59 protein-coding genes (2 of these 59 only partly in view) are annotated in these 56,461 nt (G+C 60.6%); 28 read left to right on the top strand and 31 right to left on the bottom strand.

Features of this window, described 5'->3' with window-relative positions; translation table 11 throughout:
* The 11 genes from ABIE33_RS20820 to ABIE33_RS20770 form a co-directional block, all read left to right on the top strand.
* Positions 1-418, top strand: the final stretch of a protein-coding gene (locus tag ABIE33_RS20820) for an ABC transporter ATP-binding protein (protein ID WP_429128866.1). It extends 680 nt beyond the left edge of the window; only the last 418 of its 1,098 coding nucleotides appear in the window; the start codon falls outside the window, past its left edge; the stop codon is at positions 416-418.
* 1 nt (position 419) lies between these two features.
* Complete coding sequence (locus ABIE33_RS20815) at positions 420-1,532, top strand: mandelate racemase/muconate lactonizing enzyme family protein (RefSeq protein WP_429128864.1); 1,113 nt, start codon at positions 420-422, stop codon at positions 1,530-1,532.
* Positions 1,533-1,543: 11 nt separating this feature from the next.
* On the top strand, positions 1,544-1,894 hold the full coding sequence (locus ABIE33_RS20810) for an L-rhamnose mutarotase (RefSeq protein ID WP_429128861.1): 351 nt from the start codon (positions 1,544-1,546) through the stop codon (positions 1,892-1,894).
* Complete coding sequence (locus ABIE33_RS20805) at positions 1,887-2,966, top strand: Gfo/Idh/MocA family protein (RefSeq protein WP_429128858.1); 1,080 nt, start codon at positions 1,887-1,889, stop codon at positions 2,964-2,966. Before ABIE33_RS20810 ends, ABIE33_RS20805 begins: the two co-directional genes overlap by 8 nt.
* 2 nt (positions 2,967-2,968) lie before the next feature.
* A complete protein-coding gene (locus tag ABIE33_RS20800) occupies positions 2,969-3,415 on the top strand; it encodes a MaoC/PaaZ C-terminal domain-containing protein (RefSeq protein ID WP_053252782.1) in 447 nt (148 codons plus the stop codon).
* Between the two features lie 10 nt (positions 3,416-3,425).
* Positions 3,426-4,160 (top strand): SDR family oxidoreductase, encoded by a 735-nt coding sequence (locus ABIE33_RS20795; RefSeq protein ID WP_429128855.1) that lies wholly within the window; start codon positions 3,426-3,428, stop codon positions 4,158-4,160.
* A 25-nt stretch (positions 4,161-4,185) separates the two neighbouring features.
* Positions 4,186-5,031, top strand: a complete 846-nt coding sequence (locus tag ABIE33_RS20790) for a fumarylacetoacetate hydrolase family protein (protein ID WP_429128853.1) — start codon at positions 4,186-4,188, stop codon at positions 5,029-5,031.
* Positions 5,032-5,052: 21 nt separating this feature from the next.
* Positions 5,053-6,330 (top strand): L-fuconate dehydratase, encoded by a 1,278-nt coding sequence (locus ABIE33_RS20785; protein ID WP_429128850.1) that lies wholly within the window; start codon positions 5,053-5,055, stop codon positions 6,328-6,330.
* Positions 6,331-6,567: 237 nt separating this feature from the next.
* A complete protein-coding gene (locus ABIE33_RS20780) occupies positions 6,568-7,545 on the top strand; it encodes a C4-dicarboxylate TRAP transporter substrate-binding protein (RefSeq protein ID WP_429128847.1) in 978 nt (325 codons plus the stop codon).
* A 162-nt stretch (positions 7,546-7,707) separates the two neighbouring features.
* Positions 7,708-8,220 (top strand): TRAP transporter small permease, encoded by a 513-nt coding sequence (locus tag ABIE33_RS20775; protein WP_429128844.1) that lies wholly within the window; start codon positions 7,708-7,710, stop codon positions 8,218-8,220.
* Positions 8,217-9,530, top strand: a complete 1,314-nt coding sequence (locus tag ABIE33_RS20770) for a TRAP transporter large permease (RefSeq protein ID WP_429128841.1) — start codon at positions 8,217-8,219, stop codon at positions 9,528-9,530. Before ABIE33_RS20775 ends, ABIE33_RS20770 begins: the two co-directional genes overlap by 4 nt.
* A gap of 48 nt (positions 9,531-9,578) precedes the next feature.
* On the opposite strand, the gene ABIE33_RS20765 is transcribed toward ABIE33_RS20770, so the two are convergent.
* The gene (locus ABIE33_RS20765; RefSeq protein ID WP_429128838.1) at positions 9,579-10,874 is read right to left on the bottom strand and encodes an MFS transporter; all 1,296 of its coding nucleotides are present in this window, start codon (positions 10,872-10,874) and stop codon (positions 9,579-9,581) included.
* Between the two features lie 38 nt (positions 10,875-10,912).
* Complete coding sequence (locus ABIE33_RS20760) at positions 10,913-11,308, bottom strand: MarR family winged helix-turn-helix transcriptional regulator (RefSeq protein ID WP_429128947.1); 396 nt, start codon at positions 11,306-11,308, stop codon at positions 10,913-10,915.
* Positions 11,309-11,536: 228 nt separating this feature from the next.
* Here ABIE33_RS20760 and ABIE33_RS20755 point away from each other — a divergent pair, with 228 nt between their 5' ends.
* Complete coding sequence (locus tag ABIE33_RS20755; RefSeq protein WP_429128836.1) at positions 11,537-11,773, top strand: DUF6500 family protein; 237 nt, start codon at positions 11,537-11,539, stop codon at positions 11,771-11,773.
* A 125-nt stretch (positions 11,774-11,898) separates the two neighbouring features.
* Here the strand turns inward: ABIE33_RS20755 and ABIE33_RS20750 are convergent, their stop codons facing one another.
* The 7 genes from ABIE33_RS20750 to ABIE33_RS20720 form a co-directional block, all read right to left on the bottom strand.
* Positions 11,899-12,885 (bottom strand): TerC family protein, encoded by a 987-nt coding sequence (locus ABIE33_RS20750; protein ID WP_429128834.1) that lies wholly within the window; start codon positions 12,883-12,885, stop codon positions 11,899-11,901.
* A gap of 336 nt (positions 12,886-13,221) precedes the next feature.
* Positions 13,222-14,115 carry an SDR family NAD(P)-dependent oxidoreductase gene (locus ABIE33_RS20745; RefSeq protein ID WP_429128832.1) on the bottom strand — a complete coding sequence of 298 codons (894 nt, stop codon included), beginning with the start codon at positions 14,113-14,115 and terminating at the stop codon, positions 13,222-13,224.
* Positions 14,112-14,897, bottom strand: coding sequence for a hypothetical protein (locus tag ABIE33_RS20740; RefSeq protein ID WP_429128830.1), 786 nt, complete (start codon positions 14,895-14,897; stop codon positions 14,112-14,114). The genes ABIE33_RS20745 and ABIE33_RS20740 overlap by 4 nt, the downstream gene beginning before the upstream one ends.
* Positions 14,898-14,907: 10 nt before the next feature.
* Positions 14,908-15,489 (bottom strand): protein-S-isoprenylcysteine O-methyltransferase, encoded by a 582-nt coding sequence (locus ABIE33_RS20735; protein ID WP_429128944.1) that lies wholly within the window; start codon positions 15,487-15,489, stop codon positions 14,908-14,910.
* Between the two features lie 77 nt (positions 15,490-15,566).
* Entirely contained in the window at positions 15,567-16,151 is a 585-nt protein-coding gene (locus tag ABIE33_RS20730) for a hypothetical protein (protein WP_429128828.1), read from the bottom strand.
* A gap of 128 nt (positions 16,152-16,279) precedes the next feature.
* A complete protein-coding gene (locus ABIE33_RS20725) occupies positions 16,280-16,414 on the bottom strand; it encodes an ABC transporter (RefSeq protein ID WP_429128825.1) in 135 nt (44 codons plus the stop codon).
* 122 nt (positions 16,415-16,536) lie between these two features.
* A complete protein-coding gene (locus ABIE33_RS20720) occupies positions 16,537-17,127 on the bottom strand; it encodes a L,D-transpeptidase (RefSeq protein ID WP_429128822.1) in 591 nt (196 codons plus the stop codon).
* Between the two features lie 233 nt (positions 17,128-17,360).
* On the opposite strand from ABIE33_RS20720, the gene ABIE33_RS20715 reads away from it, so the two are divergent.
* A complete protein-coding gene (locus ABIE33_RS20715; RefSeq protein WP_429128819.1) occupies positions 17,361-18,116 on the top strand; it encodes an SDR family NAD(P)-dependent oxidoreductase in 756 nt (251 codons plus the stop codon).
* 332 nt (positions 18,117-18,448) lie between these two features.
* Here the strand turns inward: ABIE33_RS20715 and ABIE33_RS20710 are convergent, their stop codons facing one another.
* The gene (locus ABIE33_RS20710; RefSeq protein WP_429128816.1) at positions 18,449-19,621 is read right to left on the bottom strand and encodes an MFS transporter; all 1,173 of its coding nucleotides are present in this window, start codon (positions 19,619-19,621) and stop codon (positions 18,449-18,451) included.
* 48 nt (positions 19,622-19,669) lie between these two features.
* On the opposite strand from ABIE33_RS20710, the gene ABIE33_RS20705 reads away from it, so the two are divergent.
* Positions 19,670-20,242, top strand: a complete 573-nt coding sequence (locus ABIE33_RS20705) for an Lrp/AsnC family transcriptional regulator (protein ID WP_429128814.1) — start codon at positions 19,670-19,672, stop codon at positions 20,240-20,242.
* A 325-nt stretch (positions 20,243-20,567) separates the two neighbouring features.
* A complete protein-coding gene (locus ABIE33_RS20700; protein ID WP_429128943.1) occupies positions 20,568-20,993 on the top strand; it encodes a DUF4168 domain-containing protein in 426 nt (141 codons plus the stop codon).
* A gap of 403 nt (positions 20,994-21,396) precedes the next feature.
* On the opposite strand, the gene ABIE33_RS20695 is transcribed toward ABIE33_RS20700, so the two are convergent.
* Complete coding sequence (locus tag ABIE33_RS20695) at positions 21,397-22,335, bottom strand: LysR family transcriptional regulator (RefSeq protein ID WP_429128940.1); 939 nt, start codon at positions 22,333-22,335, stop codon at positions 21,397-21,399.
* 111 nt (positions 22,336-22,446) lie between these two features.
* Here ABIE33_RS20695 and ABIE33_RS20690 point away from each other — a divergent pair, with 111 nt between their 5' ends.
* Positions 22,447-23,658 (top strand): cytochrome P450, encoded by a 1,212-nt coding sequence (locus ABIE33_RS20690; RefSeq protein WP_429128813.1) that lies wholly within the window; start codon positions 22,447-22,449, stop codon positions 23,656-23,658.
* A 59-nt stretch (positions 23,659-23,717) separates the two neighbouring features.
* Here ABIE33_RS20690 and ABIE33_RS20685 read toward each other — a convergent pair whose 3' ends face one another.
* Together ABIE33_RS20685 and ABIE33_RS20680 are read right to left on the bottom strand one after the other, a co-directional pair.
* Positions 23,718-24,377 (bottom strand): FkbM family methyltransferase, encoded by a 660-nt coding sequence (locus tag ABIE33_RS20685; RefSeq protein ID WP_429128811.1) that lies wholly within the window; start codon positions 24,375-24,377, stop codon positions 23,718-23,720.
* A 306-nt stretch (positions 24,378-24,683) separates the two neighbouring features.
* A complete protein-coding gene (locus tag ABIE33_RS20680; protein ID WP_429128810.1) occupies positions 24,684-24,932 on the bottom strand; it encodes a BON domain-containing protein in 249 nt (82 codons plus the stop codon).
* A gap of 304 nt (positions 24,933-25,236) precedes the next feature.
* Here ABIE33_RS20680 and ABIE33_RS20675 point away from each other — a divergent pair, with 304 nt between their 5' ends.
* From ABIE33_RS20675 to ABIE33_RS20645, 7 genes are all read left to right on the top strand, one after another.
* Positions 25,237-25,737, top strand: a complete 501-nt coding sequence (locus tag ABIE33_RS20675; protein WP_429128807.1) for an invasion associated locus B family protein — start codon at positions 25,237-25,239, stop codon at positions 25,735-25,737.
* 12 nt (positions 25,738-25,749) lie between these two features.
* Positions 25,750-26,301 carry an SH3 domain-containing protein gene (locus tag ABIE33_RS20670; protein WP_429128805.1) on the top strand — a complete coding sequence of 184 codons (552 nt, stop codon included), beginning with the start codon at positions 25,750-25,752 and terminating at the stop codon, positions 26,299-26,301.
* Between the two features lie 441 nt (positions 26,302-26,742).
* Entirely contained in the window at positions 26,743-27,975 is a 1,233-nt protein-coding gene (proV, locus tag ABIE33_RS20665; protein WP_429128802.1) for a glycine betaine/L-proline ABC transporter ATP-binding protein ProV, read from the top strand.
* Positions 27,976-28,001: 26 nt separating this feature from the next.
* On the top strand, positions 28,002-28,880 hold the full coding sequence (locus ABIE33_RS20660) for an ABC transporter permease (protein ID WP_429128800.1): 879 nt from the start codon (positions 28,002-28,004) through the stop codon (positions 28,878-28,880).
* A gap of 64 nt (positions 28,881-28,944) precedes the next feature.
* On the top strand, positions 28,945-29,811 hold the full coding sequence (locus tag ABIE33_RS20655) for a glycine betaine ABC transporter substrate-binding protein (RefSeq protein ID WP_429128797.1): 867 nt from the start codon (positions 28,945-28,947) through the stop codon (positions 29,809-29,811).
* A gap of 83 nt (positions 29,812-29,894) precedes the next feature.
* Positions 29,895-30,149: a helix-turn-helix domain-containing protein gene (locus tag ABIE33_RS20650; protein ID WP_429128794.1), complete on the top strand. Its 255-nt coding sequence runs from the start codon at positions 29,895-29,897 to the stop codon at positions 30,147-30,149.
* A 190-nt stretch (positions 30,150-30,339) separates the two neighbouring features.
* Positions 30,340-31,230 carry an aldo/keto reductase gene (locus ABIE33_RS20645; protein ID WP_429128791.1) on the top strand — a complete coding sequence of 297 codons (891 nt, stop codon included), beginning with the start codon at positions 30,340-30,342 and terminating at the stop codon, positions 31,228-31,230.
* Between the two features lie 40 nt (positions 31,231-31,270).
* Here ABIE33_RS20645 and ABIE33_RS20640 read toward each other — a convergent pair whose 3' ends face one another.
* The 17 genes from ABIE33_RS20640 to ABIE33_RS20560 form a co-directional block, all read right to left on the bottom strand.
* Positions 31,271-31,996 (bottom strand): glutathione S-transferase, encoded by a 726-nt coding sequence (locus ABIE33_RS20640; RefSeq protein WP_429128789.1) that lies wholly within the window; start codon positions 31,994-31,996, stop codon positions 31,271-31,273.
* A 147-nt stretch (positions 31,997-32,143) separates the two neighbouring features.
* Positions 32,144-33,277: a Leu/Phe/Val dehydrogenase gene (locus ABIE33_RS20635; RefSeq protein ID WP_429128786.1), complete on the bottom strand. Its 1,134-nt coding sequence runs from the start codon at positions 33,275-33,277 to the stop codon at positions 32,144-32,146.
* 336 nt (positions 33,278-33,613) lie between these two features.
* Entirely contained in the window at positions 33,614-35,053 is a 1,440-nt protein-coding gene (locus ABIE33_RS20630) for an NAD-dependent succinate-semialdehyde dehydrogenase (RefSeq protein WP_429128783.1), read from the bottom strand.
* Between the two features lie 529 nt (positions 35,054-35,582).
* Positions 35,583-36,746, bottom strand: a complete 1,164-nt coding sequence (locus ABIE33_RS20625) for an MFS transporter (protein WP_429128780.1) — start codon at positions 36,744-36,746, stop codon at positions 35,583-35,585.
* A gap of 677 nt (positions 36,747-37,423) precedes the next feature.
* On the bottom strand, positions 37,424-37,699 hold the full coding sequence (locus ABIE33_RS20620; protein ID WP_429128777.1) for a helix-turn-helix domain-containing protein: 276 nt from the start codon (positions 37,697-37,699) through the stop codon (positions 37,424-37,426).
* Positions 37,700-37,982: 283 nt separating this feature from the next.
* Positions 37,983-38,777, bottom strand: a complete 795-nt coding sequence (locus ABIE33_RS20615) for an ABC transporter ATP-binding protein (protein WP_429128775.1) — start codon at positions 38,775-38,777, stop codon at positions 37,983-37,985.
* Entirely contained in the window at positions 38,774-39,793 is a 1,020-nt protein-coding gene (locus ABIE33_RS20610; RefSeq protein WP_429128773.1) for a FecCD family ABC transporter permease, read from the bottom strand. Before ABIE33_RS20610 ends, ABIE33_RS20615 begins: the two co-directional genes overlap by 4 nt.
* A 38-nt stretch (positions 39,794-39,831) precedes the next feature.
* Positions 39,832-40,893: an iron chelate uptake ABC transporter family permease subunit gene (locus ABIE33_RS20605; RefSeq protein WP_429128770.1), complete on the bottom strand. Its 1,062-nt coding sequence runs from the start codon at positions 40,891-40,893 to the stop codon at positions 39,832-39,834.
* The gene (locus ABIE33_RS20600; RefSeq protein WP_429128767.1) at positions 40,890-41,654 is read right to left on the bottom strand and encodes a siderophore-interacting protein; all 765 of its coding nucleotides are present in this window, start codon (positions 41,652-41,654) and stop codon (positions 40,890-40,892) included. The genes ABIE33_RS20605 and ABIE33_RS20600 overlap by 4 nt, the downstream gene beginning before the upstream one ends.
* Positions 41,654-42,685, bottom strand: a complete 1,032-nt coding sequence (locus tag ABIE33_RS20595) for an iron-siderophore ABC transporter substrate-binding protein (protein WP_429128764.1) — start codon at positions 42,683-42,685, stop codon at positions 41,654-41,656. The genes ABIE33_RS20600 and ABIE33_RS20595 overlap by 1 nt, the downstream gene beginning before the upstream one ends.
* A 44-nt stretch (positions 42,686-42,729) precedes the next feature.
* Entirely contained in the window at positions 42,730-45,222 is a 2,493-nt protein-coding gene (locus ABIE33_RS20590) for a TonB-dependent siderophore receptor (RefSeq protein WP_429128762.1), read from the bottom strand.
* A gap of 148 nt (positions 45,223-45,370) precedes the next feature.
* Positions 45,371-46,327, bottom strand: a complete 957-nt coding sequence (locus ABIE33_RS20585) for a FecR family protein (protein WP_429128937.1) — start codon at positions 46,325-46,327, stop codon at positions 45,371-45,373.
* Positions 46,328-46,447: 120 nt separating this feature from the next.
* A complete protein-coding gene (locus ABIE33_RS20580) occupies positions 46,448-46,960 on the bottom strand; it encodes an RNA polymerase sigma factor (protein WP_429128760.1) in 513 nt (170 codons plus the stop codon).
* A gap of 455 nt (positions 46,961-47,415) precedes the next feature.
* Positions 47,416-47,916: a DUF3016 domain-containing protein gene (locus tag ABIE33_RS20575; protein ID WP_429128757.1), complete on the bottom strand. Its 501-nt coding sequence runs from the start codon at positions 47,914-47,916 to the stop codon at positions 47,416-47,418.
* A 406-nt stretch (positions 47,917-48,322) separates the two neighbouring features.
* The gene (locus ABIE33_RS20570; protein ID WP_429128754.1) at positions 48,323-48,484 is read right to left on the bottom strand and encodes a hypothetical protein; all 162 of its coding nucleotides are present in this window, start codon (positions 48,482-48,484) and stop codon (positions 48,323-48,325) included.
* 22 nt (positions 48,485-48,506) lie between these two features.
* Entirely contained in the window at positions 48,507-49,505 is a 999-nt protein-coding gene (locus ABIE33_RS20565; RefSeq protein ID WP_429128752.1) for an ABC transporter permease, read from the bottom strand.
* 37 nt (positions 49,506-49,542) lie between these two features.
* The gene (locus ABIE33_RS20560; protein ID WP_429128934.1) at positions 49,543-50,340 is read right to left on the bottom strand and encodes an ATP-binding cassette domain-containing protein; all 798 of its coding nucleotides are present in this window, start codon (positions 50,338-50,340) and stop codon (positions 49,543-49,545) included.
* A gap of 131 nt (positions 50,341-50,471) precedes the next feature.
* On the opposite strand from ABIE33_RS20560, the gene ABIE33_RS20555 reads away from it, so the two are divergent.
* The gene (locus ABIE33_RS20555) at positions 50,472-51,452 is read left to right on the top strand and encodes an NAD-dependent epimerase/dehydratase family protein (RefSeq protein ID WP_429128750.1); all 981 of its coding nucleotides are present in this window, start codon (positions 50,472-50,474) and stop codon (positions 51,450-51,452) included.
* A gap of 47 nt (positions 51,453-51,499) precedes the next feature.
* Positions 51,500-52,489: a sugar-binding protein gene (locus ABIE33_RS20550; protein WP_429128747.1), complete on the top strand. Its 990-nt coding sequence runs from the start codon at positions 51,500-51,502 to the stop codon at positions 52,487-52,489.
* A gap of 71 nt (positions 52,490-52,560) precedes the next feature.
* Here the strand turns inward: ABIE33_RS20550 and ABIE33_RS20545 are convergent, their stop codons facing one another.
* Positions 52,561-53,484: an NAD(P)-dependent oxidoreductase gene (locus ABIE33_RS20545; RefSeq protein ID WP_429128745.1), complete on the bottom strand. Its 924-nt coding sequence runs from the start codon at positions 53,482-53,484 to the stop codon at positions 52,561-52,563.
* Between the two features lie 151 nt (positions 53,485-53,635).
* Between ABIE33_RS20545 and ABIE33_RS20540 the strand changes: the two genes are divergently transcribed.
* The 3 genes from ABIE33_RS20540 to ABIE33_RS20530 form a co-directional block, all read left to right on the top strand.
* On the top strand, positions 53,636-54,532 hold the full coding sequence (locus ABIE33_RS20540) for an NAD-dependent epimerase/dehydratase family protein (protein ID WP_429128743.1): 897 nt from the start codon (positions 53,636-53,638) through the stop codon (positions 54,530-54,532).
* A 352-nt stretch (positions 54,533-54,884) separates the two neighbouring features.
* A complete protein-coding gene (gene glsA / locus ABIE33_RS20535) occupies positions 54,885-55,883 on the top strand; it encodes a glutaminase A (RefSeq protein WP_429128740.1) in 999 nt (332 codons plus the stop codon).
* A 50-nt stretch (positions 55,884-55,933) separates the two neighbouring features.
* Positions 55,934-56,461: the beginning of an MFS transporter gene (locus tag ABIE33_RS20530; RefSeq protein ID WP_429128739.1), read on the top strand. Its footprint extends 1,092 nt past the window's final position; 528 of the gene's 1,620 nt are visible here — the first part of the coding sequence; the start codon lies at positions 55,934-55,936; its stop codon lies beyond the right edge, outside the window.

Here is a 56,461-nt window from a genome sequence, read left to right as displayed (position 1 = left end):
GAAGTTCGTTGCCGGCTTCATCGGCTCGCCGCCGATGAACATGGACGAGGCTGTGGTCGACAATGGTCAACTGGTCTTTGCGACCGGCGTCCGGCTGCCGATCCCGCCGCGGTTTATCGGCGTGATCCGCGCCGGCCAGAAAATCACATTCGGCCTGCGTCCGGATGATATCTACCCCTCCGGCCACGGCCTTCACGCCGGTGATGCCGCCGCCGTGCACGAGATTGATCTGCCCGTCACCATCACCGAGCCGCTCGGCAACGAGACGCTGGTCTTCATTCAATTCAACGGTCGCGACTGGGTTTCGCGCATGCTCAATCCGCGCCCGCTGCGCTCGGGTGAAAGCGTGCGCATGAGCTTCGATCTCTCCCGCGCCCATCTCTTCGACATCGACACCGGAAAGGCTCTGGAAGGCTGACATGGCAAGGATCGAGAAAATTGAACTGCGCATGGTCGATCTGCAGCCGAAGGTGAAGCGGACCGACGCGATCCAGAGCTTCGTCAGCCAGGAAACGCCGATTGTCACCATCACCGATTCCGACGGCGCGACAGGCACTGGCTACAGCTACACCATCGGCACGGGCGGATCCTCCGTCATGCGGCTTCTTTCCGACCATCTCGTTCCGATCCTGATCGGCGAGGACGCGGATTGCATCGAGGCCATCTGGCACAAGATGGAATTTGCTACCCATGCGACAACGATCGGCCCGATCACGGCGCTGGCGTTGGCCGCTGTCGATGTGGCGCTCTGGGATCTGCGTGCCAAAAAGCACAACCTGCCGCTCTGGAAGCTTGCCGGCGGTGCCAAGGACAATTGCCCGCTCTACACCACCGAAGGCGGCTGGCTGCATATCGAAAAGGAAGCCCTGGTCGAAGATGCGCTGCAGGCCAAGGCCAAGGGCTTTTCCGGCTCCAAGGTCAAGATCGGCAAGCCGCACGGCTCCGAGGACTATGATCGCCTCTCGGCGATGCGCAAGGCGCTCGGCGACGGCTTCGAAATCATGACCGATTGCAATCAGGGTTTCACGGTCGACGAGGCTATCCGCCGCGCCGCACGCCTTAAGGAACTGGACCTCGCCTGGATCGAGGAACCGCTTCCGGCCGACGACCTCGATGGCCATATCCGCCTGACGCGATCGACCCCGACGCCGATCGCTGTCGGCGAATCCATGTATTCGATCCGCCATTTCCGCGAGTACATGCAGAAGGGCGCCTGCTCGATCGTCCAGGTGGATGTCGCCCGCATCGGCGGCATCACGCCTTGGCTCAAGGTCGCACATGCCGCCGAGGCTTTCGATATTCCAGTCTGCCCGCACTTCCTGATGGAACTGCATGTCAGCCTCGTCTGCGCTGTGCCCAACGGCAAATATGTCGAGTACATTCCGCAGATTGATGAGCTGACGGAGAAGGGCATGGAGATCCGCGACGGTCGCGCCATCGCGCCCACCGAAGCCGGCATCGGCATTGCCTGGGATTGGGATGCCGTGAAGGCGCGCTCGATCGCTGAGTTCACCCGGGAATTTGCGAAGTAGGGGAGGTCGTTATGCAACGGATGGGAATGGTGATCGGTCTGCAACCGGAAAAGATCGCCGAGTACAAGGCGTTGCACGCCGCCGTTTGGCCGGAGATCCTCGCGCTGATCTCTGAATGCAACGTCACCAATTATTCGATCTTCCTGAAGGAGCCGGAAAACCTGCTCTTTGGCTACTGGGAATATGTCGGCGGGGATTTCGCAGCCGATATGGCGAAGATGGCCGCACACCCGAAGAACCAGGAATGGTGGTCGGTATGCATGCCGTGCCAGAAGCCGCTCGAGACGCGCAAGGACGGAGAGTGGTGGGCGATGATGGAGGAAGTCTTCCACCACGATGGAGAGGCTTTGCATCTTGACTGACCAGTTCGATCCCACATCCCTGCAGCAATCCTGGCCGGCACCCGAGAAGCCACGACCGATCGTCATCTTCGGCGCCGGCAGCATCGTCGGCGACGCGCATCTTCCGGCCTATCGCAAGGCAGGCTTTCCTGTCGCCGGCATCTTTGATCCTGATGTCGAGAAGGCAGCGTCGCTTGCTGCCGAGTGGGGCATCCGAGCGTTTGCGACCGAAACCGAGGCGCTCGCAAGCCCTGATGCGATCTTCGATCTGGCGACACCACCGACCGCGCATGCCGCAATCCTGTCGAAGCTACCGGCCGGATCTGGCGCCCTGATCCAGAAGCCGATGGGCGGAGACCTCGCAGCCGCGACAGAGATCCTCAACATCTGCCGTCACCGGCAACTGAAGGCGGCAGTCAATTTCCAGCTGCGCTTTGCCCCGATGATGCTGGCGCTGCGTGACGCGATTGGCAAGGGCCATCTCGGCCAGGTCGTCGATTTCGATGCCTGGATTGCGCTCGCAACACCCTGGGGGCTCTGGCCGTTCCTGAAAGGGTTGCCGCGGATCGAGATTGCCATGCACTCGATCCATTATCTCGACCTGATCCGCGGGCTGCTTGGCAATCCCGAAGGTGTGCATGCCAAGACGATCGGCCATCCGAACCATCAGGTGGCGCAGACCCGCACGGCCGCAATCCTCGACTACGGCGACAGCGTGCGCTGCGTGCTTTCGGTCAATCACGACCATGATTTCGGCCGCAAGTTCCAGGCCTGCGAGTTCCGCATCTCGGGAACCGAGGGTGCCGCCTACGTCAAGCTCGGCGTCAATCTCGACTATCCGCGCGGCGAGCCGGACGAACTCTGGATCCGTCCCGCCGGTGGCACGGAATGGGTGGAGGTGCCGCTTAGGGGTGCCTGGTTCCCGGACGCCTTCGCCAACCGCATGGCCAATCTGCAGCGCTTCGTCAGTGGCGAGGACGAGCAGCTGGTCGGCGCTGTCGACGACGCTTGGCAGACAATGGCACTGGTCGAGGCGGCCTACCAATCGAGCGCGCGGCCCGCAACCGCGATCGCGCCACTTCCCGGACGGTGACGATGGCAGAACAGACAATCCATTTCGAAGACTATGAACTCGGCCATGTCAGGCTGACGACGGGTCGCACGATCACCGAGACCGACTTCGTCGTCCATGCCGGACACACGGGCGACTTCTTCCCCCACCACATGGACGCCGAATTCGCCAAGACCTTGCCCGGCGGACAGCGGATTGCCCATGGCACCATGATCTTTTCCATCGGCGTCGGCCTGACCGCGTCGCTGATCAATCCGGTCGCCTTTTCTTATGGCTATGATCGGTTACGGTTCGTGCGTCCGGTTCATATCGGCGACACCATCCGCACCCGCGTAACGATCTCCGCCAAGGAAGACGACCCGAAGCGGCCGAAGGCGGGACGTGTCGTCGAACGGTGCGAAGTTATCAACCAGCGTGGCGAGGTCGTCCTCGCCGCCGACCATATCCTGGTCGTCGAACGCAAAGCATGAGGGGTCAAAAATGACAACGGGTCTTTCGGGTAAGGTCGTCCTTATCACCGCCGCAGCCCAGGGCATCGGCCGCGCCACCGCACTTGCCTTTGCCAAGGCCGGCGCAAAGGTGCATGCCACCGATATCAACGTCGATGCGCTCGCCGCGCTGGCTGCCGAGGCCGATGTCGAAACCCACCGGCTCGACGTTCGCGACGGCGCCGCCGTCGAGGCGCTTGTTGCCAAGATCGGTCAGGTCGATGTGCTCTTCAATTGCGCCGGTTTCGTGCATGCCGGCTCGATCCTCGACATGAAGGATGCTGATCTTGAATTCGCCTTCGACCTCAACGTCAAGGCGATGATCCGCACCATTCGTGCCGTATTGCCGGGCATGCTTTCACGCAAGGACGGCTCGATCATCAACATGGCTTCTGTCGCATCGAGCATCAAGGGCGTGCCGAACCGCTTTGCCTATGGCGTGACCAAGGCGGCCGTGATCGGCCTGACCAAATCCGTTGCCGCCGATTATGTCGCCGACGGCATCCGCTGCAACGCCATCTGCCCCGGCACGGTCGAAAGCCCGTCGCTGCAGGACCGCATGCGGGCGCAGGGTGACTACGAGACGGCGAGAGCCGCCTTCATCGCCCGCCAGCCCATGGGACGGATCGGCACACCGGAAGAGATCGCCGATCTCGCCCTCTATCTCGCCGGCGCGACCTATACCTCCGGGCAGGCCTATGCCATCGATGGTGGCTGGACCATCTGAGCACTCAAATCAGGGATATGACACCATGAAACTTCTTCGTTATGGCGAGCCGGGACAGGAAAAGCCTGGCATCATCGACGCCAGCGGCACGCTTCGCGATCTTTCCGGCCACGTTGCCGATTTCTCCGGCGCAGCGCTGGATCCCGCCAAGTTGGCGGAGCTGGCCAAGCTCGATCTTTCCGGCCTTCCAGCCGTTGCCGGCAGCCCGCGCCTCGGCCCCTGCGTCGCTGGGACCGGAAAATTCGTCTGCATTGGCCTCAACTATTCCGACCATGCCGCTGAAACCGGTGCGACCGTTCCCCCTGAGCCGATCATCTTCATGAAGGCGACGTCGGCCATCGTCGGGCCGAACGATGACCTCGTCATTCCGCGCGGCTCCGAGAAGACCGACTGGGAAGTCGAACTCGGCATCGTCATCGGCCGCAAGGCGAAGTATGTCAGCGAAGCCGAAGCCCTCGACTATGTCGCCGGCTATTGCACGATCCACGACGTGTCGGAGCGCGCATTCCAGATCGAGCGCCAGGGACAGTGGACCAAGGGCAAGTCCTGCGACACCTTCGGCCCGACCGGCCCCTGGCTGGTGACGAAGGACGAGATCCCCGATCCGCAGAACCTGCCGATGTGGCTCAAGGTTAACGGCGAAACGATGCAGAACGGTTCGTCCAAGACCATGGTCTATGGCGTTACCTATCTCGTTTCCTATCTGTCGCAGTTCATGTCGCTGCAGCCGGGCGACATCATCTCGACCGGTACGCCCCCAGGCGTCGGCATGGGCATGAAGCCGCCGCGCTACCTCAAGGCCGGCGACGTTGTCGAACTCGGCATCGAAGGTCTCGGTACCCAGAAACAGTCCGTGCGCGCGGACGACTGATCTATTCTCATTGGAGCAAACATGACCCGCATCACCGATCTGCGCGTCTTCGATCTGCGCTTTCCGACATCGCAGAGCCTCGACGGTTCCGATGCTATGAACCCGGATCCTGACTATTCCGCGGCCTATGTCATCCTCGACACCGATAGTCCCGGATTGGCGGGCCATGGCCTGACGTTCACGATCGGGCGGGGCAACGACATCTGCTGCATGGCGATCAAAGCCATGCAGCATCTCGTCGTCGGCAAGGATACGGCGGAGGTTCTCGCCAATCCCGGCCGGTTCTGGCGGCACCTGACCAGCGACAGCCAACTGCGCTGGATCGGCCCGGAGAAGGGGGCAATCCACCTCGCCACGGGCGCCATCGTCAACGCGATCTGGGACCTGCTCGCGAAAGAAGCCGGCAAGCCCGTCTGGCAACTCGTCGCCGACATGTCGCCGGAAGAGATCGCCGATATCGTCGACTATCGCTATATGACGGATGTGCTGACCCGTGACGAGGCGGTAGCCATCCTCAAGAGGGCCGAAGCTGGGAAGGCGGAACGGATCGCGACGCTGAAGAGCGAAGGCTACGCCTGCTATACGACGTCTGCCGGTTGGCTCGGCTATGACGACGACAAACTGCGCCGGCTGGCGCAGGAGGCGATCGATCAGGGCTTCAACCACGTCAAGATGAAGGTCGGACGCGATCTCGCCGACGACATCCGGCGACTGACCATCGCCCGCGAAGTGATCGGCCCGGACCGCTACCTAATGATCGATGCCAACCAGGTGTGGGAGGTCGGTGAGGCGATCGACTGGGTCAAGCAGCTGGCCTTTGCCAAGCCGTTCTTCATCGAGGAGCCGACAAGCCCCGACGATGTCGCCGGCCATCGCAAGATCCGCGAGGCAATCGGCCCGGTGAAAGTCGCCACCGGCGAGATGTGCCAGAACCGGATCATGTTCAAGCAGTTCATCGCCGAAGGCGCTATCGACGTCGTACAGATCGATTCCTGCCGTATGGGTGGCCTGAACGAGGTGCTCGCTGTCCTGCTGGTGGCAGCGAAGTATGAGCTTCCGGTCTGGCCGCATGCCGGCGGGGTAGGGCTCTGCGAATATGTCCAGCATCTGTCGATGATCGACTACATCGCCGTGTCGGGGACCAAGGATGGCCGGGTGATCGAATATGTCGACCACTTGCACGAGCACTTCCTTGAGCCTTGCGACATCCGCAACGCCGCCTACATGCCGCCGCAGCGTCCTGGCTTCTCGATCGAGATGAAGCCGCAATCCATTGAGGATTACACGTTTCAGGGCTGATCGCCCGGACCAGATGCGAATGAGTATTCATATATAATTCTCACATTCATGCTGTCTCTCTAAGCCGCCGCAGTATCTCTGCGGCGGCTTTTCTCTTTTTATGTGCAGCCGCGCCTTCCAGTCCAATAGTAGCGTCGGTCTCCAGACATTCCGCTTGACGCTCGCGACTCATTCGTAAATAACTTATTCATTCGCTTATGAATGAATTCCGGAGGGGAGTCCGGAGAGGAGGATCTAATGAAAAAGCTGATGCTCGCGGCCGCCATGGCCGCTCTGTCCTATTGCGGTAGCGCTTATGCGCAGGAATACAGCCTGCGTTTCTCCACCTCGCAGGTGAATCCCAACGAACCGATCGTCAAGGCGATGAAGACCTTCTCCGAGCGGGTCGGGAAGCGCTCCGACGGTCGCATCGCCATCACCGTGATGACCGGCGACCAGCTCGGTGCGCAGAAGAAGGTCAACGAGATGGTGATGAGCGGCGCGAGCCTGCTCAGCGCCACCGACTATGGCCAGCTCGGCCAGTTCGTGCCCGACATGTCGATCCTGGCGGGGCCCTACGTCTATCCGAGCCTTGAGGCCACCGATCGACTGTTCGCATCGGACCTCTACAAGGAACTGTCGGGCAAGCTCGAGGCACAGGGCATCAAGATCATCATGCCCAATGGCCTCTTCGGCTATCGCCACATCATCTCCAATAAGCCGGTTCGCAGCCCCGCTGATCTTGCCGGCGTGACCATCCGGGTGCCGTCCTCGCCGATCATGATGGCGACCTTCGGCAGCTACGGCGCACGTCCGACGGAACTGCCCTGGGGCGATGTCTATAACGCCCTGCAGACCGGCGTCGTCGATGCCGCCGAAGGACCCTTCGGCTCGATCGCCGGCGCGAAGCTGAACGAGACCCGCAAGGTCGTGTCCAAGACTGGCCACCAGATCATGTTCACCGCCTGGGTCGCATCCAGCCAGTTCTTCAACAGCCTGCCGGAAGATCTGCAGAAGATCCTTCTGGAGGAGGGGCAGACGATCGCCAAGGAATTGACTGAGATGACGCTCGAAACCGACGATGCCTATGCCAAGCAGCTCGCTGCTTCCGGTGTCGAGATCGTCACCGACGTCGATGTCCCGGCCTTCGTCGAGGCGTCGCGCGTTGCCTATGACAAGGTGCCGAATATCACTCCCGGCATCTACGATCGCGTCCAGAAGGCGATGGCCGAGTAAGGCTGATAAGTCCGCCCACTGTTGCCAATCCGGTGTCGGCTCGACGGTTGACGCCATTTTGGTGGGTTAGCTCACACTGAATGTGAGACCGGCACAGCCTGGCCGAAAATGGGTGGCGCGGCGCGCCACCCATATCTCTCTCTTCAAATGACCGGGGCCGCTATGGAAACCTCAAGCCTGCCGGAAGAGACCATTCCTCTTCTCAGTTTTCGCCGCGCCGACGAGGCGATCGGCGTTGTCGCGCTCATCGTCATCGTCTTTTCGATCCTTTGGGGCGTCGTCAGTCGCTATATCTTCCCGCAGCCGGCCGCATGGACCTACGAACTGGCGATCATGGCCTTCGCCTATCTCGTCTTTTTCGGCGCTGTTGCCGGTGTTCGGCTGGGGACGCACGCGGCGATCGACGTGCTGGTTACGGCCTTGCCCGCGAGCTGGCAAAAGGCGATTGCCTGGTTCAATTACCTGCTGCTCGCCGTCTTTTTCCTGGTGATGACGGTGCTGTTTGCCTGGCAGGCCTGGACGTCGCGCCAGGTCCACACCATCGCGCTCGACCTCTCGCGCAGCCTCTCCTATGGCCCGCTCGCCCTGGCCTCCGCCGGCATGTTCATCCAGCACCTCATCGTCGAAAGACCATGGACCGCCCGGGTGCATCGCAATGTGGAATCGCTGATATGACCTTCTTTCACCTTGCCGGCCCATCGCTGCTCGTGGTCGTGCTCTTCCTGTTGTCCACCCCCATTACCTGGGCGATGGCCATCGGCGCGCTTGCGTTCTTCCTCATCAACATGGACATGATCCCGCTCGCCAACTTCGCCCAGGAAATGGCCGAAGGCAGCCAGTCGGTATCGCTACTGGCGCTGCCGCTGTTCGTGCTCGCCGGCTGCATCATGAACGCCTCGGGCATCACCCGCCGGCTGCTCAACCTCGCCGACGTGCTCGTCGGTCACATGACCGGGGCGCTTGCCCAGATGTGCACGGTCCTCGGCACACTGCTTGGCGGCTTGACGGCGTCCGCCAACGCCGATGCGGCGATGCTTGCCAAAACCCTCGGCGTCGAGATGTCGGAGAGGGGATACAGCCGTGCCTTCGCCGCTGTCATCACCTCGTCGGCCGCGATCATCACCAGCCTGATCCCTCCGTCGATCGGTCTTATTGTTTACGGCTTTCTCGCCGAAACCTCGATCGGCCGGCTGTTTGCCGCCGGCGTCGTACCTGGCCTCGTGCTTGCCGGCGGCCTGATGATCACAACCTACTTCATTGCCAAGAAGCGCGGTTACAAGCCGCTGCGCAAGGAGCGGGCAAGCCGTGCCGAAGCCATGAAGGCGCTTGTCGACGGACTCTGGGCGCTCTCGATCCCGGTCGTCATCTTCGTCGGCACCCGCTATGGCCTGTTCACCACCACCGAGGCAGGCGCGGTCGTGGTCGTTTACGTGCTGTTCGTTGCCATATTCGGCTACCGCGAATTCACCATCCGACAGATCCCCGAGGTGCTCGCCGAATCGGTGCGCGATTCGGCCGTCGTCATGATCATGATCTGCGCAGCCGCCGCCTTCGGCTTCTATCTGGCCTGGGAACAGGTGCCGCAGGCTATGTCCGGCTGGCTCGGTGGCGCGACCGACAATCCGCTCTTGATGCTGCTGCTGATCAACGTGCTTCTGATCATCATCGGCACGGCGATCGAGGGATCGGCCGCGCTGATCATCCTGACGCCGATGCTGATCCCGATCATCGACGGCGTCGGTATCGATCGTGTGCATTTCGGGGTCGTCTTCATCACCAACCTGACTATTGCCGGCATCACGCCACCGGTCGGCGGCCTGATGTACATCTCGTCTATGGTGCTGAAGGTTCCGATGATGGCCTATGCGCGTGAAGTGCTGCCCTATCTTGCGATGATGATGGTGCTGCTCGCGATGCTCAGCATGTTCCCGCAGCTTTCGCTCTGGCTGCCGAACCTCGTCTACGGGACGACGGCAGTTCAATAAGCGGTTGCCGGCCGCGGCTGAAAACCGTGGCCGGCAAAGACAAGCCTCTTAGGCCGCCTGCGGCATGAGGGTTGCCGGGGCACGCTTGCCGATGGTCAAAACCAGCAGTGCGGCGACGATGCACAACAGCCCGGCGGCGATGAGCGCCGGTGTGTAGGTCTCAAGCGACGTGCGGCTGGCACCTGCGAGGAATGCGGCGCTCGCCGCGCCAAGCTGATGACCGGTGAACACCCAGCCGAAGACCAGTGCCGCCCGTTCCGCACCGAAGCGTTCTGCCGACAGTTTCACTGTCGGCGGCACGGTGGCAACCCAGTCGAGGCCATAGAAGATGGCGAAAATCGACAAGGTGTAGAAGTTGAACCCGCTGAAGGGCAGGAACAGTAGCGACAGGCCGCGAAGACCATAGAACCAGAAGAGCAGCCAACGATTGTCATAGCGGTCGGAAAGCCAGCCGGAAAAGACCGTGCCGACGAGGTCGAACACGCCGATCAACGCGAGAAAGCCGGCCGCACCGACGGCGGCGATGCCGACGTCGCCACAGATCGACACCCAATGCATCTGGATCAGGCCATTGGTGCTGAAGCCGCAGACGAAGAAGGTGGCAAACAGCACCCAGAAGGTGTTCGTACGGGAGGCATCCCGCAGCGCCTTCAAGGGCGAGAGCAACAAGGCTCCGAAACTCTGTTTTTGCGCCGGGGCCGGCACGATCGCCCGGCTGCCGTAGGGCGCCAGACCGACGTCGGCCGGCCGGTCCTGCATGAAGAGCAGCACCAGGACGAAGGCGAATGTGAGCACGGCGATGACGACGGTCAGTGCCGTGCGCCAGCCGATCGCTTCGGTGAGGGAGGCAAGCAGGGGCAGGAACACCAGCTGCCCGGTGGCATTGCTGGCCGTCATCAAACCGACGACGAGGCCGCGCCTTTTGTCGAACCAGCGCGTGGCGACGGTGGCGCCGAGCACCAGCGCGGTCATGCCCGTGCCCACGCCGAGAACGACACCCCAGAGCGCCACCATCTGCCACAACTGCGTCATGAAGAACGACGCAATGATGCCGCTGACGATGAGAACCAGCGCCGCGGATACGACCTTCCTGACGCCGAAGTGGTTCATGAAGGCTGCTGCGAACGGTCCGAGCAGGCCGAAGAGCACGAGGCGGATGGCGAGCGCAAAAGAGATCTCGGCATTCGACCATCCGAACTCTGTTTCGAGCGGCTTGATCAGAACGCCCGCGGACCCCATCGCGCCGGCTGTCGCCAGCATGACGAGGAACGTGACGGCCGCGACAGCCCAGCCATAATGGATGTCGCGTTTGGCGAGATAGCGCGCAAGCACCGGTCCGAACATCGGCCATTTCCTTCCGTCGATCGATTGTGTTGAATTTGTCAGAGAGCCTGTAGCAAGGCCGTCAATTGTGCAGAGGCTTCATCGCCGAGCTTGGCCTCGATCGCCGTCTGAACGCCGTCCCAGAGTGGAGCGCCGTCCTTGAGGACCTGCCGCCCCTTGTCGGACAGTTCGACAGCCGATTCCCTTTGATCCTGGCCGTTGGTCATCGCAACCAGCTCCATCTTTTCCAGGACCTTAACGTTCCGGCTGACCGTCGAACGGTCGAGTTCCGTGCGATGCCCCAGATCCGTCAGCGAGATGGGCTCGGCCCTCTGGATGTTTCTGAGCAGGCTGAACTGCGCGAGATTGACGCCAATGGGTGCAAGCGCCTCGTCGTAGAGCGACGTCACGCGTCTCGAGGCCTTGCGCAGGAGGATGCAATAACAATAGGACATATTGCGTGTATATACACGCAATGATCCGACGTCAAGCTCGGTGTTGGCCGCAGCCCAGGAGCCGGTAACGACATACCAATCGGGCCGATGAGTTGCGGCACGCCGTCAAGGATTGCGCAGCCCGACCGGCTGCAGCTAAGACCTCCGCCTTGGACGGAGCCTTTGGAGCGGCAGGGCGAAGACGACCCTGCGCCAGAGACTGTCAGCAAATCGCATTGGAGCCTGACCATGAGAGCCGCCTTGCAGCAAAAGATATTGGAAGTTTGCAATCGGAAGATCGCCGAAAAAGGGCCAGGAGTCGGTCTCTCCTTCTATGCCTTCTTTGCCAACAAAAACGATGACCCGGAGCTTCTGATGGAGGCGGCCGAATGGTGGATCAGGACCCATCGGCTCGATCATTTCGAGAAGGCGACGAAAATCCGCACCATGGTTGCAGCGTTGAGCGAGCAGACACCCATCTCATAAACGTGAACCGCGGGCACTCTTTGGGGCACCCGCGTTCGATGTTTTTCACTGGAATGGATAGGCTGCCCGTTCGGGCAGCCTCCCGGCGTTTCGCCTCGGGTTGACTGAGGTCGCCTTACCGAGACTTATTCCGCAGGAACCGGTTCCCCGCGCGTCTTCACCAAACTCCAGATCACGCCGCTTGCGATGATGGCAAAGGTGATGCCGAGCGACATGGCCGCCGGGAATTTTTCCAGGCCCAAGAGATCGGCAACGAAAATCTTCGAACCGATGAAGATCAGAACCACGGCCAGGGCCGGCTTCAGATAGCGGAAGCGGTGGATCATTGCGGCCAGTGCGAAATAGAGCGCCCTGAGGCCGAGGATAGCGAAGATATTCGAGGTGTAGACGAGGAACGGGTCGGTGGTGATAGCGAAGATCGCAGGCACCGAATCGACGGCGAAGATCACGTCCGCTACCTCGATGAGCACGAGGGCCATGAACAGGGGCGTGATGAACCAGACCAGCTTGCCGCTCTTCGGGTCCGCCTGCTTGACGAAGAAATGTTCGCCGTGATGGCTCTCCGTCACGTTGAAGCGGCTGCGCATGAAACGGACCAGCGCGTTGTTGGAGATGTCAGGCTCGGCTTCCTTCATGAACAGCATCTTCAAGCCGGTCACGACCAGGAACGCAGCGAAGATATAGAGCAGCCACGAGAATTCAGCGACGAGCGTTGCGCCGACGCCGATCATGATGGCGCGCAGGACGATAACGCCGAGGATGCCCCAGAAAAGCACCCGATGCTGGTAGAGCCGCGGCACGGCAAAGAACGAGAAGATCAGTGCGATGACGAAGACGTTGTCGAGCGCGAGCGTCTTTTCGACGACAAAGCCGGTCATGTAGGCGAGACCTGCGTCCGCACCCAGATACCACCAGACCCAGCCGCCGAAGACGAGGCCAAGCGAGATGTAGAGCGCCGAGAGCTTGATGCTCTCGCCAACCTCGATTTCCTTGTTTTCCTTCTGCAGGACGCCAAGGTCGAAGGACAGAATAGCGATGACCAGCGTGATGAAGCTGAGCCACATCCAGATCGGCTTGCCCAGCCAATCGATAAACAAAAGGGAAGTCTCCACGGAATAAAGCTCCGCCGGCGCATATGTCGGATGAGGTCCGACATCGCAAGAGCGCCGGAAGCTCTCACCAGAGGGGCCCGGACCAGCGGGTTGCTCGATAGGTGGGAGGGCGCTGAGTGGCCTTCAAGTGTCAGGCAACGCTTTTTTGGTACACGCGTCGACTGCATCCTCCGACATCGCCAGTCACTCCGCGATCATCGAACACATCCAACTTTTGAGGCGTTTGACGCTCATGGTGCCGTGGGGCGCATTCGCAAACAGCTCTTTCCGATCCCTCACATTGGTTTCCGTATCCCGAGGAGACCCGAAAGCGCATTTTTCGACGGTGTCAAACCATCAGCGGCTTGCAGGGGTGTTTTGCCGCAAGCCATCCCGTCGCGAACGAGCGCCACAGCAATCCTTGAATTTCATGCCGGAGCCACAAGGGCAGGGATCGTTGCTGCGACGTTGCAATCGGCCAATCAATGGCAGCATGACTGCGGATGGCAGCCATGCTGCGGCAAACGCCGCGAGTTTGGCGGAGATTCCTGGCACGACGAGACGGCGCCCCGACTTGAACCCGCGCCAAGCGCGCTCGGCGACATAGTCGGCATCAAGCCTCGGCAGGACCTTGAAAAGCGGCACGCGATCGGCGCCGGATCGCTGGAGGAATTCAGTCGACACCGGGCCGGGAGCAACGCATGTGACCGTGACGCCGGTACGGCGTAACTCCTGGTGAAGAGCCTCGGAAAAGGAGCGCACGTAACTCTTGCTGGCGTAGTAAAGCGCCATGTTAGGGCCGGGCATGAAGCCGGCAATGGAGCCGAGGTTGAGCACGCCGCCGCGCCCGCGCCCCACCATCCCCGGTAGGAAATGAAGGGACAAGTCGGTGAGCGCGCGGATGTTGAGGTCGATGATCCCCAACTGATCCTGGACGGGGAGTGTCGTTGCCGCCCCCCGCAAGCCGTAGCCGGCACTGTTGACCAGGACGTCGCAGCAAAGGTTGTTTGCCGTCAGAAAATCCCCCAGGCGCGCCGCCGCATCGGTCGAGAACAGGTCGAGGTCCAGCACGAATGCTTCGCCGCCGGCCTCCCCAATCTCGCTCGCCGCTGCCACCAAATCTTCGTGGGATCGCGCGACGAGTACGACGGGTTCTTTTTCTCGCGCAGCAACTTTGGCGATCGCCCGGCCAATGCCGCGCGAGGCGCCGATGACCACGACCGCCGGTCGCAATTCAGCCTGTACCATCATGTGGTCTTCCGCGACAGCAAGGGCGTGTGTACGGCTTCGCCTTGAGAAAGACCCGACACTTCCTCGGCGACCTCACCGTTCAGGATCGCTTCGAAGCGCTCCAGCGCGCGCGCGACGTTGGCACCATCCATGACCCGGTGATCGTAATGGATGCGCACGGTGACCGTGCCGTCCGCGGCGATGGGGCCGTAGTTGAGGAGGGTGGTGAGGGGGGTCAGTGGATTGAGCGATTCCGCCCCGAGGCCCGAATAGACCGAGAGTTGGAAGGTGCCGAAGTAGTGCGCGCGCCGCGAGCCGAGATTGAGCCCCAGCCACATGAGCAGCCAACGGATCGGGCCCGGCATGCGGGCAATCTTCAGGGCGCGCCGAAACTCCTTTATTTCCGCCACCGGGCGCGACCGCGCCGAATCGATCAGGGCGCCCAGCTCAGGGATCGGGAGGCGCTCCGGAGATTTGATCTTGCTGAGCAGCACCACCCGCTCGCCGTCATGCTCGCGCTCATGCGCAATCGACGCTACGCTTTCCGGGTATTCATAGAGATGCGGTCGGGGAAGCTTGACGTATGCACGCCGGAACTCCGGCGTCTCCCGACAAAGAAGCCCGTATCCTTTCAAGAACAGCACGGTCCAGGACGGTCTGCTGGCCTGGGCGATTCTCGCCCTTTGCAGTGGGTCGAGGTTCATTTGCCGCTGAACGGTAACGCGGGGCACCCCGATCGAAAACCGCATCAGATCTCCGACAAGGCGCCGTGGCACCGAAAGCTTGATGGCTCGGCCTCGCATCATGTCACCTTTAATAGAGGTAAGGGAGGATTCGCCTGGTCCTCTGCATGTAGTCACGATACTGCGGACCGAAAATCTCCAGCATCATACGTTCCTCCTTGTCCACCCTGAGAAAAAAGAGCACCGCGAACCCGAGCAGGCCCGCCAGTCCCGCCACCCAATTGGACAGCAGCATGGCCTGACCAAGGCCCATCAGCATGAAGGACGTGTACATCGGGTGGCGAACATAGGCGTATGGTCCGCCGGAGATCAGCTCGTGCTTGTCACGAATCTCAAGCGTGATCGACCAGTTCCGACCGAGTTCTTTATGAGTCCGGCGAAAAAACCACAGGGCAAAAAAGAAAATGACTGCTCCGAGCACCACTGCCCACGGACGGGCGGAATAGTCGGCGGCAGCCGGAATTCCGGTCGCAACGTAGAAACCTGGGATGATTGCAAGGCCTAGGAGACCGGACGCAAGCCCGAACATGTCCAGCGGCGAGCGGCGGGTGCTGACGACCCGCACGCGCTTTGCCCGCCGTTCGAACGGTACGCGAATAAAGTACCAGGCGATGATGCCGATCACCCACACGATTTTGCCCAGAGCGGCCATCGATATGATCACTTCAAGTCACCGAAGCCTTTCTGCGATCTGCGAACAACCGGACGCAAGTCTTTGAATTAATTTCATTAGCCCGCGTTCATCTGCCGAAGTTTGGTCACAAACTGCTGCGGCCTGAGCCAGATACTGGGTGTTTTATATCCCATCGAGCGCGCGATGTCCGCGACGAACGCGTTGCAGTTATACACCGACGCCTGCCAGAATCGCGATTTGGCTTTAAGCTGCCTGATGTAGGCAACGGTCTTGTTGTACTCCGCTTCGGTCAGCATGACGCGCCAGCTTGCCGACCTGTATTCCTCCTCAAGGTCACCGTCGCTGGCACCGGTTTCGGCTGGTACGGGCAAGAAGTGACCGAGAACATAAGGTGTCGCGCTGGATGTCGCCGGTGCAAGACCCGCGACTTCGGGGGCGATCATCGCTCCCGACTGATTCGTGCGCCCGAAGATCACATAGGTATGGCCGTAGCTCAGGGCGTAACGGGATCTGAATTCGATAAAGTAACCAGCTTCCCGCACTGCGCCCGCACGCACGGCAGGTGCGCCGCTGGTACTCGAGACAAAACGCGGTTCGGGCTTTTTATCTGTTGATTCGCAGGCGGCCGCCGCAAACGCGAGCATTGCCACGAGCGTTAAGCGACCAATCATATGCGGCATCACTGTGGATTTTCTCCTTGAACTCCGATGAGCACAAGCCCGGCGAGCCTTGCAGCCTTGCGGCCGATCCGACCGGTTGGGATGATGTGGGGAGGGCGCTAGCCCTCCCCACCCATCAGAAGTTCAAGCTATTTATAGACCGGTGCTGGTTCGGCCGTTTCGACCGGCGGCGGTGCCTTACCTTTGCCTTTGCCGATAGTATCGCAACCACTCAGGCCGACGACGGAAAGCAAGGTAACGATCATGATTAGATTTCTGCTCATCAAGAAGTCCTCTCCTCTATGCGGAATGGGAATCGAAGGCAACGCTTATATTAATAGGGCGTTCTTCGCGCACGCCTAGTGCAAAAAGAACACAATTTGCATCGCTGAGCATAAAAGCTTGATCAGATGACAAGAACCTTGGTGCCAACGGGAGTTCGGTTGTACAGGTCGACGATATCCTCATTGGTCAAGCGGACGCATCCGCTCGATACTGCCTGACCTATCGTCCAAGGTTCGTTTGTTCCATGGAGCCGGAACATGGTATCCTGCCCGCCGCGATAGAGATAAAGAGCGGCTGCGCCAAGCGGATTATGCATCCCGCCGCCGACGCCGCCGGCATATTGCCGTAGATGCGGCTTGCGTTGCATCATGCTTTCGGTCGGCCTCCACGAGGGCCACTCGGCCTTGCGCCCGATTGACGCCAGGCCCTTGAGCGTGCGCCCCTCTTCGCCGACACCGACGCCGTAGCGGATGGCCCGACCACCGCCTTCAACCAGATAGAGGTAGCGTTCTTCGGTGTTGACGACGATCGTGCCAGGGGGTTCGTTTCCGTCATAGCCCACATTCCGGCGTCGATAGCGCGAAGATGGCCCCCCTCCGAATGCTGAAAGGATGGGCTCGCTAAATCGTTGCGCCGTTGATGTGCATCCAGATGCCGTTAAAGCCAAACTGCCGAGCAGGATCGCCCGCCGGGTAACGCGGTCACTGTTCATATCCACCTACTAGTAATCGGTGAGCACTGTTTCGTCTTTAACACCCAAGCGTTCGTTGGCCAAGTCGCTATTCTTCGTTTTTCGAAGGCGAAAACTAGTAGTGCAGGAAGAGTAAAGGCCATTGCACTTCGCGTTTCGCTGGCGCAGGCTGACAAAGCACGTACAATTGATGAAACTGCTTGCAGCTTGCGTCCGTCTCTGGTCGATTGGGCTCTCGAATAAGGATACACAGAATGGAGCTTGGCTTCGCCGGTAAAGTCGCGCTTGTAACCGGCGCAGGGTCTGGGATAGGTGCGGCGGTTGCCCGCCAGCTCGGCGCAGAGGGGGCGAAAGTCGTGGTGGCGGATATCAATGCCGATGCGGCGCATGCGGTTGCCGCTGAGATCTGTGCCTCCGGCGGCACGGCCTTTCCCTTGGTGGTCGATGTTGCCAAGGCCGGCGAAGTGGAGAATCTGGTTCACTCCGTTGTCCAGACACATGGGGGGCTGCATCTGGCAGTCAACAATGCTGGGACCGACGGTGTCCGAAGGGCGACGGCCGATTACCCGGTAGAGGATTGGGACAGGCTGATAAGCGTGAATCTCAACGGCGTGTTCTATTGCATGAAATACGAGATCGCCGCCATGGCTGCGCAGGGTGGCGGATCGATCGTCAATATGTCGTCAATTCTGGGCTCCGTCGGCCTGCCGACCGCATCGGCATACACCGCAGCCAAGCACGGGATTGTCGGCCTGACGAAGGTCGCCGCGATCGAGTACGCAAAGAGGGGCGTGCGTATCAATGCTGTCGGGCCCGGCTTGATCGAAACCCCACTGCTATCGGAGCAGTCCGAGTTGACAAGCAACCGACGCTTGGATGCGCTTCAGCCCATGGGCCGACGCGGCACGCCGGACGAAGTCGCAGCGCTCGTGTGTTTTCTCCTGTCCGAACAAGCCAGCTTCATCTCCGGCAGCTATCACCTGGTGGATGGTGCTTACACCGCTCACTAGATCGAGCGCTTCGGCTGTTTGCGCCCGTAAGCCAAGTCGCCTGAGAGATCGGTTCGTTAAACGTACGCTGACAGGTCGCGGTCGGAGGACGCTTAACCGCACTTGTTTGCTGCTGGGCAAGGAAGACCGCCTCAGTTGTTTCAGATTTTCCAGGTACAGCCGCCAAGGGTGGGCGGCTTCGGATACTTCCAGGATCTTCGCCATCTTGAGGTTGGCGGTGGCTATGCCTCTTGTCAGAGTACCTTCCAGGGCAAACAGTTTGCCCAGAAAATTGACCATGACATTCGAGTGACGGCCGTCAAAGGCCCGCGGCGGCCGACGGCGAAAGACTGCTAGCGTGGTGACAGAGCGGCGCAAAGCGCTGCCGCGAGCATCAGGCCGCCGGCCGCGATCGGCAAGATAAAGAAGCCGGCTCCAGAATAGACAGTTCCGAAGACAAGCGTGCCGCCAAACAGGGCAAGATAGGTGACGCCGCTATTCAATCCCATGATGGCGCCGCGCCGGATGGGGTCGAGCGCCGTTAGCCGCATGATGAGCACGTTGAGCCCGAAGTGGTTGGCAAGCCCCCAGAAGAAGACAACGACGAGCATGGCTTCGTAGGAACCGCTGGCTGCTGCCATCGCAACGTAGACTGCAGCGACAACGAGAAAGATGAGCGGCAGTAATTTGCCGGCACCGAGGCGATCGATCAGACGGTCGAGGAAGGCGGCACTTCCAAAACCGACCCCATAGAAGGCAGCAATGAAGCCGTTGGCGCTGAGGGGCAGTTCCAAGACGGCATGGAGATGATCGCCGATATAGCCATAGACGCCATAGAAGGCGGCCATGAAAGCGGCGCAAGCGGAAAGAAGCGGCACGGCCCCACGAACGCTGAGCGCCGTCAACGGTGACGAAGCGGCTGCTTGAGGCGCATCCCGAACGACGGACATCCGCACTGCTGCCCATGCGATAAGGGCGGCCGCGGCGACGACAAGGAAGGTCACGCGCCAGCCGGCGAAATCGGCAATAGCCGCCGACAACGGTACACCTGCGACCATGCTCAGCGTCCAGCCCGTCAGCACCAGGCCAATGGTCTCGCTCTCGCGTCCCGCAGGCGCGACAATGGCTGCCAGCGTGTAGATGGCCGGCAGCGCGATGCCGGCCGCAATCCCGACAAGCAACTGGGTCGCCACCAGGAAGGGAAGTGCCGGGGCGGCTGCGCTGCCGCCAAGCCCGATCGCAAGCAGAAGCAACGCAAGTGCAAGCATTCGGTTCGGACCGTAGCGATCTATGAAGCGCCCAAGGAAGATGGCGCTCGCCGCCGTGCCGAGACCAAAGACGGCCGATGCCGTCATGACGACCGGAGCGCCCACGTCAAGACTGCGTGCAACTTCTGGCGCGATCGGCCCCAGCGCCAGAGAGTTCGACCCGATAACGCCGATGCAGGTCGTTAACACGAAGGCAAACGGAGGAATGCGGGAGCACTCGACACGTTCAGTCGAAATATGTTGATCCGTGTTCGTCATCGAGCGATGATTGCAGAATGTCATTCTGCCACAAGAGGAAACATCAGAATGGACCAAAATACAGAAGAGGTTCGGCGCAAACGTAAGCCCGAACGTGATCTGGATGCGATGGACCGAAAGCTATTAGGCGCCTTGGTCGAGGACGCGACCATGAGCTACGCCGAACTCGGCGACCGCGTTGGACTATCGCCACCGGCCGCGCACGAGCGCGTAAAGCGCCTGAGGCGCTCTGGCGCAATTCGTCGCGTTGCGGCGCTGATCGATCCCGAGGCCGTCGGCAAGACCCTGCTTGCCTTCGTTCATGTCGACACCACCGGCTGGGGCAAGACGCCAGCGTTGCTCGCTATTGAAGAACATCCGGAAGTGGAGGAAGTGCACTCGGTGGCGGGGGACACCTGCATGCTCCTCAAGGTGCGCACGGAGAGCACGCATGCGCTGGAAGGACTACTGGCGCGCCTGTATGACACGCCTGGCGTCAAGGCGACCCGGAGCTATGTCGTGCTTTCGACCTATCTGGAGCGACCGGTGCTGCCGGGCGTGACGAGCGAATGGCCGGCGCTTGCCAAGAACGTCGAATTTGGCACCGCTGCGTTCAACGACCATCGCGGACGCGGCAGATGAGGCAATTCGACCTTGGCGCACGCAAACGGTGCGCTTTGGACATTCGATATCCGCAGCGTGCCGGGTCGCCAACAGCGGCGGCGGCCGACGATCGCACTTGCAGCTAAGAGCCAGTCGCGCAGCAAAGGTTTTCGCGGGGCAGGGCCAGCGGTAGCGTTTTCGGCTCTCGGCGAAAGCCACAAAGCTGCCTTTCAATGGTCAGCAAATTGCCCTGCCGTTGCCCCACCTGGCACTTTCGAAGGTTTCATTGTCCATGCCGCGCTCCGGTTTGGGGCGAATGAACAAGGCGCTGTACCGCTGCCTGGCACGTTTTAGAGGAATGGACATGATCAATCGTTACGCACTCGTTGCATCGCTGACCGCCACACTCTTCAGTTTCACCGCCCTCAGTTCGGCGTCCGCCTTGGAAATGGCCCAGGCACAAGAGACGCAGCCGACTCAGGGGCAGGTCGGCAAGGGCACGGATGCCACCGTCAGCGATCAGAAGATCCAGGCATTTGCCGTCGCCTACCTCCAGGTCGACAAGGTCAGGCAGGCGTATTCCGCGAAGATAGAAGCAACAACGGACGCCGCGGCAAAGGAGAAGCTGCAGACCGAAGCCAGCAAGGAGATGGTGGAGGCTGTTGAATCGTCGCCCGCCATTTCGGTCGAGGAATATTCCACGATCCTGACAGCCGCCCAAAACGACCCGGCTTTGGCCAAGAAGGTTCAGGAAAAAATTCAAAACACCACGCCCCCAGCCCAGCAGTAAGCTGAGCGCGCGAGGCGCCGGATCGCGCGAGATTGCCGCAGCCGGCGAATCTTCGAATTCCGGTTCCTTGCTGTCTTTCGGCATAAGATATCAGTGCCCGCCGATTGGCGGGGACTGACGTTCGTCCGGCCTCTAAGTGCCGAAGGGCAAAGAACACGTCGCCATGGCCCGAAGGCCACGGCGGAGAGCCCGGTCTTAATCCAGTTCCTGCACGCCACCGCCCGCGTTGCTGACGAGTATAGTTAGCTTGCCGAATCGGCGCTTGGCTCCCTGCACCAGCCCGAGCAAGTATCATCGTTCGTTACGTCGCAGGCCATGCTGACGGCTGTGTGACCTCGCGCCCCGATTGGCAGCGGCATCGGCCGCCTCGCGGTCCAGGTCGTTAACCAGCGTTTTGCGAGGCTCAATCCGTCGCGCTTTGTCGCTGCGGGCCAGCCCTGTGCGTGAAACCGGGAGAGGCCCGCAGACGTTCAAGCAGACGAAGCGTGGCAGGGCTGAGATAACCGCCGCGACGCGTGACCGCATAGACAGGATTTGCGACGATCAGGTCTGCAACCCCGACCGTGGCGAGCGAGCCTGCGCGCCTCTCCTCATCGATTGCACTTTCCGGCAACAACGCGATGCCAAGACCGGTTTCGACCAGGCGTTTCATCGCATTGAGGCTGTCTATGGCCGACCAGCGGATTTCGCCGACGCCGCGCGCCTGAAACTGGGCAAAGATGTTGTCGGCGAACGTTTCGCGCTGATCGTAAGCATTACGGAAAGCGAACCACGTCTCGTGGCGCAGCTCAGACAGAGATCTGATTTCCTTGCCCGCCAGGGGATGGTCGGTGTGACAGGCGACGGCCATGGGTTCCGAAGCGACATGTTCGCAGATGAGGTCCGGCGCGATGTCGAGCAGATAGCGTAGACCAATCGCCGCCTCACCCCGCCGAACCAGGTCGCTGACTTCGGCGCTGGTCGCGGTGCTTATCGCCAATTCGATTCCGGGATGCTCGGCCGTGAAGTGTTTGAGAACCGCGGTCAGGTTCGTGCCTGCGAGTGTGCCGACAGCGACGATCGCGACACGTCCCACGACGTCGGTACGCATCGTCTTGATCGCACTCGACGCATCGCCGAGCGCAGCAAGTACACGTTCTGCATGTGGTAACAGCGTGCGGCCCGCTTCACTCAACACGATACCGCCGGCGGCGCGCTCGAAAACCGGCACGCCCAGTTCCTGTTCGAGCAGGGCAATGCGCCGGCTGATGGCGGGCTGCGAGCGGCCGAGAATGTCAGCGGCGCGCGAGAACCCGTTGGCCCGGTGGATGGTCACGAATGTGAGCAGTGCTTCGCTGTCCATAGCCATGCATAGAACTGATCGCTATCAGAAATACTATAACTTGGACAAATGCAAAGGCAAGGAACATTAAGGGACAAAGAGGCCTATCAGCGCGACCGGAGGAGTATCGCCATGAACACGATGATATCGGCTTTGACTGACCCGGAGCATGTTCGTGCTGCACCATCTCATCGCGACCCTTACGCCTACTATGGGCGTTTGGCGCGAGAGCGGCCGTTCTTTCATGATGAGGCAAACGGCTGGTGGGTGGCTGCGAGCGCGGCGGCAGTTAAGGAGGTTCTGACCAGCAAGATCTGCCTCACGCGCCCCTTGAGCGAGCCGATCCCCGAAGCGTTGCTGGGTGGCGCGGCCGCTCAGATATTTGGGCGATTGGTGCGTCTGCGCGATGACGACGTCGGTGACAAGTTGAGGGGGGCGGTCGCAAGCGCCTTGCGTGGCGTTGATCTCAGGCAGGTTGCAGCCCTTGCGCACCGGCGTGCCTTGCAACTCGACGGCGACGCACAAGAAATGTTCAGGGTGGATAAAACGATGACATTCATGTTTGCGTTGCCGGTGCAGGTCGTCGCGCAACTGCTCGGCATTCCTCAAGGCAGCTTCGACGATGTGATGACGTGGCTCGGTGATTATGGCGCCGCCGCCGCGGCTGCGGCAACAGGGATCCCCTTATTGACAGCAGAACTGCTCGCGCGGGGGCATCACGGCGCTCAGGCGCTTTTCGACCTCGTCACAAGCATTAGCCACGACAGTCAACAGTGCGGTCCGTTGCTTCACGCCCTGGCAAACGAGGCAAGGCGGGTCGGGTGCGACGATGAAGCTGATGTCATCGTCAACGCCATCGGTTACCTGGTTCAGGGCTACGTCGCGATGGCGTCTCTGATCGGATCGACGCTCCTGGCGCTGGCGCGCCAACCGGCGCTGTGCACGCAGGTCGTTGCGGATCCGACATTGCTGCGACCGCTCATTCAGGAGGTTTTGCGGTGTGATCCCGTCACCAACAGCACCTTTCGCTTCATGGCGCGTGACGGGAAGATCGCAGGCCATATGTTGTGTGAGGGGGAGATGATCATCGTATTGCTGGCGGCGGCCAACCGGGACCCTGCGTTAAACCCGGATCCGGATCGTTTCGATATCGCGCGGGTGGAAAGAAAGTATCTCGAATTCGGTGCCGGCATGCATGCCTGTCCCGCCGACAAATTCGCACCCCTGATCGTCGAGGTCGCGGTCGCTCATCTGCTTCGCCGAGGCCTTCCTTTCGAGAAACTCGAAGCGTCGCTGACATACGCCACTTCGGGGCACGTTCGCACCCCCTTGTTCAAGCGTTGAGCGGGGAATGGCGGTTGCCAATGACGACAGCACCCCGCGGCGATGCTGTTGATATCGGCTTAAGCCGTGCGATCGCGGCGCGGCGCGGCAGTCGCTCTTGTGTCGACGTGAGCGAACCGCAATTCGATATCGGGGAGGCGTGACGTGTTTGCCGGCAGCTCGGGCCGCGTCTCGCCTGGTGCGGCCGGATCCAGCAGATCATTCCTCACAAGGCACATTTCGATAACCAGGGGATCGCCCTGATCGTCCGTGCCGCCAAAGTTGTTCGGGTGAAGGAAAACGATCGAGAAATTCGACATTCCCTCAACAAACCTGCAGATTCGTTCTCTGTGTATGTCGACATCATGAAGTTCGATGACGATGCTGGTAAATCGGTCCGCGTATTTCACGATATCGTCCAGTATCCGGTACTCGGATCCCTCAATATCGATCTTGAGGAAAATATTGTCGTCGGAGAACTCCTTGAGCAGCCCCCTGACGCTAACCTCACCCGGTTGATCATAGCCGATTCTGATGGGCCGGTGCTCGACGCCTGGCCGGCTGAAGAACCATCGATAATCCAGATACCGCGCCAATCGGCCCCAGCGAAGGCGCAGAATCTGCTCGACATAGTATCGCAGCCAGAATTTCCAGGTGACGGAATGGTCGAAACAGACGATGCCCACGTCTGCGAGTTGCCGAAACTCCTTCTCGAACTGCCAATCGTCGTTCAGACCCATGCTGATCAAACGCTTTGAGGCAAGCACAGCGCGCTTCGGCACGACATAACCGCCGTCGCGTGCGGATCCCAGCCGGATCAGGCCAGCGGATTCAATCGGCTTCCATGGTGCAGGCAGCATGACAGCTCTCCTTTTTTCAACCCAGGAGTGCTAGCAGCATCGGCTTTCGATCGCGTTAATTCTCAGCGGTTGACGGCCAAATCTGCCGACGCACATTGTTGCGGAAATGAACCTTCCCTACGTGTCGTGGCGGTGCAAATCACCAAGACGCCTTGGACGCGAAGGTCTCGGTTCCAAAGACGAACGTCAATGTGCCACGCAAAGTCGGTTTCTGACCGGTGAGCCGGTAACTTCAGCAGCAATCTTCTGCGCCTCATCGCGCATCCGGACGGATGACACCACCCCATCCAGATAAATGACACCGTGTTCGTGCGTTACCGAAATGTCGGAATCCGTCAACTCGTCAGAGTAGGCTATGGCGGTTCTCACCGCCACGACCCCAGCAATGTCAATGGGTTGCAAGGAAAATTGTGGCGCGAACGTTAGGCCGAACATGGGCCCCCGTTCCGAACTTTGATCAAATATCTGTTCATCTCCCGTTCATGTTCGCGGCTAAGCGGCCACATGTCGACCCCTCAAGTGAACACAATCGGGTCACGATATTTTTATCGGCATCGGACGCATCAGTCAGACAAGGCGCGAGGACGGTCTTGGGCGGGACTTGCGCGCCTTCGGGGGCAATGGGCACTTTTTTCGGGCGTTTTTCATTAACACTTTGACAACAATTGCGACCGCGAATGGCCCATCTTGTGTGCAGTCGAGACGCACTGCCTGATCCCTCCATGCCAAAGGAAACAAGATGAAATCCAGAGTTATTGCTGCTTGCGCTATCCTCTTCACCACCTGCGCGGCAGCGCAGGCGCAACCCGTAAAGCTCAACTCCTTCGGCGCCTGGGGCGTGTATTCCTACAAGAATGACGGTCGCGACAGCTGCTACATTCTCTCGATCCCAACGACGATGAAACCTGATCACGTCGACCACGGCGACAACTTCTTCCTTGTCGCGCCGTCACCGCGGCCGGCTGCCGGATACGTGCCGCAAGCGATCATGGGCTACGACCTTGAAGCCGGTTCGACGCTGACTGCCACGGTGGGTGACAAGGATTTCACCTTGGCGCCGCAGGGCAGGGCGGCGTGGACGCGACGCGAGGCGCGTGATGCCGAGCTCGTCGCGGCCATGAAGGCGGGGGCGACGATGACGTTGAATGCGCGCTCGCGTCGCGGCACGGAAACAAGCTACTCCTTCTCGCTGAAAGGCATGACGGCAGCGCTCAAGGGCGCTGCCCGCTGTGCACGATGAGCCGGCCCCCATATGACCTCGTTGATCGCCCAGATGTCCTGCGCGCTGCTGTCTTGGCTTGCGTCCGAGACCTGCGAAGTGGACCGAAAGAGCCTGGCGGCGCCCGTCGCCAGCGCGGGGCGAGTGGGGCGCGTCACCGGCCTTGCGATCCCCCGCTTCGTTTCCCTGAAGAGCAGCGCGGCGAGACTTCGGATAGGGCCGTCCACGGACTATCCTATCATCTGGCTTTACGTCACGCCCGGCCTGCCGCTCGAGGTCGTGGAAGAAACCGGCAACTGGCGAATGGTTCGTGATGCAGACGGCGCTATCGGCTGGATGTCGGCGGCGCTGCTCTCCGGCCAAAGAATGGCCACGGTCGGCAACTGGCTGGGATCGAACACGGCGCTCAGAACTGCGCCTGCAACTGCAGCACCCGAGCGCGCTAGCTTGCAAAGTGGAGTGCTGCTCAAGCTTGTGCATTGTGACGGCACGTGGTGCGAGGTCACGGTCAGGCGACATGGCCTCAGCGGATATGTCAGGCAGGTGGACCTATGGGGCGCCTATCGCAATGAGGTCGTCAGTTAGCCGCAAGCGGTCCCTGATCGACGTCATTCATACCAGCGAAAATGCCTTGCAGCGGCCGCCAAGGCGAGCACGCGCATGCGCGCTCCAGCAGGGTGTTCGGGCGTCCGCCGGACGTCGCTGAGTTGCGCCAGCGGATCCTAGTTGTCAAAAAAATAGAATTTTCAATGGACATCCGGATGCCTGTGGCGTAATAAAGGCAATCCTTTGCGCCTCGGCCATCATTCGCCATTGTAGAAACGGTAGTTTCTCCGCGCTCATCAACGCAGCATGTATTATTATAATAATACTCATCTGACGAATGCCGAGGATTGACTTCACCACATTCCGCGTCGCGGAATTGGTGTCTAAAGAAATCGTTTCCTTGAGCGGTATTTGCTTGAGGAATGCTGAAGATCACAAACAAGGAGAGTGCGTCAGCTGTTGAGCAGGCGGCAATTTTTTATGGCTTTTACGACGGAACACGAGAACGGCACGTCCGAGAGTTCGACCAAGATAAGATTGAAGGACGTCTACAAGATTTTCGGGGAATACCCCGAAGACGCTCTGGAGCTCATTCGCTCCGGCAAGAGCAAAGCAGACATTCACCGAGCAACCGGTTGCTCCATTGGTGTCAACAACGCCAGCTTCGATATCAAGGCAGGCGAGATCTTTGTGATCATGGGCCTGTCCGGTTCAGGCAAATCCACGCTTCTGCGTCTGCTCAACCGGCTGATCGAGCCGACATCCGGTTCGATCGAGATCGACGGCCACGACATCACGAAGATGTCCCGCAAGGCACTGATCGAACTCCGTCGCCGGGACATCAGTATGGTGTTCCAGTCCTTCGCGCTTCTCCCAAACCGCAATGTTTTGAACAACGCCGCTTTCGGGCTGGAGGTGGCCGGCGTCGGCGAGGCCGAGCGCAAGACGAAGGCCATGGCGGCGCTGCAAGCCGTCGGACTCGACGGCTACAGCGAAAGCCGCCCGGACGAACTCTCGGGCGGCATGAAACAGCGCGTCGGCCTTGCCAGAGCGCTGGCAAGCGAACCGTCGATCCTGCTTATGGACGAGGCCTTTTCGGCGCTCGACCCGCTCATCCGCACGGAAATGCAGGACGAACTGGTTCGGCTGCAATCCGAGCAAAGCCGAACGATCGTCTTCGTCAGCCATGACCTTGATGAGGCGATGCGCATCGGTGACCGTATCTGCATCATGCAGAATGGAAATGTCGTTCAGGTCGGCACACCCGACGAAATCGTCGGCACCCCCGCCAACGATTATGTCCGGTCATTCTTCCGCAATGTCGACGTCTCGCAGGTTTTCAAGGCCGGCGACGTCGCCCGAAAGACCCAGATCACCATCATAGAGCGTCAGGGTGTTTCCGCCGCTGCCGCGCTCGAGCAGATGAAAAGCCGCGACAGGGAGTTCGCGATCATCGTCGGCCGCGACATGAAATACCATGGCATGGTCAGCCAGACGTCATTGATGGAGAAGATCCGCTCAAAGGCGGAAGACCCGTATCGCAGGGCGTTTCTTGCCGATGCAGCGCCAATCCTTGCCAGCGAACAGCTCTCAAACGTGCTTGGGCAAGTGGCGGCAAGCGTGTGGCCGGTTCCTGTTGTCGACGACCAAGACCGTTATATCGGCGCCATCAGCAAGTCGGCGCTGCTCGAGACGCTCGACCGCGCCAACTGAACCTCACCAGCCAATCGGATAAAACCATGAGCTTCGACATCGGAGACGGCATCGATTCGGCCGTCAATTACATCCTCGACAACTTTTCGCCCGCGCTCGACTTCATCGCCGCGTCGATCGGGTTCGTGACGAACGGACTGCAGAACGGCCTGCTCAGCATTCCCATGGCGGTCGGCATCGCGATCTTCGTTCTTCTCGCCCTATGGCGCGTCTCGCTCGGCTTTGCGGTCTTTGCCGGGCTGTCGCTCTCGCTGGTCGGACAGATGGGGCTGTGGGCGGCGATGATGGAGACGCTGTCACTGGTCATTGCCTCGACGGTCATCGCGATGATCATCGGCCTGCCGCTCGGCGTCGCCATGGCGCGCCGGGATTCGGTCGCCACGGTCATCCGCCCGGGCCTCGATCTGATGCAAACGATGCCGGCCTTCGTCTACCTCATCCCGGCGGCAATGTTTTTTGGGCTCGGCGCGGTTCCGGGCACCATCGCGACCGTCATTTTTTCGATGCCCCCGGTCGTGCGTCTGACCAATCTCGGCATCCGTCAGGTGCATGTGGAGTTCGTCGAGGCCGGCAATGCCTTTGGCTGTACGCCGACACAGCTTCTCCTAAAGGTCCAGCTACCGAACGCAATGCCGTCGATCATGGCGGGCATCAACCAGACGATCATGCTGTCTTTGTCCATGGTGGTCATCGCGTCGATGATCGGCGCCGGCGGCCTCGGCAACACGGTGCTGACGGGCATCCAACGGCTTGATGTCGGCACCGGCTTCGAAGGCGGTCTGGCCGTTGTCATCCTCGCCGTCATTCTCGACCGCCTTACCCAGAGCCTCGGAAAAAAGGGCGCCACCTGGCGCCTGCCGTTCGCGAAATTTGGCTTGCGCGAGCCCGAGGCCAAGACGGCCTGAGCGCAGCGTCTTTAACGGCGGGCATGCGCCCGCTGTCATTCGAAATGCATAGGAAGGATTGGATATGTTCAAGACAATCGCCACCATCGGCCTTGCGGCCATGTTTATTGGCGGCCCTGCAGGCGCGAGCTTCGCGCAGGAGACAAAGCCGGTGAAAATCGGCTGGGCAGCATGGTCGGACGCGGAATTCGTCACCAAGCTGGCGGCGAAGATCATTAAAGATGAACTCGGCCGTGACGTCGAGCTTGTACAGACCGACGTGGCTCCGCTCTATCAGGGTGTGAGCCGTGGCGATCTCGATGCCATGATGATGGCATGGCTGCCGCAGACCCACGCCGACTACTACGGCAAGGTGAAAGACAAGGTCGAGACGCTCGGTACCGTCTACGAGGGCGCCAGGCTCGGATGGGTCGTCCCGGCCTACATTCCCGAAAGCGAGCTCAACTCGATCGAGGATCTGCAAAAGCCCGAGATCAAGGAAAAGCTTGCCTCGACGGTTCAGGGCATCGATCCGGGCGCCGGCTTGACGCGCCTTTCGGAAAAGGCAGTCAAGGACTACGGCCTCGACGGTTACAAGCTTCAGATCTCCAGCGAGGCCGGGATGCTGACGGTGGTGGACCGCGCAATCAGAACTGAAAAGTGGTTCGTTGCAACGTCCTGGAGCCCCCATTGGATGTTCGGCAAATACGCGCTTCGCTACATCGCCGATCCGAAGGGCTCGCTCGGTGAGGCCGAACATGTCGACGTGCTGGCACGCCAGGGTTTCAAGCAGGACAATCCGGAAGTCGCCGCCTTCCTCTCGCGCATGAAACTGCCGATCGGCGACCTGGAAGCCGCGATGTTCCAGGCGCAAGAGACCTCCTATGAAGCCGCGGTTGAGAAATACATCGCGGATCACCCCGATCAGGTGAAAGCCTGGACCGGAAAATAAGCCGTTCAACCTCCTGAGAAAGAGCCCGGCGCCCGTCAAACGCCGCCGGGCGACCGCTCGCATCAGAATGGAAAGGGATACCGATGAACTTCAATGATCAGGACAACGCGATCTGCGTCCAGGATGACACGATTGGCGGGCGTATGTCGCTCGCTCGCGATGCCCTCGACGTGTCGGCACAAAGCGCCGCCAGGATCATCGGCGTTGAGACGAGCACTTGGTTCAACTGGGAAAACGATCGAGACGCGCCGCGTGCCAATCGCCTGGCGATGATTGCTGGCGTCTTGAGCGTAAGCCTCTCTTGGCTGTTGACGGGACGAGGGCAGGGGCCGCGCTGAAAAAGAATACAGCGCACGCGAACAGCGTTGGCAATTGTGCTGCCCGCACCCAGTACGCCTATTGCGCTTGCGCTCGCCAGCCTGGCACCGCAGAACTGCGGACCGTCGAGATTCACGGCGGCTGCCAAGTTGCTGAAATTGGCAGCAGATTATAGCTTCGCGGCAAAATGGGCCGAGATGGAGAGTGACAATGGAGCGGATTGGAATTTTTGGCGACGTGGAGCTTTCGCGCATTGTTTACGGCATGTGGCGGCTGGGAGATGATCAGGACACGTCGATCGCTCACATCCGTTCAAAGATCGACGCGTGCCTCGATCAGGGCGTGACCACGATGGATCATGCCGACATCTATGGCGGCTATATGGTCGAAGAACTCTTCGGCGATGCGTTGCGTGGCAGCGGTCTTCGGCAGCGCATCGAGATCATCACGAAATGCGGCATCGTCTACCCTGCCGGCCGGCACAGGGCCGCGAAGGTCAAGCATTACGACACGAGTGCCGGTCACATCACGGCCTCGGTCGACGAATCGCTCCGGCTGATGGGCACGGATTACATCGACCTTCTTCTCGTTCACCGACCCGACCCGTTCATGGATCACGTCGAAACGGGCGCTGCACTCGACGCGCTGGTCAAGGCCGGAAAGGTTCGCTCCGTCGGTGTCTCGAACTTTCGCCCCTGGGACCAAAGCCTGTTGCAGTCGGCTATGGGTACAAGGCTTGCAACCAACCAGATTGAACTCAGTCTGATGGCAACAGAGCCCTTCACCAACGGGGATATTGCTCACCTTCAGCAAATGGCGACCCCGGCGATGGCCTGGTCACCGCTTGGAGGAGGCCGGTTGATGACGGAGAGCAACGGTGTGCTCGCCGAGAAGCTCGACCGTCTCGGCGCCGAGTCTGGCATCGACCGGGCCGCCGTCGCGATCGCTTGGCTACTCGCCCACCCGGCCCGAATTCTGCCTGTGCTTGGCACGAACAGCATCGACCGTATCCGCCGGTTTTCCGAGGCGCTGGAGGTCCGGATCGACCGGCAAACCTGGTTCGAACTCTATGCGGCGGCCAGGGGGAACGATGTTCCGTAGTCGATCCGCGCAGGTTCGCCACGTCGAAGGATTGCGCTAGTCATGGCTCGATATCAAGCTCCGCATATCTGCGGAAGATGCCGTTTTCGTTGAAAGCTAACCGACGCGGCGAGGCGAGATAGGCAGCGATTGTGGATTTGCTCTTCACGAGACCGTGGAGCTGAGCAAGGCCTGCATAGCGGATCTCGTAGTGCGACATCGCTTTGGGGAAGGCATAGATCAGCCCTTCGATCACCTGGAACATCGACAGGTCGACATAGGTAAGATCGTGGCCGACGAGGTATCCAGCGTGCGCCGGGTTCTGTTTCAGCACCCGCTCGAAATAGCCGAGGAACTTCGGCAGACGGTTTTTGACGAACTCCAACGACCGAGCCTTGGCCTCTTCTTTCTGATCTTCATAGTATTTTGAAGTTGCGATCGGGTGGTGCGTGTCGTGCACCTCCGCGACGAAGTCAGTGAGCGTCAGTTGAAGTCCGTTGGCAAACCAACGCAATTCATCGCTTTCCGGCGCAAGACGGAGCTTAGGACCGAGGTAAAAGAGAATGTTGGCGACATGGGAGACGATCTGCCCGTCGTCCTTGAGAAAAGGAGGCGCGAAGGGAATATGCGCCTCCGACGAGCTATTGATGATCTGCATCATCTCGTCCGTCCCGCGGTGCGGTTCCCGTGTGACATCGACATAGTCCGCCCCGGCGAGCTCGAGCGCCAGCCTTATAAATTCTCCGCGGCCCTGAATGCCATCCCAGTAGTAGAGTTCAAATGCCATGACATCCTCGCGGCTATTTGGGCTGACGCTGTGCCGATTAGCTATGGGGCCAACATTGCGGCTGCCGCATCAGCCAACCCGACGCGGTTGGTTCTCTGATGCGGCTGTGCGGGAACATTGAGCAGAAGTCTTCGCTTGTCCACCATATTATCTGCCGGGCAAGCCTACCCGTCCGGCAGTGTCGATGATCTCGCGAGCCATCGTTTCAGCCACAGCGTCGGTGGTTCGACCCTCTGCCGCGGCGCGCTCGAAGATACGGGTCAACGTGAACGGAATCCGGTCGACGCGAACCATCACATCGTTGACGTTGTAACGACCGCTGCCTATTTCGGCTGCGACATTGATAACGCCGCCGGCGTTGATGACATAGTCGGGCGCATAGAGGATGCCTCTTTCCATGAGGCGTTCACCGTCCGCAGCAGTTGCGAGCTGATTGTTGGCGGCTCCCGCGACGATTTTGGCCCGAAGCAACGGGATCGTGCCGGCCGACAGAACGCCGCCCAGCGCACAGGGTGCGAATATATCGACATCGGCCGCAATGATCGCCTCGCCCTCGACGACTGTCGCGCCGAGCTCTTGAGCGGCGCGTGCCGTGCGGACGGGATCGAGGTCGCAGACGATGAGTACTGCGCCTTCGGCATGGAGCTTCTGGCAGAGCGCCCAGCCAACCGAGCCCAGCCCCTGCACGGCGACGCGAATGCCCTTCAGGTTATCGCTGCCGGTGCGATGGCGCAGTGCGGCCTTCAGTCCGAGGAAGGTGCCCAATGCCGTAAAGGGCGATGGGTTGCCACTTCCGCCCTTGGTGGTGCCGCTGACATTCGGCGTGCGCTCGGCAAGGAAATCCGCGTCCGCAAGCGTCATGCCGACATCCTCGGCCGTGATGTATTGACCCACCAGCGCATTCAGCATCTCGGCATAGGCAGCCAGCATCGCCGGCGTCTTCTCCCTCTTCGGGTCGGCGATGATCACCGCCTTGCCGCCGCCAAGCGCCAGGCCGGCAATGGCGGATTTGAAGCTCATGCCGCGCGAAAGACGCAGTGCATCGGTGACGCCGGCCTCGAAGCTGACATGCGGCCAGATGCGGGTGCCGCCCAAAGCCGGGCCAAGGACAGTCGTGTGAACAGCCACGATTGCCTCAAGGTTACGCTCGGCATCCCGGCCCAGCCAGACCTGCTCGTGGGCGTCGAAGCCAGGCAGACCGGCTACCTCGGCGGTGATGTCGGTAATATCAAGAGTGGTTGCGGCAGTGATTTCCTGACGCGGCTTCAACCCATTTCGCATTGCCATTCCTCCCCTGTGACCCGGCACATTGAAGGTTAAACATTCTCAGCGATTTTTGGTTTCGAAGTCACCACGTTACACGATGGCGCATTGCGTGCGAGGAAATCTCCGCGCAACAAACGCAAAGCGCATTCCTTTGCAGAAGGGGGATGGTTCCAACGATTGTGCGCCTGTCAACCGCACCGCCTCAACGCCAGTTGAACGACCGCGCCATGGATCAACGGTAATGTGGCGGGACCAAATGACCCCGGAGCTGGACGGCCGCATTCTGACTTGTGGTTCCCCGCCAGGCGAGCGCGCTCTCCCGGCGGGACCAGATCACGGTATCGCGTATTTTCAGGGGCTTTTGCGCGTCACGAACCGAGTTTCCAGATAGGCGTCTATCGCCTCGGATCCACCTTCGGTTCCGTAGCCGGAATCCTTGATCCCTCCGAACGGGACTTCGGGCAAGGCAAAGCCGAGATGGTTGATCGAGATCATGCCGCTTTCGATTTCGGCCGCAATGCGATCGGACTGGGTCTGTGACCCGGTGAAGGCATAGGCGGCGAGCCCGAAGGGCAGGCGGTTGGCTTCCTCGATCGCGTCGTCCAGTTCCGAATAACGGTTGATGACCGCAACCGGACCGAAGGGTTCGTCGTTCATGATGGCGGCCGAGCGCGGCACGTCCGCAAGCACCGTTGGTTGGAAGAAGTATCCGCGATTGCCGATGCGGTGGCCGCCGGTCATCAGGCGCCCACCCTGTTCGACGGCATCGACGACCAGGCGTTCGATTGCTGGAATGCGGCGCTCGTTGGCGAGTGGTCCCATGTCCGTTGTCGCATCGAGGCCATTGCCGACCTTGATCGCTTGCGAGGCGGCGGTGAAACCGTCGATGAACCGATCGGCCACCCGTTCCTGAACGAGGAACCGCGTCGGCGACACGCACACCTGACCCGCATTGCGATACTTGCTTCCAGCCATCACCGCGACCGCCTCATCGACGTCGGCATCATCAGTGACGATCACTGGCGCGTGGCCGCCAAGCTCCATCGTCGCGCGCTTCATGTGCTGGCCGGCAAGCGCGGCGAGCGACTTGCCAACCGGAGTGGAGCCGGTGAAGGACATCTTGCGGATCACCGGGTGCGAAATCAGATACTCGGAGATCTGTGCGGGCACACCATAGACGAGGTTGACGACACCATCCGGCACCCCGGCATCCACAAAACACCGGATCAGTTCGGCAGGCGAGGCAGGCGTTTCCTCCGGTGCCTTGACGATGATGGAGCAGCCGGTCGCAAGAGCCGCTGAAAGTTTGCGCACGACCTGGTTGATCGGGAAATTCCACGGCGTAAAAGCCGCCACCGGACCAACCGGGACCTTCACCGTCATCTGGGTCACATTCGGCGCACGCGGTGGAATGATCTGTCCATAGGCGCGCCGGCCTTCCTCGGCGAACCAGTCGATGATGTCGCCGGCGCTCAGGATTTCGCCCTTGGACTGCCCAAGCGGCTTGCCCTGTTCGCGGGTCATCAGCCAGGCGATGTCGTCGGCGCGTTGCCTCAAAAGCACTGCGGCGGCGCGCATGATTTTCGCCCGGTCGAAAGCGGATATCCGCCGCCAGGTTTCAAAGCCTTTCTGGGCGGCATCGAGCGCTTCGTTGAGATCGGCAACCTCGGCCCAGGCGACCGTTCCGATCGCCTCTTCGGTTGCGGGGTCGACAACCGGAATGCTCTTGCCTGATCGCGCCGGCCGCCATTTGCCGTCGATGTGAAGGAGGATATCCGGGTAGCTGGGCATGAAAGAACCTTTTCTGAACGGGTCTGGCTGGCGCGATCAACTGTGATGCGCAAGGAAGTCTTGGAAACGCCAGGGAGACTGCCTGCAAGTGATACCGAAGATCAAGGGGCAGGGCCGATCATAGCCACTCAGAACCTGCATCGCTCCCGCCGTAGCCACACGTTGCCCGTGATCTCCCGACAACTAATGCGGAAACCGGTCGGCGAATTGTGGACCACGCCCGACGTCGAGCAGCACCTCGTCGACCCGCTGCCGCCGGGTGGCCGAGCGTCGTCCTGCCGGAACGAGGCCTCCGACCAGTCGACGATTTCACCCGGGCGAATGTCGAGCTTGAGGTTGTCAACGACGTCACGCGCTCAGTCATGCCACAGGGAAGGGCGGCGAGCAGCGTTTTGGGTATCGTCGCGACGCGGAGGCTTCATGGAGCTCTCGATCTCGACCGTTGTCGTCTATAGACCACCCGGCGTCACCGAGCCACGAGTGTGAGTTTTGAGCATTCAACGCTGCCTTCTGCCTCAAGGGTGCCGTTTCAGGTCGACGCCAGCGCGGGAGCCGTTTTGGTGCCCGGCTTCAACATCCCGGTCAGCAGCAAGCTCGCGGCGAGGAAGGGAATAAGCATTCCCAGGCCGAAGCGCATGTCGCTATGCTCGGCGACGAGTCCGATCATTGGCGGCCCAATCAGAAAGCCGAGAAGTGCCACGAAAGACAGGATCGCCACACTTGCGGGCGCCGGCCGGTCCTTCTGGTCAGCGGCCGCCGTGACAGCCAGCGGAAAGCCGACGGAGACACCGAAGCCCATGGCGGCAAAGCCGACCAGCGCCAACCAGGCGGCCGGGCTTGCCGCCACCAAGAGCAGCCCCGCGATACTCGCAAGGCCGCATGTGCGAGCCACGGCGACAGGCCCGTAGGTGGCCTTGAGCCGGTCCCCGCCAAAGCGTCCCGCTGCGACCATGAAGGCGAAGATCGAATAGCCGAAACCGGCGCTGGCGCTGGTGAGCCCGAACACGTCTCGCAGATAGACAGCCGACCAGTCCGCAACTGCACCCTCGGTCATGGTGATGCCGAAGACAAAGAAGCAGATTCCGAGCAACGCTCGACTTGGTGGACGGCGCCTGCTTTGGACGGTGTCCACCTGGGTCGGCTCTGTGGAGTGCAGGTCCGGCAACGCCTTGGCTGCCAGAAGGCTGATCGGCAACATAACCGCGGCTGCTATCAACACAGCCCATTCCGGCGACACGCCCGCCGCGGCAAAGCCGATGCCGACCAGACTGCCCGCCATGATCCCGAGGCTCCAGAAGCCGTGACACGTGCTCATGATCAACTGGCCGGAGCGCTTCTCAATGGCATCGGCCTCGACGTTGAGGCCCAGCTCCAACGTCGCCAACGCAATGCCCACGACTGCAAGTGTTACGAAAAGCAACTCGATGCTTGGCGCCCATGTCGGTAGCCACACCAGCCCGAGAAACACCACGAAGCCGTAGAGGATGGTGGCGCGACCGCCGATCCGGGCGACAAAGCGGCCGGCGAAGGGCAGGGTAAGCAGGATTCCCGCCGGCATGCCGAGCAGAGCCAATGCCAGCTCGGCCGGTCCGAGACCGAGCTTTTGCTGAATGTCGGGAATGCGTGGCAACCAGGCGCCAAAAGCGATCGGCTGGAGGAAAAAGATCAGCATGATGAGCCGCTGACTGGTCATGCGCATTGCTCCCCTGCATCCCATGCTGTCAACTTGTCCGCTTGCCGCCTGAATGCAGCATCGGGACTCGCGGCGGCATTGAAAATCATTTTCATAATTTGTGTGACAAGGTCACGAGACTGTCAACCGGCCCATGCCAAGGTCGGTCGAAAAAGTACGCAACCGCGCGCTCGTTTTTTGCTCTGGATATTAGTCGATGCGCAGATATGGGTCGAATCTGGTCGATAATTTGAAGGGAATTCGCTCAATCCTGAAGAAGACCACCTGTTTGCCGCATGCGTGCGATGCTTGGCTGTCCCGCTGCTTACGATGCGGCAATGAAAAAAATGAACACAGGATGCGGCGTTGCCAGCCATTTGGAAATGCGACACTCAGCATCTCCACTCGTCCTGATGGAAACCCCAATCCGACCGGCTGGTTCGCTTTGCAAGGGGGCGAGGGCGGGTTCGTGGCACCCGATAAGCTTTGGCGCTGAGACTATGCATACCACCGCTCACCCTGGCCCCAGACGTGAGCGCCCGATCAGGCGTCGCTGGTCGGGGTTGCTCAAGCTGGTCAGGGGCGATCCAGTCAAGCTCCAAGGAAGCCATCCCGATCATGGCGGTCGCTGCAGTGATGGCAAACGTCTCCCGCATTTTTGTATGGTGGCGCTCTGTCGATGGGCGCGCGGTTGCAGCCTATGCCGCAACGGGCATACCGGCAGGTCGATTGCCCAAAGGCTTCCGGTAGCGTCGACGGCGGTCCGCAGCCATTTGATGCGTCGTCACGTGCGGGTAGCCCCCGACGACGGGAACCTCACGATCATGCCAGAAATTCCGTCGCAGCTCGCGGCAGATTGTCGAGCGGTCGCGGCGAAGCGTCCGCGCGATCTCCGCCTGGCTGATCTTCTGCTCATGCATCCGCGCAATGACGCGGCGTTCATCCATACTCAACTGCACAAAAGAGCGGGCCACTTCCATCCTCCTGAAAACCATGGCCAATTTGCCTCTGTTGCATTTGAAAATGGAATCTGCCCGGCTACATGAAAAGATCGCGTAATCTGTCTTATGGAACTTATCTGTCCGACCTGGTTCACGGGGAAATCGCATCCGTGGGGCCATCGTGGGCAAGACATCGGCGGCACCAAAAGCGATCGATGCTGCCAGCCTGCCGTTCAGCTCGCTTCATGGTGAGCTAGAAGCAGGCTGCGCATCCTGGCTCAACGAGACTGACGGCGTCTAACAACTTGCAGCAACCTCAGACCTGTTTCGATCGAGGCACGATCAGAGGCGTCGCGGAAACGGGATCGTCAATAACCATACACGAGAGGCCGAAGACGTCTTCCACCAGTTGAGCGGTGACGATACTGGTCGGCGCGCCTTCAGCAACGATCGCGCCTTCGCGCATCGCGATGATATGCGTGGCGTAGCGGCAGGCATGGTTGAGGTCATGAAGTGCCGCAACCAGGGTCCTTCCGCTATGGCGGCTCAGGTGTCGGCAGAGATCCAGCAGTTCGATCTGATGGGCGATATCAAGAAACGTCGTCGGCTCATCGAGCAGAAGGATCGGCGTTTCCTGCGCCAGCACCATGCCGATCCAGACACGCTGACGCTGGCCACCGGAAAGCTCGTCGACCGGTCGAGCCGCAAGATCGGCAATTCCGGTCAGTTCCATGGCTTGCCGCACCGCTGCTTCATCGGCCTTCGACCATTGCCTCAGAAAGGACTGATGCGGATAGCGCCCCCGCGACACCAGATCGAAAACCGAGATACCCTCCGGTGCAACTGATGACTGCGGCAACAGTCCAATCCGGCTGGCCACCGCCTTTGCGGCGTACTTGCCGATCTCCTTGCCATCGAGAACGATCTGCCCGGAACTCGGCGCCAAGAGGCGCGCCAGCGCCCGCAGCAATGTGGACTTGCCGCTTGCATTGGGGCCGACGATGACTGTGAACGAGCCGTCGGGGATCGCCACCGAAAGAGTGTCGGAAATGATCCGCCGTTCGTACCCAAGCGTGACGGACTTCGCTTGAAGCCTGGGAGTATTGTTCATGATCTTCGGATCTCCCGCAGCAAAAGCCAGACGAAATAAAGCCCGCCGATGCTGACGGTCATGACGCCGACCGGCAGCGGCGAGGCAAATGCGTGTTGCGCCACCACGTCGGCAGCCAACAGCAAAAGGCTGCCAACAAGCGCCGACGATGCCAGGGGGACACCGGACAAGCGCGCCAGACGTCTGGCGATCTGAGGCGCGGCAAGGGCGACGAAGGCGATCGGACCTGAGAGCGCGGTGACGGTTGCCGTGAGCGCCACACCCAGCACCAGCAGGGCAAGGCGCAAGGCGCCCGCGGAAACACCGGTCGACACGGCAAGATCATCGCCAAGCTCGAGCTGGCGCATAGCACGGGCCAGGATAACGGTAAGAGGCAGAGATGCCAGGAGCACGGCTGCGGCGAGCTTGACGTCGGCGTTGCCGAGCCCGTTCAAACTCCCGGCTCCCCAGATCGCAGCAGCAAGTGCGGCCTGCAGGTCTGCCTGGCGCATCAGCCAAAGATTGACGGCGCCGAGCATGGCAGAAACGCCAATGCCAACGATGATCAGCCGGAAACCCTGAATGCCGTTCTTCCAGGCAAGCGTATAGACGATCGCCGCCGTCACCAGGCCGCCAAGGACCGCGCCGATGGCCATTTCGTGCTGCACGCCGGCAAAAATCAGCATGACGACGAGCGCCCCTGAATAGGAGCCGGTGGAAAAGCCGATGATATCAGGACTACCGAGCGGATTGCGCGTCAACGACTGAAAGATGGCGCCGCTGAGACCAAGAGCCGCTCCGAGCAACAAAGCAAGCAGCACTCGAGGCAGGCGCCATTCCACGACCACCATTCGTATCCGGGGCGATGCATCGCCTGCGAGCGCTGCCCATATGTCAAAAGCAGACAGCGGCAGTCTGCCGCTCGAAAGCGAAAGGATCATCAATGTCAGTGCCAGCCCCGCAAGGGCCGCGATCAGCAAGGCGACACGGCGATGGACGCGAAAAGACACCCGCCCGGCAAAGGCACGAACGACCATGACGGCATGTCCGGCGACTGGATTTCCCGACGGAGCGCTCACAATCCTGTTGCCTTTCGACGACGAGCAAGCAGGATCAAGACGGGTGCACCGATGAGGGCCGTGAGGATTCCCGCCTCCAGTTCGTCCGGTGCGATCAGTAGGCGCCCGGCAATGTCCGCGGCCAAAATCAGACTTGGCGAAAATAAAGCCGTCAGCGCCACGATCCAGCGTTGGTCCGGCCCGCTGAACCACCTCACGGCATGCGGCACCATCAGCCCGATGAAACCGACAGGACCGGCCGCCGCCGTTGCGCCACCGGCAAGCAAAGTAACAGCGATCGCAACGCCAATCCTCGTTCGACCGAGACCGGCACCAAGGGTACTTGCCAGTTCGTCACCGAGGGCAACGGCGTTCAGTGGGCGTGCAAGAGCGAGTGCCAGCAGCAGCCCGGCGCCAATCATTGGCGCGACCACCGCAACAATATGCATGTCCCGCCCGGCAATCGAACCGATCGACCAATGACGCATCTGTTCAAAGGCTTGCGGATCGAGAAGCGTGATCGAAGAACCTATGCCCGACAAGACAGCAGAAAGCGCAACGCCCGCCAGAACAAGGCGCATGGGGGTCGCGCCTTCGCGCCCGTTGGCGCCGACAGCGTAGACGACAGCCGTGGCGACTACCGCCCCAAGCATCGCGAAACCGAGATAGGCATCGATGGTGCGCAACCCGAGAATACCAACGGCAACGATCACGAAGAAGGCGGCACCGGCATTGACGCCGAGGATGCCGGGATCCGCGAGCGGGTTGCGCGTGGCTGCCTGGATCAGCGCACCGGAAACACCAAAGGCGCTCCCTGCAAGCAGTCCAAGCAGCGTGCGCGGTAACCGATAGTCGCGGATGATCACATGTTCGACGGACGTCGGGTCAAAACCAAAGAGGGCTTGAAGCGCAACGTCGGCTGCAACTGGTCTGGCGCCAAGCAGGAGGCTTGTGGCCATCGCCACGATCAGCAAGACCGCGCCGGCGAGGAGCGCGAGGAACTTGGTCCGGTCACGCGATCGCGCTGGCAACCGGCAGCGCGTCGTTGCCGGAGGGCTGAGCGGCACGCCGGTACTCATACCCGCGCCTGCCCAAGGATCCAGTAGCCAACAGCGGTGATCCGCTGCTTATCGAAGCCAAGTGCATCACGAAAATGCTTACGGCTTTCGCTGACGCAGGTCGCCTCACCCGCAATCCAGATGTACCCTGGCCCGCCCGGTAGCCGGATGTCGCGCGCGATCTCATCAAGCCGGCTGGCGCGGCCGTGCTTGCCGAAGCTGTCATACCAAAAGGCAATGATGTCTGCTTGCGACGTCAACGCCTGTCGATCGGCCATATCCGGCAGCTCGACGTGCACCTTTGCCGCGATACCAGCGGGAAGCTCCTCCAGGATACGGGCTGCCGCCGGCAGGCCGGTAATGTCGCATAGCAGCACGATCCATCGGGCGTCGACAGGAAGGCGATAGCGGCCCTCCGGGTTGCAGAGCCCGACCATGTCGCCTGGTTTTGCAGCCAGTGCCCAGGTTGCGCCGACGCCACCCTCGTGCACGACCAAATCGACGACCATTTCCGCGCGCTCTCGATCCCAGTGCCGAATGGTATAGGGCCGGTTCGGGCAGGCCTTGGAGCCATCCGGTCTTCCCCACTTTCCGTTGCTCAACACGGGAAGCGAAACGGGCGTCTCGTCATCCGGGGCGAAAGCCAGACGGATCCACTCGTCCGCATGTCCAGTCTCAACCAACCGATCTGCTCCTTCCACTTCGAGGACCACCCGGATCATCGATGGGGTCAGGCGTTCGGCGGTGCGGACGCGAGAAAAGAAATAGTCTTCGTGATACATCATGGCTCCTTGCCGGCGTGGCTGTCGGCCACTCCGATTGCCTGCGCCAGCCGCGGCACCAAACCCGGAAATCCGTAGGGGATGGCAAGGACGCTCGGCCAGGAGGCTGACCAGACGGAAACGGGATCCTCGAGCGCAACGTAAGCGCCGGAGGACACGGGTCGAAATAGCTGGAACAGCGGCTGGCTCTCCATCGCACCGCGCGCGCCGCCTTCGTACCACATGATCAGGACGTCGCTTTCGACCAGCTCGAGTTGTTCGAGGCTGATGTCGAGCGAGCTCCTGCCGGGGTTTTCCCGGGATAGCCGCGCAATGCCAGGTGCCACCCGCATACCGAGATCGATCAGCCAATCGACGCGCGTCTCGCCGGGCAGGTAGACAACCATCGAGCCGGAGCCGGGAAAATAGGTCCCAAAGGTAAAACTGCGACCAGCCAGACGGCCATTTTGCCGGGCAAGCGCGGCCAGGAACAAACGCGTCCGATCGATCAGCGTCTCGGCCGCCGGCGATCGGCCGAGGGCCTTGCCGATCTGCCGGGTCTGCTCGCGCCAATCGGCGCGCCACGGTCCACTGGCATAACCGACAGTTGGAGCGATTGCCGACAGGCGCTCGTAGCTGCGCGCGTCCATGTCCGAAAAGACGTTGACGATAAGGTCGGGCTCCAGGCCGAGGATCGTTTCGTAATCGGCCTGACCACCGTCGAGCAGGCGTGGCCGAACGCCACCAAGTTTCGCCTCGCACCAAGGCGCGATGCCGCTTTCGAACATGCCACGGCGGACCATTCCGACCGGTGTTTCGCCGAAGGCGAGCACGCTGTCCTCGTCGCACCAGCCGACGGTGACAATGCGCCTTGGCCTCGTCGGTACGATCGTCGCACCAAGCGCGTGTTCGACCGTGACTGGAAAGCTTGGCGTTTGTCCGAAGGAAGCGCGCGCCAGCAACGATGCGAAGCCCCCCGCAACCACCGCACGGCGCGACAGGAGCCTGCCTGTCGCGCCGCCGATTGCCGATGTCAGTCGTGTTACCGTCAAAGTCGCCTTCCCATCATCGCCGGCGCGTGGCGCCGATGTCCAACTCAGAACTTGAATTTGGTGGAGATGCTGAAGCTACGCGGCTCGCCGTAGAATCCGGTGTCGAAATTGCCGAAGCCCGCATAGTACTTTTCGTTGAGCAGATTCTTCACGTTGAAGGTAAGGTCAACCTTCTCGTTGAAGCTGTAGCGGGCCATCAGATCGACAAGGAAGACGTTCTTCTGGGTGAGAATTGCGTATTCCGAGGCCGGGCTCCACACCTTGCCATAGATCTCGTCCTGCCAGCGGATGCCGCCACCAACCGTCAGCTTCTCCCACTCTCCGGGCAGCTGATAGGTGGTGAAAAGTTTGAAGACATTTTCCGGCGCGCTCGTCTGGATGAAGGAATAGACCCGGTCTCCATCTCTTTTGCGGGCGCGGGCATAGGTGTAGCCTGCATAGACATTTAGGCCGGGGAGCACTTCGCCGGAGGCTTCCAACTCGAACCCCTTGGTCGTCACCCCGTCGGCGGCGGTATAATAGGGGTCGCCCGTCACCGGATCGGTTCCGGCCTGTTCGCCGACATTGTCCTGCTTGGTCAGGAAGACGGCGGCGCTGGTGTTCAAGGCGCCATCGAAGAACGCACCCTTCACGCCAGCCTCGAAACTATCGCCCATTTCAGGATCGAGATACGAGCCGGCAATGTCCTGGCTGTTCTGTGGCTTGAAGATGCTCGTATAGCTTGCATAGACCGAATAGTTGTCGGTCAGATCATAAACCACGCCGAGATAGGGCGTGAGCTCTCCCTTGGCTGAATAGGAAGCCGCCCCGGCCCATGCTCCCGTGGCGTTGTCGTATGTGCCGTAATCGACCTTGTCCCACCAGCTGATGCGGCTTCCAGCGATGACTGAAAGCTCGTCGGTCGGCTTCAGGCGAATGGCTGCATAGGCGCCGTACTGGGTCGTCTTTGCTTCATATCTGCCGACGAGGTCGAAAGCCGGCTCCTGTGTATTACCGTCCCAATCGAAGAAGTTGGGCACGTTCGGGTCGTAGCCGACGCCGCCATAGCCGTACCAGGGGCCTTTATCCGTGGTATTTGATGCCGTCGCGCCGATCATCAGATCATGTTCCCGGCCGAACAGCTCGATCGGACCGGAAGCCCTGATATCGGCTGTGTTTTGAACGAGCCTGCCGCCGTAGTGTCCGACATACTGAAAGACGCCCGCCCCCGTTACCGGATCGGGCCAACCGCCACCGGCCGATCCGAGCACACTGTCGTGGCCATTGCGACGATGGTTGAGTGTCACATCCAGATTCCAGCCATTGTCGAACTCGTGCGCGAGCGTGGCGAAATAGTTGTTCGCATAGGTGTTGCGGCGGCTCCATTCCGTTGCCGGGTTTGTGGAGACATCCCAATCGGTCCGCGTGCCGTCGCTATAGAACATCGGCAGACCGGTCCAACTGGTCCCGCGTGGCAGATTGCGTTGGTAGTCGGCGCCAAGCGTCAGGGTGGTATTATCGGTGATATCGGCCTCAAGCACGCCGTAGAGCGTGAACTTGCGCTTTTCGTAGTGGTCGAGATAGGACTTTCCATCCTCGTAAGCGCCGGCGAAGCGTCCGCGCAGCGAGCCATCAGCATTCAGCGGACCGGAGAGGTCGACCTCGGAGCGGTAGGTATCCCAGGAGCTGGCGGAGCCGGTCAGCGATGCCTGGAACGTGTCGGTCGGCTTCTTGCGCACCAGATTGACAGCAGCGCCGGGGCTTCCGACACCCTGCAGCAAACCGTTGGCGCCCTTTACGATTTCGACCCGATCATAGATCGTCATGTCGGCGTTGCTCAGCCCATAGTCATAGACGCCATCGGTCTTGACGAGGACGCCGTCGTACTGGAACTCGGTCAGGGCGAAACCGCGCGCAAAGAATTCGGTGCGATCACTGTCATAGCGCTGGATGCTGATGCCGGTGGCGCTGCCGAGCGCATCGGCAATCGTCGTTGCCTGCCGGTCCTCGAGCAATTGCCGTGTGACCACGGTTACCGATTGCGGAGTCTCTCTGATCGACAGCGGCAGACCGGTTGCAGTGTCCATCTCTGCCGTCGTGTAGGAGCCGGTACCTTCAGTCGCCGCACCGAACCCCGTCACCTCGATCTTCTGCAGGGACGTCGCACCATCAGTGACAGCGGCCCCCTCGCCCGAGGTCAAACGACGTGAATCCGAGATTGTGACTGTATTGACCCCGGTGAAGCGGTACCCGAGGCCAGTGCCAGCAAGAAGCCTGGTAAGACCTGCGTCCGGCGTGTAGCTGCCGGACAGGCCGCCACTGCGCAAACCACGCACGACATCTGCAGGGTAAAGCATCTGCAGGCCGGCATCGTCGCCAAAGCGCATGATCGCCGCATCGAGCGGGCCTTCGGGCACATTGTATTTGGCAGCTGCAGGCCGCGCGCTCTTCGGCGTCGTCTGCTGCGCATAAGCCGGGACGACCGCCCCGGATGCCATCAGCGCGAATGTCAGCCCCGACGCAACGACCCCCGCGGCCAATGCGGCACGTTCTCTCAACCCTCTCGCCATACCCCGAAGTCACTCCATTCCTGCAAGTCTATCCAAGCGCCTCAAGGCGCACTCGTCCCCAAGACGGATCTCGGAACAAAGCACCTCACCCCTGAAGTTGAATAAAATTGTCAGGATTATTTCTTCACGCCAGCCTTCAGGCGGCGCGCAAAAGCACGAGATAATCAGTCAGCCGGAGGATGCGAACAGGCAGGGCCGCGCTGATCGCGCCGAGAACGCCGTCCGGATTGGCAACCTCGAATATGCCACTGACGCGAAGACTATTGAGCTCGCTGTCAACGATGCGAATGGTGCCGGCACGGTAACGATTGACATCGGCGATGACCTGCCGCAGCGGCCGATCCTTGAAGATAAGCTTGCCACGCCGCCACGCCGTCTCGGACTGCACGTCGACATCGCCAACGGCACCGAGGCCCGATTGGCCGTAAGAGACGTTCTGGCCGACCTGCAGTGTCAAGGATGAACGGTCTGGCGCCATCACCGAAACCGCGCTCTCCTCTACCGCTACGGTCACCGTATCTGCCCAACGATGCACGACGAAGCGGGTTCCAAGCGCCGTAGTGGTGCCCTCGCCCGCCTCCACGGTGAATGGTCGCCGTGTATCTTTCGCAACGTCGAAGAGCGCCCGGCCACGCAACAGGCGGACTGTACGCCGCGTATCGACGAAGTTGACTGCAATAGCTGTGTCCGCGTCGAGGCTTACTCTTGATCCGTCGGCCAGAGCGAGGTCGCGCAGTTCCGCAGTCCCGGTCTCGTAGTCGCTCAATAAAAAATCCGGCAGACCGTTCAGCCCGACAAAACCAGCAACGCCGAGCGCAACAGCCCCTCCCGACAAAAAGCTGCGTCGACCGATGGCCGAGGGACGACTGGCCAACGCCGGCACTCTCCGCATCCGCGGGTCGCCGAGCATATCCAGGTCAGCCCAAATCCCTCCGAGCTTCGCATATTCATTGCGGTTCAGCGGAGAAGCCGCCATCCACGCCGCATGGGCCGATCGCTCGGCAGCTGTGGCCTCGCCGGAGTTCAGGCGCACGAACCAGGCGAGCGCTTCGTCTTTCGGTCGTTCTCTCGACGGATCTCTGACTTCGGCCATCACCAACACCGGCTCTTTGCATGGGCAAGAACTTCACCATGAAAGCCCCTGCTATCAACGGTCGCTATATAGACGGATTTCGTGTGCGAGTACCTCACCCCCAACCTCATTTGCATCGCCTCAATCGAGCAAGCCGTCGAGCCGTTCCCGGCAGGTGGCAAGTGCCTTCATGATCAGCTTCTCCACTGCACTACGGGTGATACCGAGTTCGGCAGCGATTTCAGAATGGCTGAGGCCGTCGAACTTGTGCATCAGAAATACCTCGCGCTGACGCGGCGGCAAATCTGCGATCACACGCTCCAGCGCCGCAAGGCGCTGGCGATAGTCGACTACCTGATCGGCAGATACCTCGCCCGACTCCATGTCAGGGACTTCTGTCGGAGATATGTGGCGCTCTTGCGCGACACGACGGCGCACATGGTCGACCGCGACATTGTCCGCCATACGAAACAGATAGGCCTTTGGGTTTTGGATCGGGGCGTCTGAGGGAATGTTGCGAACCCGCAGATAGGTATCCTGGATCACGTCGTCTGCATCCGCACGGCCCTTGAAACGACGAGCCACGTGGCGCGCGAGATCGCCGTAGCTTTCCGTAAGAACTTGCAGGATCGTCTTCTTTTGGCTGGGGGCCATCCGCAAAGGAACCGTTACGTTGCAAGGCTGCCATAGCGCTGAAGCGCGCCCGCCTGTGAGCGCCTCATAAAACAGATAAACTTGAGTTTCAACATCATATTATCGGGCCGTTATAAAGCATGCTTTCTTTGCCGGAACCCGACCTGCTGGGGGACTTCGAGGACGCCGGAAGGATTGAGCAAGAAGCCGAGATCGTGCTTGGCTCCATCATGCGGTTGCAGGCGTCTCGCTGACTGTCTGCACATTTCTAGTCCAGCGCATTGATCATTGTTCCGATGACAGGACGGCGTCGGAGCGATCAGGCGGGCTGTGACTGGGATGGCGCGCGAGTGCGCCGGAGGAAGTTGGCGAGATACGGGACCGCATTGGGGCTAGCCGCAATCCTGGTCGCCGTCGCAACGCAGGTGGTCAGGGCGCTCTGAAGCGAGGCGATAACTGCCTGATCACAGGCGTCTTCACGCTTTCGGCGCTTTGAGCTTGATGAAACGCTCGCGGAACCAATCGCGTAACATGTCCTTCTCATAGGCGAGACGTTCACTCGAGCCGCGTGCGTTTGGGCTCCAGAGATAGTTCATGTCGGTCACCGTTTCCTCGCCTTTCATCAGCACCTCGCCGGCCTGCCTCAGCGTATAGCGCAGCTTGAAGCGTGGAGGTGTGGTGTCGCGCAGGATGCGCACATCGTTGAATGTGGCGCGCCAGGGCTCATAGTGTCCCGCCAGGCGGGCATCTAGCACCTCGATGTGAAGACGCTGCCCCTCCTTCAGGTACCGCTGATCCAGCGTCGCAAAATATCTGGTCAGTTCGGCGATAATGCTCTTGCGCTTTGATGCGCTGCGGAAATCATCGTCTCGATAGTGCTCGGGATTGACGAATGTAACGGTCAGCGCAGCATGCGCACCTGCTGCAGCGAGCAGGAAGACGGTGATCGTGAGTGCGATGTATTTTCCGGTGCGCATGACATTTTCCATGAGCTTTCAGATCGCAAACGTTCCTTTGGAACAAGAGGCCGGAGACCTCCGATGTCGCGGTGCAGTCTACCATGCGACGTCGTCGGAACCTATCGGAGCATTCAATGACGGCCAACTCGCGATGCGGATTCTGGCATTGCGAGGAGGCCCGCGGCTTTGGCGTTAGACATTTCATGTAACCGAGAGATCGCCTCGTTATGCGCCCAGGCCATTTCGGTGGGGGTCGAAGATGCTCGCGCAGATCGCTCAACAAGTGTCGAGTAGACTAGTACCCCAGCGCTCGGACATAGCCTTGATCACGGCATCCTTGGATCGGAGGCGGACTGCCGCCAATCGAGGCTCCGCCGTTACGGCGGTGGAGGCGGTGACTGGGAAGGTCAAGATAAGCCACTCCTCAAATACTCCTGTTGTCGACCGCCATGGTCTTGGGCTGCGATGGTTGATGTTCCCGCCGCTTGCTCAGCACCGGCCAGATGAGCAAACCATGCGCCGGCGTTGCTGCCAGAGCCTGTTCGGTGACAAGCCGCAGCAAACAATTCACTGCGGCCTGTGCCATTAGGCTCCATGAAATCGCGGAGCTACTCTGTCTGCCGGAAATTGCGGATGCGGTCGAACAGGACCGCGAGGATGGTCGCACCGCCAATGAACGTTCCTTGCCAGAACGCGTTGATGCCGAGCAACCCGAGGCTATTGCGGATCACCTCGATGAGCGCCGCACCAACCAGTGCGCCAAAGGCCGTGCCCGTGCCACCAGCTAGGTTAGCACCGCCGATCACGGTCGCTGCGATCACCTGCAGTTCCATGCCGGCGCCAATATTTGTTGTCACCGCTCCGAGCCAGCCGGTCTGGACGATGCCGGCAATGCCGGCAGAAAGGGCGGAAATCATATAGACACCGACTTTGATCGGGCGCACCGGAATACCGGTGGCAGTTGCCGCCTGTTCGTTGCCGCCGATGGCGTAGATATAGCGGCCCAATCTTGTCCATCGCAGGACGAATGCCGTCAGCAGCGTCAGAGCGATCATGTAGATCACGGGATTGGCGATGCCGAACAGCCATGCCCCACCGCCAAGAGCAAGCAGCTTGTCGTGGTCCGGACCGAACTGGAAAACGACTGTGTTGTTCGACGCGACCATCGCCAGACTTCGCGCGATCGAAAGCATGCCGAGCGTGACTACAAAAGGGGGAAACCCGACATAGGCAATGAGCACACCGTTGAAAGCACCGATGAGGAGCGCCGTTGCTACCGATGCGGCAATCCCGACCTCGATGCTGTAGCCGGAATGCATGACGACGGCGAGGACCATGCTGCACAGGCACAACACCGACCCTACCGACAGGTCGATCCCACCGGTGATGATAACCAGGGTCATGCCGAGGGCAATGATGGCCACGAAGGTGGCGTTGCGGGTGATGTTGTAGAGGTTCTTCGCCGTTGCGAACGAATCCGTCGCGAAAGACAGGAAGATGCACGCCAGTACGACGGCGAGCAACACCCAGAAGGTCTGGTTGGCAAGGATTGCAGCGCCCAGCGTGCGTTGTTTCTGAGCGATCGTCTGGTCGAGCGTCGTTGCCATTGTCCTTCGCATTCCTCCAAGGCGGCATATGCAGCGCTCACCCTCTTTCGATGGCGCCGGTAATCAATCCCGTCACCTCTTCGGGCGACGTCTGCGCGATAGGCTTGTCGGCGACCATTCGGCCCCGCCGCATGACGACGACACGATCTGCGACATCGAAAACGTCCGGCATGCGATGGCTGATGAGCACAACCGCAATACCGCGGTCGCGCAGTTGTCGGATCAGATGCAGCACCTCGGCGACCTGGCGCACCGAGATGGCGGCCGTCGGCTCATCCATGAGCACGATCTTTGCCTCGGAGATCATCGTTCGCGCGATCGCGACCGCCTGCCGCTGCCCGCCGGACATTTGCCTGACGAGATCGCGTGGCCGAGTTTCGGATCGAAGCTCCCTGAAGATTTCTCCTGCGCGTCGGTACATCGCCTTGTAGTCCAGCACACGCAAAGGGCCGAAGCCGCGCCGGAGCTCGCGCCCAAGGAAAACGTTAGCCGCCGCCGAAAGATTATTGCAGAGCGCCAGGTCCTGGTGAACGATTTCGATGCCGTGCTGCCTTGCCTCTATCGGCCGATGCAGCACGATTTCGCTACCGTCGAGCCATATCGTGCCCTGGCTCGGTCGGTAGTTGCCGGCAATCATTTTGACCAGCGTCGACTTGCCGGCGCCATTGTCTCCCATGAGGCCGACCACCTGCCCTGCCTCAAGCGAAAGCGAAACGTCGCTGACCGCCTGAATGGCGCCGAAGTGCTTGGAAATGTTGGTGAGCTCGAGTATCGCCACCAGCCGTCTCGCCTCCCGAAGCGCGCCGGTATGCCAAGAGGCGCGATCGTTCCTCAGTCCTCACCCAGCGGTTGACATCTTATTTACGCAAATCCTTATGAAGGCGTCAATGACGTCTTTTGCCGAGCAACTGTTTTGTATGACAAATAGACGTTGCCCTGTATATTAGTTATCGGTGGGAGACGAATATGCTGATCCTTGTCACCGGTGCAACGGGCAAGGTCGGGCGGAACCTCATCGCGGGGCTGCTTGACCAACCGCTTTTTTCGCGGGCGCAAATCCGTGCGCTCTGCCACAATCGCCTGCTCGACCCGTCCGAGCGAATGGACGTGATCTGTGGGACGGTCGCCGACCGCGAAATCGCCGAAGCGGCAATGAAAAACGTCACCCATGTCGTGCACCTCGCCACCTGCAAGGAAACGCCCGACGCTGTCATGGACATCACGATCAAGGGATTGTTCTGGCTACTCGAGGCCTTCCGGACCAGCCCTTCCGCGCGCCAGTTCATCCTCGTCGGCGGGGACGCGGCGGTTGGCCATTTCTTCCATCGCCACGATGGCCCGGTGACCGAGCAGACGCCGCACTGCGCCTATCCCGGCTGCTACGCGCTATCGAAGGTTCTCGAGGAAGTGATGCTCAAGCAATACACGGTTCAATACGGCACGAACGGTTGCTGCCTGCGGGCGCCGTGGATCATGGAGAAGGATGACTTCAAGCAGACATTGTCGTTCGGCGACGATGTGTTCGGGGGGCCCGACTGGAAGACCTTTTTTTCGCCCGCGGAAGCGCGGCGATACGCCGCCACCGGCACCGTGCCGCTCCTGCGTGATGCCGATGGCCGGCCGCTCAAGCGCAACTTCGTGCATGTCGGCGACCTGGTCTCGGCGATCCTGGCAGCGATCGACAATCCGCGCGCCGAACGGCAGCTCTTCAACGTCTCCATGGACCGTCCGGTCGACTATGGCGAGGTCGCAAGCTATCTCGCGCGCACGCGCGGCCTCGCTTCCGTCGACGTCCCTAGCGCCTTCCACTCGAACTGGATGGACAACAGCAAGGCGAAATACCTTCTGGATTGGCGCCCTGAATACGATCTCGAAAAGCTTATCGACTCGGCCTGGCAATACGAGCGTCTGCCGAACGATCCTCGTGTCGTCTGGTATCCGGGTTGATTTGTGCCGCGGACAGACGTTGTCCGCTTGTTCAATGGGAGGAAAGAATGAGAAAGACAGTATTGCTGGCCGCCGTTGCCGTCCTGGCGCTCTGCGCCGGTCAGGCACTTGCCAAGAAGCAACTCGTGATCGTCGTGAAGGGCCTCGACAACCCATTCTTCGAGGCGATCAACCAGGGTTGCCAGAAATGGAACAAGGAAAATCCAGATTCCGAGTATGAGTGCTTTTACACAGGGCCTGCCTCGACATCCGACGAGGCGGGCGAAGCGCAGATCGTACAGGACATGCTCGGCAAGGCGGACACGGCTGCAATCGCCATTTCCCCCTCCAATGCCAAACTCATCGCTCAGACGCTGAAGACCGCGAACCCGACGGTCCCCGTCATGACGCTCGACGCCGACCTCGCCAAGGAGGACTCGGCCCTACGCAAGACGTATCTCGGAACCGACAACTACCTGATGGGCGCGCGGATCGGCGAGTACATCAAGAAGGCCAAGCCCAATGGGGGCAAGATCTGCACGATCGAAGGCAATCCGGGGGCGGATAACATTCTGCGCCGGGCTCAGGGCATGCGCGACACGTTGACCGGTCAGGAGGGACTGGCGGAACTGAAGGGCGAGGGAGGCTGGACGGAAGTTGCAGGCTGTCCGGTGTTCACCAATGACGACGGGGCCAAAGGCGTGCAGGCGATGACGGATATTCTCGCCGCCAATCCGGACCTCGATGCCTTCGGCATCATGGGCGGCTGGCCGCTGTTCGGCGCACCGCAACCTTATCGCGATCTCTTCAAGCCGATAGCGGACAAGATTGCCAAGAACGAATTCGTCATCGGCGCCGCCGACACGATCGGTGACGAGGTGGCCATTGCGCGCGAAGGGCTTGTGACGGCTCTGGTCGGGCAACGGCCGTTCGAAATGGGCTACAAGGCACCGTCTGTGATGCTGGACCTGATCGCCGGCAAGCCGGTGGAAGATCCGGTATTCACCGGCCTTGATGAATGCACCAAGGACACAGTCGATACGTGCATCCAGAAGTGACGATCTCGTCCGGAGGCCCGCGCGGGCGCCCGGACGAAGTCTTCATATCCGGCAGAGCCCGCGCAGCGACTTTATGGCGCTGCCGCGGGCGGTGTCAGGTCGACCCCGTTGACGCGAGCGACATGCGTCGCCAGCATCGGAACGTATTGATCAGCGGCACCGGCGGCGACGGCGCCGGCGAAAGCATTCTTCGCAGCGTTGCCGAGCGGGTTTGCCATGCCGACCGCGTCAGCCATCGACTCGAGGTAGGTCAGGTCCTTGAGCGCATTGGCGAGGGAGAACTTATGCGCATCACGATCCCCCTCCAGCGTCCAACGCATGAAGGTCTGGTAGAAGCCGCAATCCATGCGGCCGTCTCTGATGACGCTGTCGAAGCACGCTGGCGAGATGCCCACCTTCTTTGCCAGCGCCAACGCTTCGGAATAAAGCGCCGCGTAGCCGAGCGAGATGAAATTGTTGAGCAACTTCAAGCGGTGCCCGTCGCCAGTCTCTCCGACATGAACGATGCGCCCGGCCCAGGTATCGAGTATCGGCTTGACGCGCGCGAAGAGTTCGTCGGAAGCGCCCACCATCGTGTCGAGCGTTCCGGCCCAGGCTTCCTTCGGGGTCCGGCTCAGGGGCGCATCGACGTAGCCGACATCGCATTCGCCGAGTTCCTGGGCGAGCACAAGCGTCGAGCCTGGGTCGGATGTCGAGCAGTCGACGATCACGGAACCGGGGCGCATAGCCGACTTCAGGCCCTCGCCGCCGCGGATGATCGCTTCGACTTCACGAGAGCCCGTTACGCAGAGGAAGACGACCGTCGAGCGGACCGCAACGTCGCGCGGCGTCGAGACCTCGACGGCACCCCGGGCGACGAGATCCTCCGCCGGCGCCCGCTTGCTGCGTCCGAGAAAGGTAAGCGGATAGCCGTTTTCGACGATGTTCTTGGCGATGCCGTGCCCCATGAGGCCGATGCCGATAAATCCGATCCGTTCATCCATCTTGCTGCTCATCGTTCGCCCCTCGTTCCGTGGCCTTTCGACAGCTACACCGGGTCACTTCCGCCGGCCCGCCTCTCGGGTGGCCTTTGCCAATGATTGGGCCAATTCTCTTCGGCCTGCCGACAGACACTATCTACCGATCTCGCAAAATGTGGAGAGCAGAATGACAAAGAGGATCATCTTCACCGGCGGCAGCGGCAAAGCCGGCCGCCATGTCGTGCACTATCTGGTCGAACGAGGTTACCAGGTGCTCAATCTCGACACCCGGCCGCTCGACAATCCCAAGGTCAGGACGCTCATCACCGATATCACCGATAGCGGGCAAGTCTTCAACGCCTTGTCGAGCTACACCGGGCTGCACGAATTCGACCCCTCCTTGAGGCCGCAGCCGATCGACGCCGTTGTGCACTTTGCTGCCATTCCGCGCATCATGATCGCTCCCGACAACGAACTTTTCCGCGTCAACGCACTCGGCACCTACAACGTCATCGAAGCGGCCGTGAAACTCGGTATTCGCAAGGTCGTCATCGCATCCAGCGAGACGACCTACGGTCTCGTCTTCGCCAACGAACCCCGCAGCCCCGCTTACTTTCCACTCGACGAGGAGTACGATGTCGACCCGATGGACAGCTATGCCTTGTCGAAGGTCGTCAACGAACAGACGGCACGCACCTTCGCCCTGCGCAGCGGCATCGACATCTACGCCTTGCGCATCGGCAACGTCATTGAGCCGCATGAGTACGAATTGTTTCCCGGATGGTTTGCAAATCCGGGCTTCCGAAAACGCATCGCCTGGAGCTACATCGATGCGCGCGACCTCGGTCAGATCACGCTTCGCGCCGTGGAAAAGGATGGGCTGGGGTTCCAGATCTTCAATGCAGCCAGCGACGACACCTCTTCCGATCTGCCTACCCGCGAACTCATCGACCGTTTCTATCCGGGAGTGCCTCTCAAACGGGAACTCGGCGAATTCGAGACGCTGCTGTCTAACTGGAAAGCCCGAGAGGTGTTGGGTTTTCGCAGCGAGCATGGTTGGAGAAAATACGTCCCCGCCGGCTGAAGCACTGGGCGAATATCGGAGGCGGCGAGGAACAGTCCGGAGGTAAGTAACTTCGCTGCCGGGCAGCAAGAGACCGAATAGGGCGGCAGGAGTGCCCTGTCACGAATGCAAAGGCTGGCGACACATTCTTCCTAAAATATTGTTCAACATACCGATTATGCTTTCAAACGCCCTCTCTTCACTCGTGATCACTGCAGCTTTCCCGGGGAATGTTCGTATGTTTCCAGAAAGGTTTCATAAGTTGTGCTTTCTCGTCCACTTGTGAAAGTGGCAATTTCATTCTACCTTCGCAATCACAGCAAGAACTCCTAAGGCCAGCCACAATTCATCTCTGCGAGAAGGGATTAAGTGCATGGAGCTCATGGATTCGTCTGGCGACAAGAACGCCTATGTTTCGACTGGTCGCCTCCCCCCCGCAGATGCAGTGTCCAGGCTGGTAACTTCAGCGCACGAGCGGTTCGCCGACGTTGATCTCGGCCACAACTCTCAAGTCTATCCGGCGCTTGCGAACGTACCGAGCGATCTCTTCGGTATTTGTGTCGTGGGGCTCGACGGGCGCATCTTCTCGGTCGGAGATGCCGAACATGAGTTCACGATCATGAGTGTTTCAAAGCCGTTTCTGTTCGCTTTGATTTGCAATGTGATCGGCGCGACTGGCGCTCGTGACCGACTTGGCGTCAATGCAACAGGTTATGCATTCAACTCTTTGACCGGCGTCGAACGAGATGCCGCTGGGCGCACCAACCCGATGGTCAACGCCGGTGCAATCGCGACGACCAGCCTTGTCCCGGGAGATAGTGGTGAGGCGAAGTGGCAGTTCATTCACCAGGGCCTATCCCGCTTTGCTGGCAGGGACCTCCAAGTGAACGAGGAGGTCTATGACTCGGCCTCGAAGACCAACTCCAGAAACAGAAGCATTGCTTGGATGCTCCATAGTGTCGGGCGCATTTACTGCGATCCGAGCGAAGCGGTCGAGCTTTACACGCGTCAATGCTCGCTGAATGTCAGCGCCCGCGATCTCGCGGTCATGGGCGCGACGCTCGCCAATGGCGGGATCAACCCCGTGACGGGCGAGAGTGTCGTCAAGCAGGAGGTTTGCCACTACGCCTTGGCCGTCATGCTGACGGCAGGCCTGTACGAAACTTCGGGCGATTGGCTTTATGAAATCGGCTTACCCGGCAAGAGCGGCATCGGGGGCGGGATTGTGACTGTTTCCCCCGGCAAGGGCGGGCTGGGTACTTTTGCACCGCCGCTTGATGAAGCGGGCAATAGCGTCAAGGGGCAACTCGTTGCGCAGTTCCTGTCGCAACGGCTTGGGCTTGATCTGCTGGTTTCCGCTTCAGGCAACTAGTCGAGGTCGGTTTCAGCGTCACAAACGACTGTTCACAAAGGAGCGAGACCATGTCCACTGCCGCATCCGCGCCTGACACCGACATGGACGTTCGTGCCTCATGGGTTCCCATGATCGCGATCGCCTTTGGCCAAGCCATAATGTCATTCAACGTCGCCTCGTTGCCGGTGGCCATGGGCGGTATGGTTGACAGTTTCGGTGTGGCACCGACTGTGGTCGCCACCGGGATCGTTGCCTATTCCATGATCGTGGCAGGCTTCGTCATGCTCGGCGCGAAGCTCGTCCAGCGCTTTGGCGCATTGCAGGTGTTTCGCATCGCCGTCGTTGTGTTCGGCTCGGCACAGATCCTCATGACGTTCAGCCCCAACGCCACGGCGATGATCACCGCCCAGGGCCTGTGCGGCGCTGCGGGCGCTGTCATCGTGCCCGCCCTTGTCGCCTTGATTGCGGAAAACTATCGGGGCAGTCAGCAGGCTACGGCACTCGGCGCCCTTGGATCTGCCCGTGCGGGCGCCGGCGTGCTTGCGTTTTTGATTGGCGGTGTGCTCGGCACCTATATTGGCTGGAGGCCGGTCTTT

It is taken from the genome of Ensifer sp. 4252, from assembly GCF_050434565.1.
Taxonomy (GTDB): Bacteria; Pseudomonadota; Alphaproteobacteria; order Rhizobiales; family Rhizobiaceae; genus Ensifer.
Note: the sequence above shows the minus strand (reverse complement) of the source record. Positions and strands in the feature narration are given on the sequence as shown.

Coding starts and splice junctions, on each gene's coding strand:
- ABIE33_RS20815 (WP_429128864.1), top strand. CDS start 420: ATGGCAAGGATCGAGAAAATTGAACTGCGCATGGTCGATCTGCAGCCG.
- ABIE33_RS20810 (WP_429128861.1), top strand. CDS start 1,544: ATGCAACGGATGGGAATGGTGATCGGTCTGCAACCGGAAAAGATCGCC.
- ABIE33_RS20800 (WP_053252782.1), top strand. CDS start 2,969: ATGGCAGAACAGACAATCCATTTCGAAGACTATGAACTCGGCCATGTC.
- ABIE33_RS20795 (WP_429128855.1), top strand. CDS start 3,426: ATGACAACGGGTCTTTCGGGTAAGGTCGTCCTTATCACCGCCGCAGCC.
- ABIE33_RS20790 (WP_429128853.1), top strand. CDS start 4,186: ATGAAACTTCTTCGTTATGGCGAGCCGGGACAGGAAAAGCCTGGCATC.
- ABIE33_RS20785 (WP_429128850.1), top strand. CDS start 5,053: ATGACCCGCATCACCGATCTGCGCGTCTTCGATCTGCGCTTTCCGACA.
- ABIE33_RS20780 (WP_429128847.1), top strand. CDS start 6,568: ATGAAAAAGCTGATGCTCGCGGCCGCCATGGCCGCTCTGTCCTATTGC.
- ABIE33_RS20775 (WP_429128844.1), top strand. CDS start 7,708: ATGGAAACCTCAAGCCTGCCGGAAGAGACCATTCCTCTTCTCAGTTTT.
- ABIE33_RS20770 (WP_429128841.1), top strand. CDS start 8,217: ATGACCTTCTTTCACCTTGCCGGCCCATCGCTGCTCGTGGTCGTGCTC.
- ABIE33_RS20765 (WP_429128838.1), bottom strand. CDS start 10,874: ATGTTCGGACCGGTGCTTGCGCGCTATCTCGCCAAACGCGACATCCAT.
- ABIE33_RS20760 (WP_429128947.1), bottom strand. CDS start 11,308: ATGTCCTATTGTTATTGCATCCTCCTGCGCAAGGCCTCGAGACGCGTG.
- ABIE33_RS20755 (WP_429128836.1), top strand. CDS start 11,537: ATGAGAGCCGCCTTGCAGCAAAAGATATTGGAAGTTTGCAATCGGAAG.
- ABIE33_RS20745 (WP_429128832.1), bottom strand. CDS start 14,115: ATGATGGTACAGGCTGAATTGCGACCGGCGGTCGTGGTCATCGGCGCC.
- ABIE33_RS20740 (WP_429128830.1), bottom strand. CDS start 14,897: ATGCGAGGCCGAGCCATCAAGCTTTCGGTGCCACGGCGCCTTGTCGGA.
- ABIE33_RS20735 (WP_429128944.1), bottom strand. CDS start 15,489: ATGGCCGCTCTGGGCAAAATCGTGTGGGTGATCGGCATCATCGCCTGG.
- ABIE33_RS20730 (WP_429128828.1), bottom strand. CDS start 16,151: ATGCCGCATATGATTGGTCGCTTAACGCTCGTGGCAATGCTCGCGTTT.
- ABIE33_RS20725 (WP_429128825.1), bottom strand. CDS start 16,414: ATGAGCAGAAATCTAATCATGATCGTTACCTTGCTTTCCGTCGTCGGC.
- ABIE33_RS20720 (WP_429128822.1), bottom strand. CDS start 17,127: ATGAACAGTGACCGCGTTACCCGGCGGGCGATCCTGCTCGGCAGTTTG.
- ABIE33_RS20715 (WP_429128819.1), top strand. CDS start 17,361: ATGGAGCTTGGCTTCGCCGGTAAAGTCGCGCTTGTAACCGGCGCAGGG.
- ABIE33_RS20710 (WP_429128816.1), bottom strand. CDS start 19,621: ATGACGAACACGGATCAACATATTTCGACTGAACGTGTCGAGTGCTCC.
- ABIE33_RS20705 (WP_429128814.1), top strand. CDS start 19,670: ATGGACCAAAATACAGAAGAGGTTCGGCGCAAACGTAAGCCCGAACGT.
- ABIE33_RS20700 (WP_429128943.1), top strand. CDS start 20,568: ATGATCAATCGTTACGCACTCGTTGCATCGCTGACCGCCACACTCTTC.
- ABIE33_RS20695 (WP_429128940.1), bottom strand. CDS start 22,335: ATGGACAGCGAAGCACTGCTCACATTCGTGACCATCCACCGGGCCAAC.
- ABIE33_RS20690 (WP_429128813.1), top strand. CDS start 22,447: ATGAACACGATGATATCGGCTTTGACTGACCCGGAGCATGTTCGTGCT.
- ABIE33_RS20685 (WP_429128811.1), bottom strand. CDS start 24,377: ATGGGTCTGAACGACGATTGGCAGTTCGAGAAGGAGTTTCGGCAACTC.
- ABIE33_RS20680 (WP_429128810.1), bottom strand. CDS start 24,932: ATGTTCGGCCTAACGTTCGCGCCACAATTTTCCTTGCAACCCATTGAC.
- ABIE33_RS20675 (WP_429128807.1), top strand. CDS start 25,237: ATGAAATCCAGAGTTATTGCTGCTTGCGCTATCCTCTTCACCACCTGC.
- ABIE33_RS20670 (WP_429128805.1), top strand. CDS start 25,750: ATGACCTCGTTGATCGCCCAGATGTCCTGCGCGCTGCTGTCTTGGCTT.
- proV (WP_429128802.1), top strand. CDS start 26,743: ATGGCTTTTACGACGGAACACGAGAACGGCACGTCCGAGAGTTCGACC.
- ABIE33_RS20660 (WP_429128800.1), top strand. CDS start 28,002: ATGAGCTTCGACATCGGAGACGGCATCGATTCGGCCGTCAATTACATC.
- ABIE33_RS20655 (WP_429128797.1), top strand. CDS start 28,945: ATGTTCAAGACAATCGCCACCATCGGCCTTGCGGCCATGTTTATTGGC.
- ABIE33_RS20650 (WP_429128794.1), top strand. CDS start 29,895: ATGAACTTCAATGATCAGGACAACGCGATCTGCGTCCAGGATGACACG.
- ABIE33_RS20645 (WP_429128791.1), top strand. CDS start 30,340: ATGGAGCGGATTGGAATTTTTGGCGACGTGGAGCTTTCGCGCATTGTT.
- ABIE33_RS20640 (WP_429128789.1), bottom strand. CDS start 31,996: ATGGCATTTGAACTCTACTACTGGGATGGCATTCAGGGCCGCGGAGAA.
- ABIE33_RS20635 (WP_429128786.1), bottom strand. CDS start 33,277: ATGCGAAATGGGTTGAAGCCGCGTCAGGAAATCACTGCCGCAACCACT.
- ABIE33_RS20630 (WP_429128783.1), bottom strand. CDS start 35,053: ATGCCCAGCTACCCGGATATCCTCCTTCACATCGACGGCAAATGGCGG.
- ABIE33_RS20625 (WP_429128780.1), bottom strand. CDS start 36,746: ATGACCAGTCAGCGGCTCATCATGCTGATCTTTTTCCTCCAGCCGATC.
- ABIE33_RS20615 (WP_429128775.1), bottom strand. CDS start 38,777: ATGAACAATACTCCCAGGCTTCAAGCGAAGTCCGTCACGCTTGGGTAC.
- ABIE33_RS20610 (WP_429128773.1), bottom strand. CDS start 39,793: ATGGTCGTTCGTGCCTTTGCCGGGCGGGTGTCTTTTCGCGTCCATCGC.
- ABIE33_RS20605 (WP_429128770.1), bottom strand. CDS start 40,893: ATGAGTACCGGCGTGCCGCTCAGCCCTCCGGCAACGACGCGCTGCCGG.
- ABIE33_RS20600 (WP_429128767.1), bottom strand. CDS start 41,654: ATGTATCACGAAGACTATTTCTTTTCTCGCGTCCGCACCGCCGAACGC.
- ABIE33_RS20585 (WP_429128937.1), bottom strand. CDS start 46,327: ATGGCCGAAGTCAGAGATCCGTCGAGAGAACGACCGAAAGACGAAGCG.
- ABIE33_RS20580 (WP_429128760.1), bottom strand. CDS start 46,960: ATGGCCCCCAGCCAAAAGAAGACGATCCTGCAAGTTCTTACGGAAAGC.
- ABIE33_RS20575 (WP_429128757.1), bottom strand. CDS start 47,916: ATGCGCACCGGAAAATACATCGCACTCACGATCACCGTCTTCCTGCTC.
- ABIE33_RS20570 (WP_429128754.1), bottom strand. CDS start 48,484: ATGGCACAGGCCGCAGTGAATTGTTTGCTGCGGCTTGTCACCGAACAG.
- ABIE33_RS20565 (WP_429128752.1), bottom strand. CDS start 49,505: ATGGCAACGACGCTCGACCAGACGATCGCTCAGAAACAACGCACGCTG.
- ABIE33_RS20555 (WP_429128750.1), top strand. CDS start 50,472: ATGCTGATCCTTGTCACCGGTGCAACGGGCAAGGTCGGGCGGAACCTC.
- ABIE33_RS20550 (WP_429128747.1), top strand. CDS start 51,500: ATGAGAAAGACAGTATTGCTGGCCGCCGTTGCCGTCCTGGCGCTCTGC.
- ABIE33_RS20545 (WP_429128745.1), bottom strand. CDS start 53,484: ATGAGCAGCAAGATGGATGAACGGATCGGATTTATCGGCATCGGCCTC.
- ABIE33_RS20540 (WP_429128743.1), top strand. CDS start 53,636: ATGACAAAGAGGATCATCTTCACCGGCGGCAGCGGCAAAGCCGGCCGC.
- glsA (WP_429128740.1), top strand. CDS start 54,885: ATGGAGCTCATGGATTCGTCTGGCGACAAGAACGCCTATGTTTCGACT.